The sequence below is a fragment of the Nodularia spumigena CCY9414 genome, from assembly GCF_000340565.2.
GTDB lineage: Bacteria > Cyanobacteriota > Cyanobacteriia > Cyanobacteriales > Nostocaceae > Nodularia > Nodularia spumigena.
The window spans coordinates 3,393,600-3,451,270 of record NZ_CP007203.1 but is presented as its reverse complement, the minus strand read 5'-3'; the positions used below and the strand labels follow the sequence as shown (position 1 = coordinate 3,451,270).

Genomic DNA, 57,671 nt, shown 5'->3' with positions numbered 1-57,671 from the left:
AGGATAAAGTTAGCTATGAAACCATCTGGCGAGAATTGGTAGATTTATATCCCTTTATCGCTAAAAAGCAGGATGATTCCGTGCGGACAATATCACAGTCACAAACATCGCAACCATGATAGATTTAAGCAAGTTACACCCAAATGAAGTTATAAATATTCCCTTAACAGCCATAATTGATAGTGCTTTGTGTGTCGGTGCTGGCGGTTCCGATGGTTCCCTCGCAGATAAACCCATAGTCCGCAACGCCGAAGGAAGAATGATTATTCCCGGTTCTCAAGTGAAAGGAAGACTGCGCCATGAGTGCGAAAAACTGGCGAAGGGGTTAGGATGGCAAATTTTTGAATCCCCCAAAGCTGATATTCTTTGTCCCAATGAAGAACAAGTAAGTAGCCAATTTCACTCTGACTATAAATTGGAAGGTTACAAAGGTCATCATTGTTTCGTTTCTCAAATCTTCGGTAATCCCATACTTCCATCCCGCATTGTGGTAGATGATTTGATTTGTCAGCTATCACGGGAGGATTTACCAGAAATTATCCGTCCTGGTGTGACAATAAATCGCCGTCGTCGCATCGCAGAAGAGAAAAAACTCTATTTTCTCGAAACTTCTCCACCCCATAATCAATTGGAATTTTCGGGAGAAATTCATTTATTACCAGGGTGTCCAGAGTACGCCGAGGCTTTGATTTTAGCAGCTTTGCGTCATATTCATGCTTTAGGCGGCAGTAAATCGGCTGGGTTGGGTTGGCTGAGTTGGAAAGATTTAAAAACATTATCAAAAGATGTTCAAGGATGGGAGAAGTTGTTACCCAAGGTGAAATATGCAGCGAATTAAATTAACGATAACAGCTTTATCTCCTTTGGCGATCGCCACTAGAAAACCCGGTTCTGTCAGTGAAGCGGAAGATTATATTCCAGGTTCTGTAATTCGTGGTGCATTAGCATCTCAAATATTACAACTATCTGGCATTGAAGAACAAGATTTAACCACAGATGGCGGTGATTTTCAAGCATTATTTCTGGGTGAGGAATCCGCAATTTTTCATAATGCTTATCCAGCAGTAGCTAAATCTGAAAATATTTCTAGCGTTGTGACTGATAATGTTATGGTTTTACCAGCCACAGCAGTCAGTTCCAAAACAAATTCAGGCTTTAAACCCAAAGGTAACGGAGTTTTTGACACTTTAATTGACCGTTTTTGTGCAGACGCATATAACTATCCCTTTGATCCGAGTGATCCAAAATCGTTAGAAGATGACACAGATGCAAGAGTGGAACCTTTCGCAGGTTTCTATAGTTGTAAAAAGGGTGAATATCGCAGTCATTCTGTTAGTAAACGGTTTTTAACCAGAGTAGGAATTAACCGTCAACGCGCCACCTCACAGGATGATATCCTTTACAGCATTGAAGTTTTAAATGAGTCATTTGTTGAAAATCCGAAAGAGAAAAATTGGCAACCTGTAGTTTATCGCAGTGAAATTTTAGTTGAGGATGCCGAATTAGCCAAATCTTTGGTAAATTTTCTCAATCAAAATTCTCGTAGTTTGCGTTTAGGTGGTGCAACTTCTAGAGGTTTAGGGAAAGTGGAAATCACCGCCGAAATTGAAGATGCTGTAACAGATGTTGACGGTAGAATTGAGGCATTTAATGATATACTTAAATCACGTTGGCAATTTTGGTCAGTGTTTGGAAAACCAGAGAAAAACCTCTTAGAAAACCGTACCTATTTTACTCTAGACCTGCAATCTGATACAATTCTTTCGGAAAAATGGCAACGAACCACAGTAATTTCACCATCAATGTTATGTGAATTTGTCGGTTTAGAAGATGAATTTGCACAACTCCCAAATGACGCAGCCAAAGACGATTTCCTCAAATTAGAAGTAGCCTATAGCAGTTACAACTATCGTTCTGGCTGGAACTCAGCTTGGGGATTGATGAAAGATATAGAATTAGTTACTACCAGAGGTGCTGTATATTTATTTAGTACGAATAAACGAGATATCTGGACTGATAAATTAAAGGAATTGGAACTTAAAGGAGTAGGCGATCGCACCTGCGAAGGTTTTGGACAAGTCCAGATTTGTAATGAGTTTCATAACATCTTTAGGGAGAATGCAAAATGAGTGAAGAAACCGATGCACAAAAACAATTTAAAATCCAAAAAGGTATACGTCAGACTGAAGATGATTTAGTGATTTGGATTAAAACCGCTTTAGATAAAACCAGCTATGGAGATTTAGAAGAATCGCAATTTCGTAACTTAGTACGTGTAGCTGATACTACTGATAGTGCAGAAGTGATTAAAAACTTTATCTGCTATCAAGTAGGAAGAGATAGAAAATGGGGAAGAGGTAAGGACTCTCTAGCAGAAAAGATTATTTCAGACATTGATAGCAACATCAAAAAAGCTGCTCAAATAATTGCTGATTGTTGTGAAACTGATTTTAAACCCATTTGGCTAGAATTAATTCGCCGCTACTTAGGTTATGGCGCACGTCATTTGAAATATAAACGTGAAGGAAATTGAGCTTAAACATTTCAGCAAATAATTGGGATTAAAAAATATGCGTCGAGTTGTTATTTCTACCATTGGAACGAGCTTACTAACAAATCAAATCAAGCGTTCCGAAGAATCGGAAAAAGATTGGTATAGCCAACTGAGAGATTCTGCTAATCTGACATTAGAGAATACTTCTAAAGAAGTTATATTAATAATTGAAACCTTAAAAACCAGAGCAATTGAAAAACTGGAAAAATGTTCAATTCCTCAGATTAGGTCAGCTAGTGCAGAACTCAATGGAATTTATGGATTATATCAAGAGAAATTACAGGATGGAAAACAAGATATTCACCGATTAATTTCAACTGATACCGCACAAGGTAAAGCAACTGCGGAAATTGTCAAGGAATTTTTGCGAAAACAGGGATTATTTAGTACAGATATTTATACACCACCGGGATTGTCAACAGCTACAAGTCAAGAATTTTCCGAAGGAATAGACGATCTAATTGTGTGGTTGCGTCAAGAAGTTTTACCCCTGAAAGATAGCTACAAAATTTGTTTTAACTTGGTTGGTAGCTTTAAAAGCTTACAAGGCTACATGAACACCATTGGGATGTTCTATTCGGACGAAATCATTTATATATTTGAAGGTAAACAATCCAATTTAATTACAATTCCGAGATTACCGATTAAAGTGGATGAATCACAGATTGAAAAGTATGCTGTGCAATTTGCTTTAATGGCGGAAGGTGCAGGATTATCTTTATCAGAAGTAAGTAGGTAAGCATGAATAAACCAAACTATGTTAAGACTCGTAAACAGGGACCAAACCCTTACTAATGACCAATGACAAATGACCAATGACGACCCTAGCTAGTTAACTTTATTTCCGCCGACCTACTTAGTCGGGATATCTGAATCACTGATCGGTGAATATAATCATAAAAAACTCTTATCTACATGGGGAAACTTAATATGGGATGAATGTAAAAATAATTTATTGTCCAAAGATTTATTAGATTTCCCCAGGTTGGAATATGCAGATACATTTAGAGCCGATTATAACAGAATTAGAGATCCCAAAGAGAAAGCCAATCTACAACAAGACCTTGCTAAAGTTTCGGGATTATTAAAAGAATCTCATGGAGATACTAGCGTATTATTTCAACCAGTAAAATATACCCGATATCAAAACTCTAATAATATAGATCATTTTCGCGTCAACCTTAGTCTGAGAATAAGCTGCAAAGTTATAGAAGGAGGTATTTTATCCCTACGATACTACGGAACCCACGACCATGTTCAACGCAGTGAAAAACTCTAAAAATCTCTCCTCTCTGCGTCTCTGCGCCTCTGCGTGAATAAATCCTACCCCTTAACCTTATGTTTGACACATTTAAAAACCGCCTAGAAATCACAGGTAAACTCACCACAGTTACAGCCTTACGCATCAGCGCCGGACGTTCCACAGAACCCATCGGCTCAGATTTACCAGTGATGAAAGATGCTTTAGGTAAACCATTAATCCCCGGTTCTAGCTTCAAAGGTGCATTAAGATCCCGTCTTGAAAGCTTCCTCCGGGGTATTGTAGGTAATGATCGCAAATTAGTAGCTAATCCTGCAATTGAGGCGGAATGGTCAATTACCTCCAAGGAGATGAATAAATTAAAAGAAAGTTGCAATGATGACGAGACTTTAACTCAGGAAATTCTCAACCATACAGATTTAGTATCTCACCTGTTTGGTTCTCCCTGGATAGCTAGTAAATTTCAAGTGCGGGACTTAACCGTGTTACCTGAAACTTGGTTTGGACAATACCAAGAAAGAGACGGTGTGGCCATAGACAGAGACACCGAAACCGCCGCAGATGGAAAACTCTATGACTTCCAAGTAGTTCCTGCTGGGACACAGTTTGAATTTAAAGCCGTAGTGGAAAACGCCGCAGAATGGGAACTCGGACTTTTGATGATTGGGTTACACCAATTTGAGACAGAACAGATTCCTTTGGGTGGAGGGCGATCGCGTGGCTTAGGTGTTGTTAAACTAGATATTAAAGAAATGCTTTGGTTTGATTATCCCGCAGATCAACCAGAGTTATTACTAGATTATCTCAAAAAAATGGTCATGGGAGACAAAAGTGCCTACGAAGATGCAAGGGAATTTAAAGACCATTGGGTACAAAAATTAATTGATCATCTCAAAAGCAAAGTACCTAACAATAATTCTGAAGTCAAGAGGTAAATATGGCTTTTAGTAATTACAAAAGCATTGCAGAAGTTCTCAAAGCATTTCAAGTAACTTACACTGAAGCTAATTTTCTCAGTGCTGTTGAGTTTAAAGTATCTGATTACTTCCGCGAAGATTTAGAAACCATCATGCGGGATGGTGTGGTGGATAACTCAGAATTTGCTATTTGTGAAAATTTGATTTATCCCGTACTCAAAGAAGTTTGGAAAATTTACCGGAATAATTTCATTTTATGGAGTCATCAGTCATTCAACTATGATGAAAAATTATCCGGTTTTCCTGAGTATATTTTGGCTAAACGTTCCCCATTAGGAAAAGTTGTATTTGATAAACCATATTTCATTTTAGTAGAAGCCAAACAAGATAACTTTGAAGCTGGTTGGGCGCAATGTCTAGCAGAAATGATTGCTGCTCAAAGACTAAATGAAGAATATCCCATTATTATTTATGGGATAGTTTCTAATGGTGTTACATGGCAATTTGGGAACCTAGACAATGATAAATTTACCAAAAATATTACTCCCTACACTATTTATGAATTAGATAAATTATTTGCTGCTGTTAATTTCATTTTCCAACAGTGTGAAATACAGCTAAATAATTTAGTAGCAGCATAAACCGCAATATTTACTTAATAAAATTTAGCCATGCACAAAAGATTTGTCAACCACTGCACCATTCATTTAAGCATCATACCCGATGGACCAATTCTGATCAAATCAGGTAAAGAAGGAGCCGATCCCACAAAGCCAGATATGGAATTTGTCGAAACCTATCACGCTGGGGGACTTTCTATATATTTACCCGGAAGCAGTTTAAAAGGTGCAATTCGCGCCCATGCAGAACGTATAGTAAGAACTGTGGGTAAAGAAACCAGAACTAACTCAAATTTACCTTGGGCTAATGACCCATTAAATGATGACTATAAATATCTCAAAGATAAATCAACCAGCGATATTTATAAACTTTCTTCCTTCACAGACCAAATATTTGGTAATACTTCTATCGCCAGCAGACTGAGAATAGAAGATGCTTATCCTGATAAATCTATACCATTAAAACTTGAAGAAAGAAACGGCGTAGCCATTGATAGAGTATTTGGTTCTGTAGCAGTTGGTCCCTTTAATTATCAAGTCTGCACATCTGGAGAATTTCACACCAAAATACATTTAAAAAACTTCACATTGGGACAGTTGGGTTTAATTGGCTTAGTATTGCGTGACTTAAATGATGGTTGGTTTGGTTTAGGTTTCGCTAAATCTCGCGGTTTGGGTACTGTAGAAGTGAAATTAACTCAAGCTGTAGTGCAGTATCCCGGTTGTGAATTAAAAGATAAACAAATTCATGCTTTAGGTAGTGATAAACAATGGAATCACACTTACCTTTTAGGCGCTGGAGAATTTTTAGCACCAGCAGAAGCACAGTTATATGGTTTCCCCACAAAAGACAGTCAAGATACACCTGTTGCAGCCCAAGAAATGGATTTAGGTTTTGGCGTACAACTAACTTGGCGAGAGGGAACTGTTCATGATTTATTTGAACGTGGTGTTAGGTCTTGGAGTAAACTATTAGAGGTAACTAAATGACAGCTTTTGTAGGTGTAAAAAGACCTGTATCAGTTCCCGAATTGCTAAAATTAATAGAAAAATTAGCAATTAAACCTAGCTACTATTTTTTACGTTGGAATCATCAAGTTAGTGAAAATTGGGAAACAGCACCCGAAGAAAAACATTTCCCCATGCTTGAGGGACAGATGTTTAATGAACAATGCGAATTGAGATGGAAACGGAAACGTAACAACACTTATGAAGTTCTACTTTTAACTATCGCCCAAGAAGACCCAGAATTTATTAAAATAGGTAAAGATTGGGAAACTCAACAACGAGAAGCTCATTTAAACTCTCCCAAAGATAGACGCTTTCCCAAAAACATACCACCTGAAAAAACAGATATCTCCCAAAGATATTTTATCGATAAAAAAACAGCAACAATACACTTTGTCGCCCTGACAATAAAAAAATAAACACTCCACCTCTTCCTCTGTGCGTCTCTGCGTCTCTGCGTGAAATAAATCCATGACAAAAACTCCGCCCGAACTCCCACCAAAACCTTACCAACTCGTCTCATTCCCCAAAGAACGCCCCACCTTACAGCGTCCCGTGGGACATCACAAATATTTGAGCGATCGCCTGCATGGTACTTTATATCTTAAACTCAAAGTGCAGACATCCTTGCACGTCTCCACCGGCTTAGTCGTCATGGGTAGCGACATTGACAGCAAAGTGTCCCTAATCAAAACAATGGTACAGGGAGTTGACCAAAAACTCTCAATTCAAGGAAGTTCCCTCAAAGGCTGTATTCGCTCAGTATACGAAGCCATTACTAATAGTACCTTGGGGGCTGTAACTAATAAATATAGAGATAAAATTCCCCAGGAACGTTTACCTTGTAATAATCAAGAAAAACTTTGTCCAGCTAGTCGCGTATTTGGCGCATTAAATTGGCAAGGATTACTTGATTTTAATGATGCAACCTGTACAAATATGGATTTTTCTACAGGATTTATGCCTTCTTTATACGCTCCTCGTCCTAATCATCAGGCTTATGTTATCAGAGGTAAAGTAGCAGGACGGAAATTCTATTATAACACAAATAAAGCAATTGATAAAGGTGAAAATTCTGGAATTGCCGTACAGCAAGCCGGAAGAGAATACACGTTTGTTACCCAATTACACTTTAAGAATTTATTACCAGAAGAGTTAGGAACTTTGTTAATTGCTTTAGGACAAGACCCCAACTATCCCATAGCTTTAAAAGTTGGTGGTGGTAAACCCATTGGTATGGGAACTATGACTGTGAGTATAGATAAAATTGCCCAACCGCAAAGTTTAAAAGAGCGTTATTCATCTTATCAAATCAGTGCATCTGATGAATTAACGGGGGAAAAGTTAGCACAATTTAAACAGAGACATATTCAAACTGCTTACTTACGGTTAATTGAGGAAGATCAATTAAAAGAACTCGCCGCTATTTTACGTTACCCCAGCGATCGCCAACCGCCAACAGGAATGTATTAATTATGACTATAGCTGACTTAGGCTCGGAATCCTTAACCAATCAACAGTGGGAAATTGCCCATGCGATCGCCCAAACACTGGTAAAAGAAGAGACAGATTTTAACGAATTAGGAAAAGCGATCGCATATTTGCGGAGTATAGTAAATCAAACCAACGCCAGCGTGAAGTTTTTCACATACCTTAAAACCCTGGTCAGAGATGGTAAACAAATTGGACACAGTGGGAAAACTTTCGGATATTACCGGACTATAGAAGCAACCTGTAGTGATTATCTGCAAAAAGCCGATGCTCAAATCATACTGCAAATTTTAGGCTGGGTATATCGGCTGATGCGTTACTACAAAGATGGAGGTGTACCCATTGGCGAAATCGCCCCACCCACAGCATTTACTGTAGAATCAGCACGACAACAAGAAATTGCTAAAGCGATTGGTAATCGTAATTTTGCAGTTGGTGAAATAGTTGAGGCAATAGTTAGCGCTATTAAAAGTATTGAGGTGACTTATGAAATTGTAGTTACTAAGCAAAGATTAAGCAAAAAAGAACATAAAAAAGCAAAATCATTAAAAATAGGACAAAAAGTTAAAGTCGAAATTTTAGAGATTAAAGAAGATGGGAGTATAAAGAAGATTAGATTAATTGAGTGAAAAATATGCGTATTCTTTTATAGCTATCTTGTAGGTAAAGGTTATAACATAGATTATGAACCTAAAAGCGTCATTTTGGGTATGCCAATTTCAAAAATTACAGGAAAATGCGCCATGTACAAGCAGAAAAATTCTAATTTATTAGACTCAAAGCCTTCAGCATTAGTGATGGCAACTGACTCAACTTTTCAATCATCAAACAGCACGACGTTTTTAGTAATTAGGAAATCTAATAATATGGCTTACGAAGTAGAGTATACAGACGAGTTTGAGCAGTCCTGGCTAATGTTAGATGGAGCAACCCAGGTTTCTATTGATATCGCGGTTAAGCTACTTGAGGAAAAAGGTCCCAATCTTCCCTTTCCCCGTAGTTCTGATGTCAAGGGATCTCGTCACCGAAATATGCGAGAACTGAGGGTTCAACACAAAGGTGAACCGTATAGAGTTCTGTATGCTTTCGATCCCCGTAGAGTAGCAATACTCCTTTTATTAGGCAACAAAGTAGGTAATGACCGTTGGTACGAACAAAATGTACCCAAAGCAGATAAGCTCTATGATCAATATATAAGAGAACTTACAGATGAAGGATTAGTATGAAAACAAAGTCTTTTAGTGAACTACGAAAAAGAATGACACCTGAGCAAAGAGCAGAGAGCGAAACCCGTGCTAAACTTGCTTTACTTCATATGACTCTCCTAGAACTACAAGAGTCCTTGGAATTGACACAGAATAACGTAAAAACCGACCTCAGTGACGTTTTTTCTACTATTTCAGAGTTAGAGAACCAAGAAGACATTCCAATTTCCACTCTTTCCCGTTACATCAAAGCTCTTGGTGGCAACTTAAAAATAATAGCGAATTTTCCAAACGAAGAGATTACTCTGGCTCAATTTGAGTAGTATTTAATTTATTGTTACTCAGCCTCAAAAATAGCTTGACTTTTTAGTAAAGTTAAGCTATATTTTTTACACTAGGGAGTTTAAGTTTCTAAAATTTATTAATCCAATAAGACCCCGCAAGGGGATTGAAACACGCCTCTAGTATGATGACTGAATAGTTGTGTCAGTCTTCACCACTTCCCCGCAAGGGGACTAAACTAAAAATATAAGCGTTTCTGGCATTCTTTTACAGAATTTTTGACCGTTATAACCACCGAAGTTGTGACCTTGGCAATTTTGGGGGATAATCAACAAAGTTGGCGATCGCAAGAATACAGTGATGGACGCTGGGGATGTCGGCTGAGTTTGCAATTTCCCATCGTGAAACTATTGGACTATGAAGCCCATTGGTTAGAATTAGAACAAAGTGATAGTCCTTTTGCTGTACTGGTGATGGCGTTAAATAAACTGCTCTATCTACGCTCCCAAAATTTGTTCAACTGTCAAATCTAATTCGGCGAAAGTTGGAGATATAATTTTATCTGTACCTCGATAAGCCATTGATTGGTAAATGCCTTGTTCATTGAGAGTATATACAAAAATTGTTGGTTCTTTGGGATTGCCCAAATAATTACGACTACCAATAGCTAAATAATCCACAATCCAATATTCAGAAATACCCAAACGTTGATATTCATCGAGTTTATCTATATAGTCATCTTCCCAATTTGTAGAAACTATTTCTACAGCTAGTTGTAATGGTTCAATAAAAGCAGTGTAAGCAGATAAATTAGCATCCCACAGGTTTTTATCTACTACGCTAACATCAGGAACACGACCTTGTTCTTTACCACTTGCTGTTAAAGTTCTAATGGCAATTCTTCCCGATACCCTGTAATTGAGATTGCGACTTTCAACTTCAATATCAAATTTTCTAGTAAGAAAATCTGCTAAGTTATCGTGTTTTCTAGTTGCCTGGATCCGCATGATTTCTCCATTTACCAGTTCATAACGACCTTCTTCAGGAAAGTCGTAGTTAAGGAATTGATCAAAGGTGAGTCGGTTCTTAGTTATAGTCATAGTTGTAAATATGTGTAGTACATACAGCACATTTCATTTTGGTCAGGTACACAAGGGCGGGCAAGATGCCCACCCCACAAGAGTTTCACTATTGGCTTTTGTACCTCATATACTTGCAACCTGCTGTATCTTCTATTCTATGTTGTAGAAACGCTAGTGAAGCACAATTTGTTCAATGGTCATGATTTCACCTATGGTGCTATCAATAGCATAGCTATAGTTTAGGTGTTTTGAGGGGATAAGCGATCGCTTCTCATTAAAAGTTGCATAATCTAATGGTGCTTAGATTGTCAAAATATTTACTCAATAACTGTTCTCTCTGGTAATAGTTCTTGACCAAGTTTTTGTAATAGCGGATAGAGTGATACAGCCTTTTCCTTGAGTTTGAATGCAGGCTGAGGATTAAGATTCATACCTACATGAGCGATATCATTACGTAGTAGAGTCATTTGACTCCAAACTTTAACAAGTTCATCGGCTTGTGGTAAAGCTGCAAATTTATCATCACAACGACTAGGAGTGATCGGACGGGGTGATGGTTTAGCTTTTTCAACGGCATTATTTATGGCATATTCAACATATTTTCGACTGTTGTGGTTATCAAACATCGATTCATCAAACCGTAGCACTAATACAGAAATTAACCATTCACGGGCTAAGGTTACGGCCTGTACTATTCTATCTCGCTGAATGTACCACTCAATCATTTGTAACTGTAGCCATAAATTTTCAGCCAATGCTGCTTGATCAGTTGGATCTTCTAGAGCAAATTGTCCATACTCTTTAACAACCCTTTCTGAAAGTAATGAAAAGGGTTTAGCACGTTCAGCAAAACTTGCTGCTGCTTGTTTTAAGATTTCCTCTAACTTAGTAGCTGATTCCATTGTTTCAATTGGTCGAGTCACATTCAACGCTAAGGAAATATTTTCAATAATTTTAGCTGTTTTTTCTAAATTACTTCTTAATGGTCTACTGGCTGGATTATTACGTAATTCATCACCTGATGGAATAGCAGTTTTTAGTAAATTTGCTAGTGCTTGTCCATCTCCTATTTCTACAAAACGTTCTGTCGCTGTCAGCCAATCAATCATAGATACAAATTCAGATAAATCAATAACTGGAGCTATGCCATTATTAGAAGACCCTAATTCCCATGCGCCATAGTAAATAGCCTCAATCGTGACATTTTTAGCTGCTTTTAGATATGCCGCAAATAAAAACACCAGAAATGGTAAAGAACGTAAACCATGAGTAATGTCAAATATTACATGATCATTTTCATGAACTTTTTCAGTAATGGTTTTAAATGTTTCCCACATTTTTTCAGTGGTTTCACCGTTAGGAATTTCAACTGCTTGTATGCGCTCATCTCCTAGTTTTTCTAAAATAGGAAAAGTCCTTTTTTTAGCTTCACTGGTGACACAAACTAGCATAGAGTCATAATTACAAAACTGATGTATAGCTTCTGCAAATACTTCTCCATCATAATTCTCACCTTCAAAACTATATGTAGTTTTCTTTGCTTGAATTCCTAGAAATGTAATAATTGTTTTCATGATGTTCTCCTTGATGTATTTATTAATGTCTGACCCATACCCAAACGAGTTTTCATACCCGTACTAGAAAACCGGGCATATTGAACTAATAAATTAGCCACATTTGCTAATAAAGGATCAGCCCGGTTTAAAACTTGTAACGTTACCTCGCCAACAAAACCATTTAAAAAACCTTTATTTAATTGATAACTTCGAGTTTGAATTTTGTGATTTTTGATAAAAATAGCCTCACCAAGATAAGCAATTAAATCATCACTTCCTAAATAAATAGGCGCAAAATTATTCCAGCGTTCTAACCAACTGCGGAACATTAATGTAGGTAAAGGTAGAGGTAAATTTACTCCACCTTGAGCAAAGGCTGTAGGCGTAATAAACTGCAAGTCAAAACGCCTAACTGGTTCTGGCTCATTTCCCACTAAGTTTGTATATAATTCTTCATAGCTGGTGATTTCATCTTCACGATTGATAATGTTGAACTTTGCACCGAGAAATTCTAAAGAATCGCCAAGATTTAGATGAGAAATTGCTTTAGCTGAAACTTCATTCAATCCACACAAAGATAGTTGATAAGATTCCTCTGAATGGAAGGTGATAAAATCTCTGGAAGTGGAAGCAAAACCGATAATTCCTGAGTAAGAAACAGAGGGTATAGTCTCGCTTCCCATTTCTAAACCTAGCTGGTGATGCAGTTGCTTTACCAGTTCCAACCCATAGGAACGGGGTAAAACTGTGGATGTAGATACACTTAATGTCCAAGTAGAGTGAATTAGCATAAGTTTTATAAAGCTCTGAATTTCACCCATCCAGGAACAAATTTAATTTCGCCATTGCTATTCATCACTGTTCGCCGAGATTTTGGGGCTTCAAAACCAGGTGCTTTAATACCGCAAATATCGCGGATTTCTGCCCTCATTTCGTCGTCAAAACATAACCCAACTGTGGTTCCTGTCATTCCACTACCCCAACCTAGCCTGAGTGTATAGGGACATTTTTCTGGTTCGTATAAATCGCGGATATGATTAAAATCTAAATTTTTACCAGATGCTCTAGGGTTATTTTCTATTGTGTTCCAATAATCATGCTCATAGTCCCATTGTTCTTGAGCAAAATCTTCGCATATTTGTAATAATTCATTAAGGTTTTTAAAGGGTAATTTCATTCCTTGTTTATGCTCGAACCATGACAGCATTTCTGTATCTAAGGTGAGTGTAAATTCTGTGTTGACATTCCGCGCCATCTCAGCATAGATAGAGGCTTTATATTTGGCTAAATAATCAGGATATCTGCTGGAAACTATGACTTCACCCACAACGGAAAAATTGACGGGAATTGATTTACCTGTTTTACTGGGAACTTTTCTTTCAATTATCGGTTCAGAGTCGCTGACTTTTAAACAGCGTAAAAAATCTGTATTTTGACTGCTACCAGATAATTTTTTACCTTGATAATTGAGAGTATAGTTAGAGAAGAAATTATCCATAAATAGCTTGTCATCAGCAAACTTTTGTTTATGCTTATTTCTCAATTCTCCTAAACTATTTTTCAACCTGTCTTCAATTTGACTGCTGCGATATTCTAGAGGTACTTGATAACGGTCAGGATATTTGAGTAAATGATAGGCTATGGCTGTTCTGATTGCGCCTTTAATTGAGGAACCAGGGATAAATAAATATCCCATACCATTGCGAATCATCGGACGTAAATCTGTAATCCTTTCTTGGGTGAAGTTTTGGCTAATTGCATCTTTGGGAAAAATGGGATTTTCATCTGTGTCTTTTGCATTCCACCATTCATCGCCAAAGGCTTGTTTTAAAAGTCTGGTGATGTCTTGACGTTCTTCAATTACTTGAATATAGTCGTTTAAAAAACTTCCCCCCTTTTTTAATAATCCTTTAGCTAAGGCTTCTTGATTAGGAAGATAAACTTTTTTGGCTATCTGTACATATTCAAAAGGATTTAATTTAGATACAGATGAGCCAATATGTAAAAGTGGACTGGTTAACTGTATGCGTTTTGATTCGTAAAAGTCAGGTTTTTTAAGTGCAGATTCAGACGCAACAACCATGATTTTCTTTTTCCTGTACTTTAATTGGTAAACTTAAGCTAATACCACTCCGGTAAATACTGTGTTTTGTAAATTCTTTGGGTTTGACATCTACCAGTTTTCCTTGTGGTAGTGTGGAAAAAACAGAACCTTCACTAAACATTCTTACCATTTGGCGACGTAATTGACTTTCTGCTATCCAACCACCCCTTTCTAGAATTTCGTAACTGGAATTTTTGAGTAAGTCTGATGATATGTCATCATCCCAAAATAAACTCATCAAGGTATGGTGATTTCCCCCTTTAAAATTCACTACTTTTTGCCAATTTTTTGGTAATTCTAACCAGCTAACTTTAAATCTTCCTGCGCCACTAGAACGTTCTCCGCCAATTCCTTCTTCTCCTAAAAGATGTAATGCAGCTTGGAGTTTATCGGCTAATTTTTCACCTTCTGGAGAAAGTTCTAGGAGAAAGTATAAACCTGCGGGGTTTTTGTCTTTCTCCCAAGCAAATTGCACAAAGCCTGTATGATAAATGTTTGTCGCTCTGGTATTCCTATCTATGGCTATTTTGGGGAGTTGTTGAATTTTGCAAGCTTTGCTGTGGTTAAAGGTTTCTGCTGTTGCTAGTAGTTTTCCTTGGGTTTTATCCGAGATATGTTTTTCTAATTCCTCAGCATCATCTGTGGTGAATCCTGTTCCCTGATACCATCTTTCCCAAATTTCTAAGGGTAAATAGTTGAGTTTTTTGTAGGCTTTGAAAAATGCTAAATCCTCATCTGGGTAGTTGATGGGAAATTTTAGGGGACGGGGAAGATAGTAAATTATATTTACCCCCACTTGTCGATAGATAAATGTAGAACTGATGCGAAAGGGAGGTATGAGTTGGGGTTGTTTGTCGGTGGGAAATAGCTGTAATAATTCCTCTACTCCTTCTTTTTGAAACAACCTTGCATAGTTACTTACCCAGGCGCTAAATAAACTATCGGAACGGATGCGATCGCCTGTTGTTTCCATTCCAATTCCCACTTCCCCAAAGTGAGCTAAATTGCGCTCAAAATTCAGTTCTACTAATTTCCAAACACTCATGATTCATTCCCTGGTAATAGTCGCTGTATATACTCGCGTAAACTTCTGAAGTTATCTAAAAGTGCTTGAGTATTGGGAAAGGCTACATCCGCTTCACCAAAACTCAGACATGAGCCAAATTTTTCTAATATCAGCATCAATAAAGATAGGTTTTCCCAGTTATCTTTGAGATATTTTGAAAGTGCGTCATTAATCTCTGTTTTAAAGGCTTGCTGTTGTTCTGAAGTAGGTGCGGAATTTAAGGGATAAGGAATATCAGGATATTCTTTATCATCATTATCAATTGCTTTGAGTGGATGATAATGTTTTGTTGTTTCTTTCTGAGGTTTATCAGATAAGTTTACGCTGTCAAATACTAAGCTTAATATTTCAACTTTTGTCTCTGGTTTCCAATCTAATATTTCCTTTGCTCTAGTAACTTCTGGAAACTCATTTTTATCTAGATTATCTAGAGAAGGATGAGCAAAATTAGCCCATTTAGCCAAAGCTGAAATCGCCTGTTGAATAACCTGTAATGCAACCTTTTCAGAACTTATCACCATAAAATATTTCCATTACTGAAACTGCAAAATCTATATGAACTGGAATCGTCAGCGCCCCTTGTGTTAATCGTTTCTCTGCAAACCCACCTACAACCGTGCGAAGTAATGAATACCACCAGTTAGCAACGGCAAAACAGTATTAATTATATCTCCTTGAGTATGGAACTGACTATCAAGTTTTGCAATGATAAGTATGTTGAAATTTTGCCAAAATTATGGCAATTTACGTATATATTCGGTTTTTTTTAGCGCTATCTAAAAGCTATCAATCAATTAAATCACCGAGTTTATAGGCAGGATTATGTGTGATAGAAATTACATATTTGCCTATTTTAGGGTCAAATAAACCAATAGCACCGTAAATATGACTAAGTTTGTGAGCTAAAACAAAGGCTACAGGTATAGAAATCGGTCCGTTAATCTTTAGCAGTTGTCCTCCTGTGAGTTCTCCCGATGTTGTCATTTCCTCAAGTCGCGCGGCTGCATCCTTGACAATTTGATCGTTCTGAGCAGGTTCGCCAAATCTCACTCGTAATATCCCGTCTTTGAATTCGATGTTGTAGGTAGTCATTGCTGCGGTGTTTTTCCATCAATAGCTACATCATACACGGGTGTTGGAAGAGGCTTTTTCCAATGGGTTAGGTGCAAGATGTGAGTTATGATATTTTTGCTATTTTGACTAGAAATAACTGTGAGTGAAGTACGAGCCGACTATGATGGTGCTTGGAAGGAAGGTGTAGAACAATATTTTGAAGCGTTTCTAGCATTCTTTTTTCCAGAAATTCAAGCAGAAATTGACTGGACGCGAGGCTATGAGTTTCTTGACAAAGAACTTCAGCAATTGATGAGAGAATCTGAGGTTGGTAAGCAAGTCGTCGATAAGCTGATTAAAATTTGGCTAAATGATGGAAAGGAAACCTGGCTGTTGGTACATTTGGAAATTCAAAGTCAAGTTGATCCCAACTTTGCTAAACGGATGTTTTCGTACCATTACAGAATTTTTGACCGTTATAACCAAGAAGTTGTGAGCTTGGCAATTTTGGGGGATAATCAACCAAGTTGGCGATCGCAAGAATACAGTTATGAACGCTGGGGATGTCGGCTGAGTCTGCAATTTCCCATTGTGAAACTACTGGACTATGAAGCCCGTTGGTTAGAATTAGAACAAAGTGATAGTCCTTTTGCTGTACTGGTGATGGCGCACCTGCGGACACAAGCTACAACTCAAGATTTAACAGGTCGATTGCGCTGGAAGTTGAGCCTGATTAAACGAATGTATGAGTTAGGCTATAGTAGAGATAAAATCTCTCAGCTATTCCGGTTGCTGGACAGATTAATGACTTTACCACCGGATTTAGACTTGAATTTCAAAACTGAATTGAAGCGTTTTGAGGCTGAAAAAGAGATGAGATACATAACAAGCATAGAACGCATAGGTATAGCAGAGGCTACCCAGCAGTCTATAGCTAAGATACTTAAACTGCGATTTCAAGATGTTCCTCCTGAATTAGTGGAACAACTCAATAAGTTATATGATATTGAATCGCTGAATCAGCTATTGGAAAAAGCTGTCACCACAGCGTCAATTGCTGAGTTTCAGCAGGAATTAAACCAGGAAGATACAGACACAGATGATCAAAAAATCTGAGGTGGAACAAGACACGAGATATATCACAAGCATAGAACGCATAAGCATAGCAGAAGGTAGACATCAGGCTATTGCTATAGTTTTAGAAGCTCGATTTAATCATGTTCCTCCCGAATTGGTTGAACAACTCAATCAAATTTATGATCATGCTCGGCTGAAGCCATTGTTAAAAAAGGCTAGTATTACAAGGTCAATTTCTGAGTTTCAGCAGGAATTAAACCAGGATGGTGTTGAGTAAATTCATCGCATCCCTACCCCCAAGCTGTATAGAAATGTCTCGGCTGTGATGTTTGATAAAATACTGGACAAGCTCAAATAATCGGTTTATGATTTTTATTAGCTTGATTTTTGGCAGACCTCTAGTGAGGTCAAAAACCCTGGGGGGTTCGCCAAATCGCCAGAACCTTGATAATTCAATAGTTATAGCGTTTCCACTGTTTCTGTTATCAGTGTTTCAGGTTTATTTCTTGGTCAGAAAATACTTTCCGCTAAAATATTCCCCGCAAGGGGACTGAAACATTTGATTTTCCTAGTATATTCACGGTACTGGGCTTATTTATTTTACCAAAATTTGATCGATAATATATTTAAAATGAATCGTACCAGAGAAACATGACAATCATCTATACACGACTAGAGGATTTTCTTGCTGCCAAGAAATGGAGAAAAGCCGACCACGAAACCCAAGCACTATTGCTAAAAATTACAGTCAGAGAAAAAGAGCAATGGATGCGAGACTTAGATGTTGATGAATACGAATTGCCTCCATCAGACTTAAAAATGATTGATGATTTGTGGGCAGATTATAGTCAAGGACGCTTGGGAGCAACGCGATTTTGTGAAGTTGGGTCAAAAAGTAGCGATCGCCAATAACCTCTTCTCAGTAGCAAAATAAATTTATCACTTAATGTTGCGTATAAATACATAAATACTTCCTACCTGTTCTGTAATGGCGACAAAAAAAGGTAAAATTCCCTTTAAATAGTGTTTTTAGATAGGGAATATCTGCCTTTTATGACAAAAAATATATGTGCAAGTCTTGATTTAAATACATCAATAAAAACTTTTCAATCGAATGCTACAAAACTTTTAGATTTTGCGAATATCCCAGAATGGGATGGGAAAAAGCTCAAAGAGCGAGAAGAAGAAATTAGAGTTCAGGCACTCATTTTAGCTGGACAATGTATGGCTATTTTATTATATAATCTTTCGATATCACCGAAGATTCTTGACTACTCTGTTGCTCAAACACAAGGATGGAGAAGCACAAAAACACAAAAACATGGTTATAAAAAGCGACAAATAGTAACAATTGGAAATGTCGAAGTAACTTTAAACTTACCTTATGTACTTGAACGAAATCCGAAAAGTAAAAAATCTGATAGTTCTTCACTCAATAAGCAAAAAATCAAAACCTCAAATCAAGGATTTTGTCCGTTTTTAAAGTGGCTAGGGATGTCTGAAGGTATTACCCCTTTGGTTTGGTCAACAATTGCCAAATATGGTACAATAGCAAGTTCTTTTGATGCAGCACATTCGACTCTGATAGATTGGGGAATAAATGTTAGTTTAAAACGAATCGAACGTCTGACTTACCTTTTTGGTAAAATTGGTATTAATCTTCGCCAATCGAAAATATTACATCTGGAGATGGATAACTTATCTGATAGTAATGTTCTCAAAGACCAACGAGTTGTCATCGCTGTAGATGGTGGAAGAACTAAAATTAGGTTTAATAAAAAAGGTAGACCCAGTAGCAAAACAAACCGTCATGGCTTTGTCGGTGAATGGATGGAGCCAAAGTTACTAACAATTTATGTCGTAAATGAACAAGGTAAAAAAATTAGAACATCAGCAATACCTATTACTAATGATGGCACATATTCCGGTTATAAAGAGTTTCTGAAAATTTTAGAAATGTACTTAGTAAATTTGGGGATAAGCCAAGCTAAACAGGTGTTATTGATTGCCGATGGTGCAGAGTGGATATGGATACACATTCCCCCGTTATTAAAAAAGCTAAAATGTCCATCCGAAACTTATCAATTATTAGATTTGTATCACGCTGTATCACATTTAAAAGATTTTGCTGATGCTGCTTTTAGTACAGATAATGAAAGTCAATTATGGTTTAAAAAAGCTCGAAAAGCTTTAAAGAAAGGGCAAACGCTAGATTTAATGAGAAACATGGGTGAATTTATCTCTGGCGCGACTGGAGAACGCTGTAAAATTTTAGTGCGAGAGCGAAATTATATTTTAAAAGCCTATAGAAGGAGGCTGTTAAAATATAACGAGGTGGCATCTCAAAAGCTTCCTCTTGGTAGTGGCGCAGTTGAAAGTTTAATTCGTCAAGTTGTTAATTTACGCATGAAAGGAAACAGTAAGTTTTGGTTACAAAATAATGCAGAAATTATGTTACATCTGCGTTGTCAATGGATAGCTAAAACTTGGGATAATTTTTGTGATTCTATTTTTAATTCTTTGATCAAATCCCCAACTGGGTAATAAATTTTATACTTTAATTCTTCCTTTAATTTATTTTCTGCTGTAATTGATACCAAACATTCAAGAGATATTACAGAAAATTTTGGAAATAATCGTCAAATGATTTACTAGCAATCTTTTTGAGATATCTCATCAAGATAATTTATCGTGTAAATACGTTTATATATTGTAAATAAAATTACTTTGTACTGAAAAAAGATGATTAGCGATCGCTACTTTTTGACCCAACTTCACAAAATCGCGTTGCTCCCTTCTTTACCTTGAGTTTCATCGTCTTGGTTTACTACGTCTTCTACTACTATACACATATTGACTCGTATTGACTACTATTTATTTCATGAATATTTTGCTCTTCGGCTATTTTTTTCTTGTAAGCCCTAAGGAAGTAAAGTTTGGAGGAAAAGCAGTGCATGATAGCCATAAAATCCTGCATTAACTCTTCGTGCGGTGATAGTTTGGCATTGTTTACCACAACAATTTTGCAGCCGTGAAGGTTGCAAAACCACTCAACGAACTCAAAGCCAAATCTGCATAACCTGTCCTTGTGTCCCACGACAATTTCAGAGATTTGATTCGGGAGCAACTTGAGTCATTAATTTAAGAAAGTTTTTCCGCTTCCAGTTCATGCCACTAGCCACATCCTTAACGACTCGACATCCTGGGTAAGTTTTGCCTAAAAATTCTATTTGTGTGTCAAGGTCTAACAACTGGGTTTTTGTGCTGACACGGGCATAAAGAACCCGCTCTTTATCCGTTGAGACTGTTTTGATAAATGCTGACTCTGGATATCTTCGATGTCCACCAGGGGAACGGATACATTCTATTTTCCCTAAGTCAGCCCATTCTGCCGTCGTCTTAGGGTGATAGCCAAATTGTTTGTAAACTTGTTCTGGGGTTAGGTATTTCATCTTTCGGTTAAATAGGATTAACCCCAGTATACTACGTTATTTTAGGATTTGAGAGTGCGGCAATATTTTTTAATATAGCTGCAAAGAAGATGATCAGCAACTATTTTCATTTCTATTGCAACAATTCCAAACCTGTTATGGAGACGTTGTATACAACGTCTCTGTTTGGTGGAAATAACTAATGGCTAACCATTAAATAAGTCTAAATCTGTGACTGCTCCAACACTGCTAGAAGATACTAATTTGGCATATTTAGCAAGTACGCCTTTGGTGTAACGGGGTGGAAGGGGTTGCCAATTGGCACGTCTACGGGCTAATTCTTCATCTGAGACGTTCAATTGCAAGAGGCGATTAGAGGCATCAATGGTAATGCTATCACCTTCTTCTACAAGAGCGATCGCACCACCAACGGCTGCTTCTGGGGCTACGTGACCAACTACCATGCCGTAAGTACCGCCGGAAAAGCGCCCATCAGTAATTAAACCTACTGCATCGCCTAACCCAGCCCCAATAATTGCTGAGGTGGGAGCAAGCATTTCTCTCATACCAGGGCCACCCTTGGGACCTTCGTAACGAATTATGAGAACATCCCCGGCATTAATTTTATTTGCGAGGATGGCATCTAAACAGGATTCCTCAGACTCAAATACCCGTGCAGGGCCAGTAATAATCGGCTTTTTAACTCCGGTGATTTTGGCTACAGCCCCTTCTGTGGCTAGGTTGCCTTTGAGGATGGCTAAGTGTCCTTGAGCATACATGGGGTTATTCCAAGGACGAATCACATCTTGGTCGGTACGTGGTTCTGCGGAGATATCTGCTAAGACTTCTGCTACTGTTTTACCTGTGATAGTTAAGCAGTCGCCGTGGAGTAAATCATGCACAAGTAACATTTTCATGACTTGAGGTATTCCGCCAGCTTTGTGCAGGTCTGTGGCGACATATTTACCACTGGGTTTTAAATCACAGATAACTGGGACACGTCCACGGATGGTTTCAAAATCATCTAGTGTGAGTTCTACTCCAGCTGCACGAGCGATCGCTAAAAAGTGCAATACTGCATTTGTGGAACCACCCACTGCCATAATTACTGAAATGGCATTTTCTATAGATTTACGGGTGATAATCTGCCGAGGTAAGATTTGCTTACGTATGGCTTCTACTAAAGCAACTGCTGATTTTTGCGTACTGTCGGCTTTTTCAGCATCTTCGGCTGCCATTGTGGAAGAATAAGGTAAGCTCATGCCCATTGCTTCAAAAGCGGAAGACATGGTATTTGCTGTAAACATCCCACCGCAGGAACCAGCACCAGGACAAGCTTCACGTTCCACTGCTAAGAGTTCATCACCATCAATTTTACCGGCGCTGTATTGACCAACTGCTTCAAAGGAACTCACGACGGTTAAATCTTTACCATCGTAGTGACCGGGTTTAATTGTGCCACCATAAACAAAAATAGCAGGAATATTCATGCGCGCCATCGCTAGCATTGCCCCTGGCATATTTTTATCACAGCCACCAATAGCCAAAACGCCATCCATACTTTGTCCAGTACAGGCGGTTTCAATGGAATCAGCAATAACTTCTCGTGACACTAGGGAATATTTCATCCCCTCGGTTCCCATAGAAATCCCATCACTAATGGTGATAGTACCGAACATTTGCGGCATTGCCCCAGCTTCTCTTACGCCAATTTCGGCTCTTAGTGCTAGTTTATTAATTCCCATATTGCAGGGAGTGATTGTACTGTAGCCATTAGCAATGCCGACAATGGCTTTATTAAAATCTTCGTCCTTAAAACCCACTGCACGCAGCATAGCTCGATTAGGCGATCGCTGCACTCCTTGGGTAACAACTTGGCTTCTTAAATTCTCCGACATTTTTTTTCCTTCCATGCCATCATCGCTGGGATTGCGATTGTATTACCTGATTTTCCCATGTATAGATAGCATAATTCAGCAGCAGTCATTAGTCATTGGTCATTGGTCATTGGTCATTGGTCATTGGTCATTGGGAAAAAACTTCTCCTCTGCTCCCCACTCCCCACTCCCTACTCCCCACTCCCTACTCCCCCATTTAAAAAGGTAAAAACTGGAGCAAAACTGAGCCAAGACTGCCTACAAAGTCGAAAAAGCTGGGTTTACCAGTGCTGACTTTCTCAGAGTAGGGTGTTTGTAGTTCTTTCATAAAAGCTTCTGCGGTTTGGATTCCTACTTCGTTTTCTTGGGCTTTAAACATTTTTTCGGCAGTTTGAGCATCTTGGAATGCGCCTGATCGGTCAAATATTTGGTAACGAGCAACACCACGGGCTAAGTAAGCACCTGCGTATTCTGGCTGAGATGCGATCGCTTGATCAAAATAATAAATTGCTTGCTTTTGATTACCTTTTTGTGCTTCTGCAACCCCTAAAGCATAGAATTCTTCTGGTGTAGCAATTTGCATGGGTATACCAATAGCACCTTGAAAGTTAACGCCATCCAGGTAAGCACCATTAAATTCTGTATTGGCTAAAAAGGTGTTTCTCAAATCAGCACCCATTAGATTTGCACCACTGAGTCTAGCTTGGCTGAGGTTAACGCCAAACAAACCAGCACCGCTTAAGTTTGCGCCTCTTAAATCAGCACCGCTTAAATTCGCACGACTGAGGTTAGCATTTGTTAAATTAGCACCGCTTAGATCCGCTCCCGATAAGTCAGCCATGACTAAACCAGCATTACTTAGGTCACAGTTTTGACATTCCTTGGTAGCTAATAACTGTCTGACGTGTTCAAAGTTGGCTGCTTGGGCAGTTGTGGTCAGACTAATGGTAGTTAAAAATACAAGTGTGGCTAAAATTGGGCTTTTCATATACATTACTTAATACACAAGCTTAAGCTATACATTTATACTTAAACCTATGATATGAGTAACCCGGATTTCTCACAAGAGAAAAAAATCATTAATAAAACAATCGCTCTTCACTATGGGCGAGGCGAGATGAAATACTTTATTTATATACATTTTCGCAGTTTTTGACCCTTTTCTTTGATTTCTTTGTCAGAAATTCGGGTGAAAGCTCTGCGAAAACCAGAGCGCTCGCTCTTCCCTATAGCGGTATGCACTTCAATGAAGTACATCATAGCCCCCTCCTCGCACCCCCCGAAATCCCCCCGTTGCGGGGGGAAGAAAAGGATAAACCTTTGATATGGGAGGGGGTTGGGGGTGGGGTTGTTGTATCTCACTTAACTGATAATCGCTATAGCAACTTTGGTTATGCAAGAAATTGGAGATTTAAATAACTAACACCAAATACGACCACGACGGAAAGGTTTATCAGGTTCAGTTTGTGCAGCTTTTTGTCTAGCCATTTCCTGTGACCAAAAACCATAATCTTCCAAACCAGTAGATAACAACTTACGTTCAATTTCTGCTGGTGCTTGAGGTTCTGGTTGACTGGAATTTGCGGGGGTTTTCTTTTGTTTACTCATAATTTTGATAATTCCTAAAACATACATCTACAAGAGGACTTAATTTGCTGATAACTGCGATTTTGAAAAGCAGCAGGATCATTATAGTTAGCACCATGTAATAAATCCATGCGAATATGAACTAAGTCTTCAACTCTGCCATGAATCACATCAACAGACCGATGAGGATAAATAATATCCGGTCTTTTTACTGGCGGGGAAAGTTTAGGTAATCTCATATCAATTTTAGATTGTAGATTTTGGATTTTGGAAACCGCAATATCCCCGACTTCTTTTTTGATTCTATAAAAGAAATGATAATTTAATTTCAGAAGTCGGGGATTTATATCAGAGATATTAATAAGGAGTAGACCAAGAACGGACTTCGCCCAAGGTGACAGGAATAATATCACTCACATCAATTGTAAACCGGAATAGCTTCTTAGCACGACGGCTATTTTCAGGATCAAAGAATTTCAATTTTACATCCCAACAATCGCTATCTAAACGACAGAAAGGACTTTTCTCTACAGTAATACTATCCAGTTCCATACCTGTAGCCACAGCTTCAGCGAAGGTAGAAGCCGCTTGGAAAGCATTGGTAGAAGCAAAATTCAACGCCCGGTCTTGGGAAGTTGTACCCAAGTTACGTAAATCATAATAAATACGGCTGAGGAAACTACCCAAAGTGCGGCGAATAGACTCTTCTTGCGCTTCTGAAGCTTGTGCTTGTACTGTCTGAATAGCAGCCTCAACCAAGGTGTTAACCTTCCAACCGTAAAGCCCCCGTGTGTTGGGAACTTCAATTACAGGCACAACTTGACCAGAAAATAGTTTCACACTGCGTCCTGATAAAACACCAGGAATACTCACTCTTTCTACATAATTCTCGCTGTCTTCTGCTTGAATTTGCCCTGATAATAATTCTTGTAAAATTGCATAGACATCTCTGGCAAAAGCCCCACCTGGTTCAATGGCATAGATAGGAGTTAATTCTAAATTTAATGTCCAAATTAAAGACTTAGCTTCAGAAAGATTATCTCCTAAATAATCTACCATCTGCCGGGCATCATAGGGATTAGCGGGAATTGCTGTTCCGTCTATTGCTACCCCTGGCATTAATTGTTTAAACGAGTCCCGTCTGGCTTCTGAACCAAAATCATAACCCAGTGTTCCTAAAGCATAAGCTAGGTTAAGTTCAGCGAGGTCGCTGGGTGCTTGGCTGGCGGTGATGTAGTTAGATGTGCGGTTTGACATGGTTGTAGGTCTGGAATTTGATAAATTTGCAGTTGTCAAAGGTGCAGAAATTGTCGCGGGAATAGCGGGAACAACTTCAGGTATTTCATCTGGGATAAATTCTTCTGGGTTGGGTTCGGGTTCAGTGATATTTGTGGTATCTGTGCCACCGCAACCACAACCAGCAGCTTCTACGCTGTCAACGGTTTCCACGGTATCTAATTCTTCAGACATTGTTCCTCCTGTGAAATATTGCAATGCACCGGAAATATTTAACTTGCCTAGCAAGCAGCGACTCACATCGTCGGTATCCTTGGTTGTGCAAGGGATAGCGGTTTCTAATAATGCGGTTCTGACCTTAGCGGGATCAGGTTTTTCACCGCGTTGAATTTGCAGACTTAGCAGTAAAGCGGCGACTCCGGAAACAATGGGAGTAGCAAAGCTAGTACCACTGAGTTTTTGTGTCCCTCCTCCCGGTTCTGCACCTAAGATGTTTTCACCGGGTGCAAGAATGCCTTGATTTTGGTAAATTTCCCCCCAGTTGCTAAAGTCAATGGGTTTACCTTGGTCATTCATTGCCCCTACTGCTAATACACTGGGTAAGGAGGCGGGGACGTGCAAACATTCGCAACCATCGTTACCAGCAGCAGCCACAATTAAAACATTGTTATCTTTGCACAGTTGCACAGCTTTATCTAACCAGCCTTCCGCTTCACCATTATCGGTGAGTTGTCCGGCGCTGATGTTGATAATATGCGCCCCGGCATTAACTGCCTGTTCAATGGCGCGAGATAAATCTAGTTGAGAAAGTTTTCTATTATTGTCACCAAAAATAGGGACGATTAAACCGCGACATTGGGGGGCAATTCCTTCTACGGATGATTCCGGTTGACCAAATATAATACTTGCTACAGGGGTTTCCGATACCTGGCACGGCTCTGGTGAGAAACGAGACTTGGATTTTTTGGGGTTGGTGGTTGAACCCTTATCCGAGAGATGAACCCCAGCCAACAGCTTACTACCCCAGTGGCATTGGGTTGGGGTCTTCTCCTTGGGTTTATACTTTTGGCAAAAGCCTTTATACTTCCTGGCACATTCTTCTAAACTGCTTCCTAGCCGCAGAAAAGCCGGATGCCATTGAGTTAAACCATCATCAGTTAAGCGTTCATAACTGCCATAATTACTGAAGTCATAGAAAAAACTCTGGCGCATTTTGGCAGCTTTAGGATTAGCATGAATGTACCGTAAAGTATTTAATGCTCTTTCTCTATCTGAAGAAGGAAACCCATCACAGTAATATCGTTTCTCCCAAAAATGCCCTGTTCTTCTTAACATTCGATTAAAACACATAGCAGTGTACCAATTAAGAAAGTGCATAATTTTAGGTAACTCTTCTGGCTGTTTTGGTTCGATTAAATAATGAACATGATTTGACATAATACACAAAGCATAAAGCTGGAAATTGTATTTGTTCAAAACCTTTTTTATTGCATAAAGAAACACTTCCCGACATTCACGCCGTGATAGTTTAAATTCACGGTTATTGCAACGGATGGTAATGTGATAAGAGTATCCTTCTTTTAAAGTTCGAGGTTTTCTAGGCATAAGGAATTATAAATGATGATATCTGATAGAACTATGGTTAATATAAATCACAATCTCCGTTATATTAACGAACATAAACAAGCCTTTGATATTGAATATTTTTATCCTTTAGATATTTTTGAGAATTTTGCAGAACAAATTGAAGATTGTACAATTGAATGTTCCTGCAAACTGGAACAAGATAAAATCCTGCTTTAGAATTGTTAAGTTATTCTTCGGCTTTGACGTTTTCTTTCAGCAAAAATAAGCCAGAAAAATCTCTTCGTTATCATCCAATTGACCCGAATAACTTTATCTATAATTTAAGAAATGATATGGCAAATCGAGTTCATAATTTTTATATAAATAAACCTGTAAATAATGTAATTGTGGGTTTTCCTGAAAGGGAGTTAATTAATGGAGTAATTAAAAATTTCAGCCTGTATTATCAAATGAGTTAGTATAAAATCCCCAGGATGCGACAGCGCAACCCAACAAAAATAAATAATAAAATAACCGAAATGTTGGGTTTCCTTACGTCAACCCAACCTACACAATTTAAATGACATCCTGTAAATCTTTAAATCCTGGAAATCTTAATTCTGACAATTATCTAGTAAAATTCATGTGAAAATCAACCAACAGCAAAACCTGTATATTGTCTCACCAAAGGTTCATGAAATGCTAAAACAATATCTGCTTTTGGTACTCCTAATTTAACTAACTCATCTGCTATACCAATTTCAGTTCCATCATGTTGTATCCAAATCTTGTTATCTTTAATATCCAAATGCAAAACACAACCATAAGTACGCCTTCTGTTTTTCCACCCAACATACACCAATTGATAATGGTCATGAACCAAATCAGAAATAAATTGTTTTTCAATTTCAGAATTTGCCGAACTTGGTTGAGCATATTCCGTTAACAATTGTTGGATATAACCACGATATTGTTCTAATTTATCCATGTTATAATCACCTCATTTACTGGATCATAAACGATAATTTTCAGTTGAGAACGTTGTAGCACCATCTGAATAAATGGTAAAGTAAAAAAACTTTGATAAGTACCTAAAGGAACAGCCAAATACAAAATTCGTTCTGGTTCTTTTGCTTCAAGAGCAATCTGATAATTGAAACATTGACCAACTGCTGTATGAAATTGAGAAATATTGGATGATCCTACAAAACTCTTAATCTCAACTGCTATCTTATTGTCCTCTCTTTCGGCTGCCAAAATTTGATCTGCACCTAAATCAATGTACATTTCAACACCACCGATTTCAATTTCAAGAGGATCATCCGTTATTACCCAACCCTCTTTTTCTAACCCTATCCTAACAGCATGATGAAAAATATCTTTAGCTGGCATTAACTTTAAAAAATTAGACTTTTTACCCACTAACTATTATAACACTAACAAAACCCATGCCAGACCTTACCGACATCCCCGGAATTTCTCAAATTTGGACACGCACAAAAGGCGACCCCCGGATTAAAATTGCTATCCTTGATGGTGCAGCAGACTTAGAACGCAGTTGTTTTCAAGGCGCGAATTTTAGCCAATTTCAACCCTACTGGTCAGAAGATATTGAACTTAACGAAGAATACTTTTATTATCTCAACTTATCTTTAGAATTTAACCAACAACAAAAAGATAAAAAAGACGACCCAGACCACGATAAAGAAGAGGCGAAAAAAGAACGAGAAGCATTTTTTGCCCCCTTTCCCCCAGCTATTAGACAACGGATAGAATTATCAAGTCATGCTACTCATATTTCTAGCACTATTTTAGGACAACACGGCACACCCGCCCCTGGTATTGCCCCTTTGTGTACAGCATTAAATATTCCCATTTCCTTCGCTGGTGATGATTTTATTTCCCCTATTAACCTCACCCACGCGATTAATACTGCTTTGCAATGGGGAGCAAATATTATCCATATCGCCGCTTGTCACCCCACCCAAACCGGGGTAGCACCAGATTTATTTGCCCGTGCTGTCAAACAATGCCAAGAAAATAATATGTTAATTGTTGCCCCTGGTGGTAATGATAAAGGGGAATGTTGGTGTATTCCCTCTATTCTTCCTGGTGTTATTACCGTTGGTGCAATGCGAGATGATGGTCAACCGTTTAAATTTAGTAATTATGGCGGAGAATATCAAAATAAAGGGGTAATGGCCAACGGTGAAAACATTTTAGGCGCGCAACCGGGAACAGAAGAACCTATCAGAGAAAAAGGGACTAGTTGCGCTGCACCTATTGTTACAGGTATTTCTGCATTGTTGATGAGTATGCAACTGCAACGGGGAGAACAACCCAACGCCGAAGCAGTGCGCCAAGCAATTTTAAATAGTGCTATTCCCTGTAACCCAGAAACAGTGGAAGAACCGGAACGCTGTTTATTAGGTAAGTTTAATATTCCGGGTGCGTTTCAATTATTGACGGGAGAAAGGTTAGAACCTCACCTACAACCCTTATCTCTGGAGGAGAGGGGGGTAAAAATCTCTCGTTCCCATGTTCTACCTGGGAATGCTACATCAGAGGCGCTGCCTCTCACTATACCATCAGGCAGAGCCTTGGAAAAGGCATTCCCAGCCGGAGACTGGGAACGAGAAACTGGTGTGGCAGTTGCTACGATTGAAAGAAAGGAAATTACTGAAGGTGTTACCCCTAGTGCGGCTTCTCAATTGGTTTATGCTTTGGGAACTATTGGTTATGACTTTGGTGATGAAGCCAGAAGGGACTCTTTTAAACAATTAATGCCAGCAGTAAATATTGATGGTGCAATTATCCCTGCTAACCCTTATGATGCCCGTCAAATGGTTGATTATTTGTCCCAAAACCCCAGCGAAGCTAAACCTTTAATTTGGACTCTCAACCAAGAACTGACTCCCATTTATGCTTTAGAACCTGTTAGCGGTTTTGCTGCTGATATCTATGAAACTCTCGTTTTAATGTTAGCGGGACAAATTCAACCAGAAGATAGTGATGATTTTGTAGAAAGGGTGAGTATTCCCGCAAGATTAACAGATAGAACTGTAGAGTTATTTTCTGGTCAAGTTGTGCCTGTAATTACTCTAACTAATACTAGGGGAATGTATGGCTGGAAAGTCAACAGTTTAGTAGATGCAGCTTTGCAAACTGTGATTACGGAAGGCACAGCACCAGCCGAAGAAATGGCAATGCGAAAAGCTTTGAGTAGTTTCTTAAATCGAGTTTACTATGATTTACAAAATTTAGGACAACTTTCTAAAGACCGGGCGTTGAACTTTTCTGTAACTAATGCTTTTCAAGCGGCTTCTAGTTTTTCCCAAGCTATTTCTACAGGGATGCAGCTTGATAGTATTGAAGTAGAAAAAAGTCCTTTCTGTAGAATTAATAGTGATTGTTGGGATGTGAAATTGAAGTTTTTTGATCCAGAAAATGGACGCAGGGCGAGAAGAGTTTTTCTGTTTACTATTGATGTGAGTGATAGAATTCCTGTAACTTTGGGTCAAGTTCGTTCTTGGTCTGTGCGGAAATAATTCTGACTGGTGGTAAAGTTTACCACCGGGTTTGCTCATATGGGAAACGGGACTTGCATTTCTTAGAGGATATTTGAAAAGTCGAAAAGGGTGTAAAAAAGCTCTCTCAGATAAAAGGCACTTGTAGATACTCCAGAATGATTTAGGCATTCTGGAGGTTTTTGCAGTTAAACAGCCGTTAAAGAAGCTTCCAGACGCAGTTGCTCAACAAATTGATGCATATTTCCTGTATTGAGACGATAACTCAGAGGATGACCAATCAAGCGCGCCGTACTTTCATACAAAGTCGTAATTTCCACTAAACCATTTTCGCTCAAAGTCCGCCCCGTAGAAACTATATCGACAATTGCTTCTGACATTCCGGTAATGGGACCTAATTCCACAGAACCATACAAAGGTACAATTTCTATAGGTAGATCCAAACTATGGAAATATTCACGAGCGGAATTGACATACTTAGAAGCAACTCGTCCATGAGGAGGTAAATCTAAAGGTGATTTATAGGCACTAGAAGCTTTTACAGCCACTGACATTCGACAATGACCAAACTGTAAATCAACTAAATGTGCAACTTGCGGCTTTTTCTCCCGCAACACATCGTAACCAATAATTCCCAACTGAGCCTGACCATATTCTACATATACAGGCACATCATGCCCCCGCACCAACAGTCCTTTTGCTTGTCCGCTAGCATCAAGAATTTGCAGTTGGCGAGTTCCTGAATCTAAAAAAGCGCTAAAATCCAATCCTACAGACTTTAACAGGCGGATGCTATTTTTGAGTAGTTCCCCTTTCGGCAACGCAACAGTTAACATTTTCTTTTTGGTAGTTCATTTATTTGAGAATATCTTGATTGCTTACCTCAAGGAGCATGAGAATTTTATTAGTTGATGATGAAGTAGAACTGACGGACCCTTTAAGTCGCGTGTTAAAGCGTGAGGGTTACAGTGTGGATATGGCTTATGATGGTGCGACTGGTAGCGAATTTGCCGCCGGAGGTACTTATGATTTATTGATTTTAGATTGGATGCTACCTGGAAAAACAGGTTTAGAGATTTGTCAGGAATTGCGCCGCCAAGGTAAAGCCACACCCGTACTATTTCTCACAGCAAAAGATACCTTAGATGACCGAGTAGAAGGTTTAGATGCAGGTGCAGATGACTATTTAGTAAAACCCTTTGAACTGCGAGAACTATTAGCGCGAGTTCGGGCTTTATTACGTCGTGCTGGTTCTCCTAGTCATGAAACCACAACCGGACGGCTCACAGTAGCTGATTTAGAACTTGATAGTGAAAACCAAGTAGCCTATCGCCAAGGAAGAATTATTGAATTATCGCAAAAAGAAAGTCAACTGCTACAATATTTTATGGAAAATACGGGACATTTGCTCACTCATGCCCAAATTCTGCAAAATCTTTGGCAGCAAGATCACGAACAACCTAATAGTAATGTCATAGCGGCCTTAATTCGCTTGCTGCGGCGTAAGATTGAGGTAGGCAAAGAAACACCACTAATTCATACTGTTTACGGCAAAGGCTACCGTTTTGGAACTTCTATGGATTAAACGCAGAGGTACGCTAAGGTCAGCGCAAAGGTACGCAGAGTTTTTCTCACTCCTATTCTTTGCGCCTCTGCGCCTCTGCGTGAGATAATAACTCCATAATTTGAATTTGGAGTTTTTCTCGCAGTTGCTGTACTTGTTTGTAGGTTGCTCCACGTCTTTGGACTGGGTTGACTTTTTGTACAGGTTGGATAAAGTATTTTAGGCGAGTTCTCATTGCCCACACTCCCATTGAGGGAAATATGAGCAACATAATCATTAATGGCGATATGGGTAAGAAGGGTAATTTAAATAGTCGTTGCAATTTCTTGAGGTTGACTGTCCAAGGATGTAACGATTCGCTACCAATGCACAAAACTGGAAGAATGGGAATATGATAGCGATCGCTCAGTTGCATAAAACTTACATCAAATTTTTGTAGCTGATAGCGTTGTTTCCAACCTTTAAGGGGTCCACGTAATCCTTCCGGTGCGTATAGGAGAGTTTTACCTTGGGCGATGGCTTTTTCAAAATCACCTTTCTCTGCTCGCACAGCACCTAAAACCTGTGACCATTTAGGTGGTAGCCACCAACTCATCCAAGGATGCTCAAATAGTGTTTCACTGGCTAAAGGTTGCACCTCCCAACCTTGGACTTTACTTAATAAATAACCTAAAGTGATAAAATCCCAAGGAAAACACATCCCTGCATGGTTCATCGCTACAATAACAGGACTTTGTACAGGTAAGTTATGAATCTTTTGTAATTCTGCTCGAAAATAACATTTAACTATGGGAGCAAGAATTTCTTCACGAAAAGCTTTCTGATACTGAGGATTAAATTCATCAACTTCTTGTCTTGGTGAACGACATCCCAGACGCAACCATCGCATTAGCAGTGCTATGTAAAATCCACCAGGAACTAAAAATAATCCATATTCTACCCAATTCCAACCATCAGGATCAGCGTGATAGTGCTGCCAATGGCGGTTAAATAGAACCAGCCAACCAGGAGGATACCACAAACAACACCAGTCAAACCAGCTAAATCTATAACCTTCACCTGATGCTTTTTCCTGTTGAGTTTTGAGCAACTTTTCAGCGTGTTGATAAATCACAGGCATTAAGTAGATGAGACAAAAATTATCTTAGACACATATATTAGCCTTATATATATTGTCGTGATTTGTATCCTACCCTGGGCGTAAAATTCACTACATTTACTTGTCTATGTTTCTTTAGTCGCTGCAAGAGGAAGGTTCGCGTAGCGTTCGCGTAGCGCATACTACACCAGGCACAGAGGACACAGAGGAAAGAATGTAGAGACTTTCCATGGAACGTCTCTACAACGGTTCTGTGATAACGCATATTTTATTTTCACCAGATGTCTATTAGGTGGTTGAGTGTTTTTTTATTTGGAAGTCCGGTACGTTAAATATCACTGATAAGTAAAACTAACTATATGTATAATTTTTACTGATATTAATTTACTTGCTAAACATTTGTAAACTAGTGTAAAGTAATTTCATAGACAGAAACGCAAACGCATCTGTTACATACATACATAAACAACCGCAATCATAAAAACATGACTACAACCTTACAACAGCGCCAAAGCGCCAACGTATGGGATCGCTTCTGCGAATGGATTACCAGCACCGATAACCGGATTTACATCGGTTGGTTCGGCGTTCTGATGATCCCAACCCTACTAGCTGCTACCACCTGCTTCATCATCGCATTCGTAGCTGCTCCTCCAGTAGACATCGACGGTATCCGCGAACCCGTAGCTGGTTCCTTGATTTACGGAAACAACATCATCTCCGGTGCAGTTGTTCCTTCCTCCAACGCTATCGGCTTGCACTTCTACCCAATCTGGGAAGCAGCTTCCTTAGATGAGTGGTTGTACAACGGCGGTCCTTACCAATTGGTAATTTTCCACTTCTTGATCGGTTGCGCTTGCTACCTAGGTCGTCAGTGGGAACTATCTTACCGCTTGGGTATGCGTCCTTGGATCTGTGTAGCTTACTCTGCGCCTTTGGCTTCTGCTACAGCAGTATTCTTAATCTACCCCATCGGACAAGGTTCATTCTCTGACGGTATGCCTTTGGGTATCTCTGGAACCTTCAACTTCATGATTGTGTTCCAAGCAGAACACAACATCTTGATGCACCCCTTCCATATGTTGGGAGTAGCTGGTGTATTCGGTGGTTCATTATTCTCCGCAATGCACGGTTCCTTGGTGACATCTTCCTTGGTACGTGAAACAACCGAAACCGAGTCTCAAAACTACGGTTACAAGTTCGGACAAGAAGAAGAAACCTACAACATCGTAGCTGCTCACGGTTACTTTGGTCGGTTAATCTTCCAATACGCTTCCTTCAACAACAGCCGTTCACTTCACTTCTTCCTAGCTGCTTGGCCTGTAATCGGTATCTGGTTTACCGCTTTGGGTGTCAGCACAATGGCGTTCAACTTGAACGGTTTCAACTTCAACCAATCAGTAATTGATTCTCAAGGTCGGGTTATTGCTACCTGGGCTGATGTAATCAACCGCGCTAACTTGGGTATGGAAGTAATGCACGAGCGCAACGCTCACAACTTCCCCCTAGACTTGGCTGCTGCTGATGTTGCTCCTGTTGCTTTAACAGCACCTGCTATCAACGGTTAATTGACTGAGACATAGACAATAACTTCTCTGCGAATTCAAAGCGCTCTTCCAAACGGGAGGGCGCTTTTGATTTTGGGGGTTTAGTTACAACCCAACTGAGAACAATACTTTCGCCCATGCTGATTACTATTACGCCATGCAAAAAGGTCGTATTGTCGCCTCTGCTTCCACCCACGAACTTACCCAAGATGTGATTCAGAAGTTTTTGGCTGTTTAATTTTGGGGATTTTGAGATTATGATGATTTTTGAGTTGATGATAAATTTTCCAACGCACTATTTGCCACTTTTATAGTTGCTTGTGCTGCTGCTTTTTTGCGTTCACTGTAACGGTCTGTGAGATAATCAACTTGTTCACGCAATAGAAGTGTAAATTTATAGAGTTCTTCCATCACATCAACCACGCGATCGCGGTAAGGTGAATCCTTCATCGTACCATCTTCGTTAAACTCTTGATAAGCTTTTGCCACCGAAGACTGATTGGGAATTGTAAACATTCGCATCCACCGTCCCAAAATTCGCAGCGTATTCACAGTATTAAAAGACTGAGAACCACCGCTTACTTGCATAATTGCTAAAGTTCTTCCCTGAGTTGGTCTAACTGCGCCTAAACTCAGAGGAATCCAGTCAAGTTGATTCTTCATAATACCAGTAATATTGCCGTGCATCTCAGGACAAGACCAAACTTGACCCTCAGACCACATACTCAATTCTCGTAATTCCTGTACTTTAGGATGAGTATCCGGTACAGTACCATAAATCGGTAATTCACGAGGATCAAAAAATTTTACCTCTGCACCAAATTCTGTAATAATTCTGGCTGCTTCTTCTGCTAACAAGCGACTATAAGAACGCTCTCGCAAAGAACCATATAAAAATAATATTCTCGGTGGATGATTAAAATTCGTCATGAAAACAGTAATTACTTCTGATGATAATTAAGGTGTGTAGGTCAGGGCTTTAGCCCTTTAAAAGTTTGCAAACAGAGCAATAAATCGCTGACTACGAGCCTACAAACTACGAATACAACGTGGATCTAGTAAAGTTGCTTTTTGCGGTTCCCTGGGAAACCAAGCAGCCGTGCGCTTACAAACTTCCACTAACATTAACATGACTGGAACTTCAATTAACACCCCAACAACTGTAGCCAGTGCCGCACCAGAATTTAAACCGAACAACATGACAGCCGTAGCAATGGCCACCTCAAAGTGATTACTAGCTCCAATTAACGCTGCGGGTGCGGCATCTTCATAAGATATATTCAACTTTAATGCTGCCACATAACTAATCAAAAAAATGAAATTAGTTTGAATAAATAGCGGTACAGCAATCAATAAAATGTGTAAGGGATTATTAACAATAACTTCACCCTTAAACGCAAATAACAAAACTAAAGTAATTAACAGAGCAGTAATCGAAACTGGAGTGAGATACTTTAAAAAACGCCTTTCAAACCATTCTCTACCTTTGTGTTGAAAAATCCAGTAACGGCTGTACATTCCTGCTAGTAACGGCAAACCAACATAAATGATCACCGATAAAACTATAGTTTGCCAAGGCACTATTAAATCATTGGCTGCTAATAACCATCTGCCCAAAGGTGCATACAAAAACAGCATTAGCAGAGAATTAACTGCCACCATTACCAAAGTGTGTCCTTGATTGCCGTAGGACAGATATCCCCACATCAACACCATTGCAGTACAAGGAGCAATTCCTAATAAAATTGCCCCAGCAATGTAGGAATTTGCTATTTCTACTTCGTTACCACGAATTAATTCTGTACCTGTCATGAATGGACGAAATAACCAACCCAAGAAAAACTGAGCAAATACCACCATCGTGAATGGTTTAATTAACCAGTTTACCGCCAAGGTGAGAATTACGGGTTTGGGGGCGCGGAAAGCATTCACAGCTTGGGTAAAGTCAATTTTTACCATGATGGGGTACATCATGAAGAATAGACAGATTGCAATGGGAATTGACACTTGATAAATACTCATTGCATCCAGCGCCACCGCTACCCCAGGAAATAATCTTCCTAGTGCAATTCCCGCCAAGATGCACAAAAATACCCAAACGGTGAGGTATTTCTCAAAAAAACTGAGATTACTCCCGGCTTGTACAGGGGCTTGATTGCTTTGTTGATTTGTATTCATCGAATTACCTTGAATTGGGGACTGGGGACTGGGGATTGGGGATTGGGAATTGGTGATTGGGGATTGGGAAGAGAAGTTTTTCCCCCTGCTCCCTGCACCCAGCACCCTGCTCCCTGCTCCCCTGCTCCCTGCTCCCCTGCTTCTTCTATTCTCCACCTTCGGCTTTCCATAGAATTGCTTTACTGGGTTTAGGATCAGGTAGCTTTATAGTAACTAGTCCGGCTGCTAGTACTAGGAACATGGATGTCCACAAACAACCTACTAAGTCGAAATATTGAAAAACTAATCCTGATAGGACTGTGCCGGCTAATCTTCCACCGGAGTTAGCCATGTAGTAGAAGCCGACGTTCAGGGCTACTTTATCGTCATCGGTGAAGGCTAACACTAGGTAGGAATGCACTGCGGAATTGAAGGCAAAGACTACACCAAATACTAGGAGTCCGCCAATAATTGCTATATTACCGGGTACACCTAATTGTAGAGCTAAGGCGATCGCACCAGGAACAGCTGTGAGGGTAAATGTCCAAAACTGGATGGTTTTTGATTGGGGTGGTTGACCAGAACCAAATTTCTGGATAAGTACTGGGGCTAGAAACTGAATAACACCATAGCCAATTACCCAACAAGCCAAAAATCCACCAACTTGATAGAATGACCAGCCTAAAGTCCCCCGCAAGAAAACCGGCAACCCGACCACAAACCAGACATCTCGTGAACCAAAGAGAAAAAATCGCGCCGCCGAGAGAATATTAATTTCTTTACTCTTAGAAAAGAGTTGCTTAAACTTGACCTTTGCTTTGATTTTGCCCAAACCTTTAGGCAACATCAACCCAGTGAACATAATCAAGAACAATCCCCCAGCCATAATTAACAGGGAATTGGTAAAGCCAACAGAAGCTAAGAGGACACTACCAACAAAGAAGCCAATTCCTTTCAGGGCGTTTTTAGAACCAGTTAGTACTGCTACCCATTTAAATAAAGATGATTGATCTTCTTGGGGTACAACCAAGCGAATAGCGCTCTTAGAACTCATTTTAGTTAAATCTTTGGCAACCCCAGAAAATGCCTGAGCCACCATCACATAACCCACTGCAAGCCACTCTACCCAATCTGGATTGAGCCATGACAGCATTACCATTGAGAAAACTTGTAGCCCGATACCAGCATAAAGCGTGATCTTTAGACCCAATTGAGAACCAATCCAACCGCCTAAAAAGTTAGTAACAACGCCAAAGATTTCATAGAACAGAAATAAAGAAGCGATTTGTAATGGTGTGTAGCCAATACTGTCAAAATACAGCAGTACCAACATTCGCAAAGCACCATCAGTAATAGTAAAACCCCAATAGGCAAGGGTAACAAGAACATAATTCTTGACATTAGCGCGAGAAGCTGTAGAAGTCATAGTTTAGAGTGCTGAGTGCTAATACCATTTCTTGGTGACGAACCGCGCCAAACTTCTTCCTTCTTCCTTCTTTCTTTGTGTACTTTGCGCCCTTTGCGGTTCGTTCCTCATTTCACAAACAAAAACAATACCTAAAAACTCAATGCAACCTTACGAGCCAGTTCAACCATGCGATTCGCATAACCCCATTCATTGTCATACCAAGCCAGGATTTTGACTTGAGTTTCATTCACCACCATTGTGGAGAGAGCATCAATAATCGAAGAACGAGGATCATCTTTGTAATCAATAGATACTAAAGGACGCTCTTCATAACCCAAAATATCTTTAAGTGGTGCTTGTTCAGATGCTGCTTTCAACAAACTATTAACTTCATCTACTGTGGTTGGTCGCACAACTTCAAACACACAGTCTGTTAAAGAAGCATTCAGTAATGGCACTCTCACAGCTAAACCGTTGAGCTTACCGTTAAGTTCAGGATAAATCAAACCAATTGCGGTTGCTGATCCTGTAGTTGTGGGAATCAGAGATAAACTCGTAGCCCGCGCCCGACGCAAATCTTTATGAGGTGCATCAACAATAGTTTGAGTATTGGTATTGTCATGGATGGTAGTAATAATTCCATGCTTAATCCCCAAACCTTCATGAATTACCTTGACTACTGGGGCTAAACAGTTAGTAGTACAGGAAGCAGCAGTCAGCAGATGATGTTTTTCCGGCTGATAAAGGTGGTCATTCACCCCCATGACAATATTTAAAGCTTCTTCCTTAACTGGCGCAGCGACAATTACCTTTTGTACCCCTCTTTTAAAATAGGGGTCAAGAGTCGCAGGTGTGCGGAATTTACCAGAGCATTCCAGCACCAAATCAACACCCAACTCATCCCAAGGAACTTCGCCTGGTTTGGCATAATCACTAAAGCTCAGAGGTTTACCGTCAATTAAGACACGTTCCCCTTCCGCTTCTACTTCTGGTGTCCAACGTCCGTGGACAGAATCAAACTTCAGCAAGTGTGCGGCCGTTACAGCCCCACCTTTAATTTCATTGATATGAACAAATTCTAATTCTGGCCAACCCCACGCAGCCCGCAGAGCCAACCGTCCAATTCTACCGAATCCGTTGATTCCTACACGAATTTTCATATTTTTCCTATTTATCTAACCATCTGCAGTAAGCGGTTTTTTCCCAATGACCAATGACAAATGACCAATGACCAATGACTAATGACTAATGACCAATGACCAATGACCAATGACTAAAACTTGGCTTGTTTCCGTAGCAACTCACCAATGGTTAGGTTTAACTGCGCTTCCCCTTCAAATACTGTTCCGACTTTGCCTTTATTGAAGTTGACATAATCGATGTTATATGCTTCATCTGGCAAAGGTGCATAACCTACAGAAATTGCTGTCTGTGGTGCATTCTTTAAGTAAAATTCCAAAAAGTCTTTTACTGCTGGTTTCTTTTGTGCCAACTCAAAATTAGCGTAGATAAATAAAGGACGAGACAATGGTTGATATTGAGATTTTTCTACTGTTTCTCTGGATGGTAAAACAGCACCTTGACCACTATCTACTGCTAAGGCTTTTAACTTATCTTGGTTTTGTTCGTAATAAGCATAGCCAAAATAACCGAGGGCATTTGGGTCGTTATTAATACCTGCAACCAAGGTTTCATCATCTTCGCTGGCTGTGTAATCTTTGCGGCTAGCTCTGGCTTTACCGACAATTGCTTCTGTGAAATAATCAAAAGTACCAGACTGCTCACCAGCACCATATAAATTTAAGGGACGATTTGGCCAAGATGCACGGACTTGATTCCAACGGGTGATTTTACCTTCTGCCGCAGGTTCCCAAATCTTTTTCAGTTCTGCTATTGTAATATCTTTTGCCCAGTCGTTTTGCGGATGGACAGCCACAGTTAGGGCATCATAGGCTACTGGTAATTCAAAGTACCTTACGCCATTTTTGTCACAAGCTACCATTTCTGGTTGCAAAATTGGTCGAGAAGCGTTGCTAATATCTGTTTCGCCAGCACAGAATTTTTCAAACCCCCCGCCAGTACCGGAGAAGTTGACTGTGATTTGTGCTTTATTTTGTTGTTTTGTTTGTTGAAATGCTTCGGCGATCGCCACTGTAATCGGATAAACTGTACTAGAACCGTCAATCCTAATCTGCGATACTTTTGTGGAATCACTCACTTGAGCCACATTTGCTGACTGGGGAGTTTTACTAGATGTATTGGATGATGTCGCACAACTGGTAGACACAACCAACACACCCAGAGCGAGAGCCAATTTGTTTGCGGTTGCTTTCATTGACTTCACCTCTAGGGGTGATATTACAGGTTATGTTTATATCATTTCAAAAAAAATTGATATGTCAACCCCTGTAAAGTCAATGTATACAAACATTCATCAATAAAACTTGATATATCAGGAAAAGTTATCACAACAACGCGCCGGAGATATTTGCCCTAATCGGCTATACTCGGCTAAATATGCTTCTAAGATGCTAAATTGCGGCAAATTTAAACTGTAATAAATCCAGCGTCCTTCGTGACGGGCGTTAACTAAGCGGGCTTCTTTGAGAGTTTTGAGGTGAAAAGATAACTTGGACTGACTCACCCCCAAAGCATCGCACAAATCACACACACATTGTTCTTGCTTTCGTAACAGTTCCAATACGCCAATTCTGATGGGGTCAGAAAGTGCATGAAAGCCAGCAGCAATTAAATGAGAATTGGTAGCAGAGGGGGTAGGTATCAGCGACATTTTTTCCGGATATAATTCTATCTGCTATATAAAACCTAGACAAAACTAGACTTTACTTTCTACTTCAACGGGAGCATGGGAGCAGTTATCCCTCAGTAGACTTTCACGCCTTAGCCAGACGCGATTGTGTTCCAATTAAGTTTCTGAAAAAGACTACCACCATCATTGCTTGGTTTTCGCGTCGGCAATAGTCTCAATTCAATACTTGATATCACCGTATTATATATCAAGTAGTTGATTTTTTCCTAAAATATATATTGATTTTTGTCAATATAAGTATAGTTTTGTCTACGAAATTGTCAACTTAGGACTTGCTCTATTGTGAAGCAGAAACGACAGCTTCGGGTTGATAGCGGATTCCAGCTTGTTTAAATCTATGCAGAACTTCGCCCAAGCGATCGCAATCTGCAATTAAACTTATCCGTACATAGCCCTCACCTGCAACCCCAAAGGCATTACCAGGGGTGACAACAACGCCAGTTTGCTGCAAGACATCCAAGGCGAAATCTGTAGAACCCATACCCACGGGACATTTCACCCACAGATACATAGTGGCGTTGGTTTTGGGAATATCCCAACCCAATTTTCCTAAACCCTCTATGAGAAAATCTCGGCGGGTACGGTAGCGCTGTTGGACTTCATGCAAATACACATCTGGTAATTGCAAAGCTGTTTCGGCTGCGGTTTGCAAAGCTGCAAAAATGCCATAATCCAAATTGGTTTTGAGAGTTCGCAAACCTTGAATCACATGGCGGTTCCCCACCACAAAACCCACACGCCAACCAGCCATATTGTAGGTTTTGGATAAGGTGTGAAACTCTACGCCAATTTCTTTCGCACCGGGAATTTCTAACAAGCTGGTGGGTTGATAACCATCAAAGGCTAATTCGGCGTAACATAAATCATGCACTAGCAGAATTTCGTATTTCCGCGCAAAAGCTACGATGTCTTCAAAAAATTCACGAGGTGCGGTGGCAGCAGTAGGATTACTGGGATAATTAAAGTAAAGAATTTTGGCTTGTTCTGCAACTGCATCGGGAATAGCTGCTAAATCAATTAACCAGTTATTTTCCGGTTTAAGAATTAAGCTGTGAATTTTTCCCCCAGCAATTAACGGCCCGCGAAAATGGGCGGGATAGGCGGGAGAAGGAACCAGAACTACATCACCAGGATTAATATAGGCGATCGCTAAATGAGTTAATCCTTCTTTAGAACCCAGTAACGGTAAAGCTTCACTATCAGGATCAAGTATGACATTATAACGGCGATTGTACCAATTAGTGATGGCACGGCGAAAACTAGCAGTTCCTTCAAAAGGCGGATAACCGTGATTTGCGGGATTTTGTAAAGCCGCCATTGCAGCTTCTACTACAGGCTGTGGTGTCGCCCCATCCGGGTTTCCCATGCCCAAATCAATTAAATCTAGCCCTTGTTCTCGCGCCTTCGCCTTCAATTCGTCCAAACGGGCAAAAACATAAGGCGGTAGCTGTTGTATGCGTTCTGCGGGGGTAATCCAATTCAAGTTCATTCTGAAACCTCTTCACTCATTCCCCTAGTGGAAACACGATTTATCACATCTCTACTATCCGTTGGTGCAGTTGTAGAAACCATCGCTGCCATTAACTGTTCTAGTGCAACTTTAAACGGTAGTCGATGGATATCTGATTTAGGTTCTAAAGCAATTTCGGCGGCTGTTTGTAACTCTTGTAATGTAATGTTACCTAAACCTAAATCACTTAAATTCTTTGGTAGTCCAATCTCTGCATAGAACTTTAATAATTGTTGCCGTGCCGATGCCGCTAGTTGATTGCTTTGTAACATTTCTTCTAAGCGCAGTTGCACCAAAATACCGTATGCAACTTTTTCACCATGTATGCTGCTGTGTCCGGAAATGTGAGTTAAACCATTATGTACCGCATGGGCGGCAACTGTGCGACACTGCGCCCCACCCATGCCGCCAATTACCCCAGCCAGTAACACGGTAGCATCTACGACTTCTTGCCAAACCTCACTTCCTGGTTCTTTCAGGGCTGTAGCTGACTTTTGCAATAATATATCTCGTAGAACTCGCGCCTGTTGCACTGCGGAGATAATTAAGGTTTGTTGAGAATTACCACTACTCACTGATGCTTCATACCATTTTGCGATCGCATCCCCAATTCCGGCAACTAATGTCCGTTGTGGTGCTGTTTGAATTAAATCATAGTCAAGGATTAATAAGTCAGGACAGCGAGACAGCGCCACATCGTAGAGAAAAGCCCCCGACTCAGAATATACGTTAGAAAGGGCAGTCCAAGCCGCACAGGTAGCTGCTGAGGTGGGAATTGTCACCACTGGTAAATGCAATTGATCAGCGACTAATTTAGCTGTATCCAAGGCTTTACCGCCACCGATACCAATAATTACATCGGCTTGATGTTCCTGGGCTGTTTTCTTTAAAGCTTTTAAACTAGCTTCACAGCAATCTACACCATAGGAGGACTGAGCGGTGTTTCCTTTGGTTAAAATTGCTTGTAAATTGTTTTGAGCGATCTCTTGGGTCGAATTCCCGGCAATAATTAATGGACGAGTCCCTAAGCGGGTAATTTCTGCTGATGCTGTCTGCAACACTCCAGAACCACGAATGATTTTTCCTGGAGCAACCGTCAGCGTCAAGAATGAGCTAGGGGTTTGAGTAGACACAGTTTGAGTAGAAAGTTGATTGGGCATATAATTCTAGTTTGCCAAAATATTGATATTTCTTAATAAAATTTTAGACTTATGTCCAGGAATTTTCGTTTCTCTTGGCTCTAATCATGCCCATTCGTCTCAAATTCTGAACTACAAATTTTTCAATCCTGAGAATTTATACTTTTTATTTGATGGTGGTTATGTAGAATTTAGAAGAAAACTAACCACAGAGGACACTGAGTACACTGAGTCATGAGAGTTTGAGAGGCTTCGCCGTGAGCGTCAGCCGTTAGCGAAGCTTCCCGAAGGGTACGGTTTTTTGCGTAATTTCTATTTTAATCTAAATCTCATGATTTTTGTATAGTGTAATACCAAAAATATATGTGATTTTGGTAACAAATAAATGGGTTTTTTCCCTGTAGTAGGGGCGGGTTAACAGATATCATTCAACATTAACGGGGATATTGGTAAACCCGCCCCTAGTTGCTATGAAGTAGCAGAATTAGGTAATTGATCGAATTTTTCCAAGTAAATTTCGATATCCATATCCGCATCTTCACGGCTAGCCAATGTGCGCTTAATTTGACCCAAGAACAGAGGTACAGAAACCCCTGGTTCAGGATGAATAACGGTGCGAGCGCGAATCGTTAGTTGATTGTTTGAGCGTGAACCTAAGCGACCGAAAGAATAAAGGTTACTAGCCGCTTGACGTAAAGTTGCTTCTAATTGGTAGGGGGTAATATTAGGTGATGTTGCAATTACAGTTTGTGTAGAAGCATTATCATAAACGAGAGTGTATTTTACAGCGCCTGGAATGACAGTGCGACTCAGAGGAACCAACGAGAGAGCAAATAAACCACCCGTCAGCACCAGCATAAAGCCAGTTGTACCTACCAGCCGAAAGCGGATACCCCATTTGAGTATAAAAGCCAGAACGGCGATCGCACCGAATACCAGAGTGGCGATACCCGACCATTGGGCATACTGAAAAAAGTCAGATGTTGTAAGCATACAAATGGGATACTTAGGCCTATTTTACTTGATGACGGACACATCCATTTTACCGAGTCGTTGCACTTGGGCGCGATCGCCTTTAATCTTACTCATCCTTTTTCGGTAATAAAGGTGCTAAACTCACCAGTAATGCTGGAATTTCCACCGAAACCACATCCCACAGTATATCCAGGTCGATATTTTTATAATCATGCACCAAGCGATCGCGCAAACCTGCAAGTTCCTTCCAAGGTAAATGGGAATGCTGACTCCGAAATTCATTTGATAATCTTTTGGTGGCTTCTCCCATGATGGCGACCGCGTACATCACTGCTGCGATAGTTTTTGGATCTTCTGCAAATTCAGCTTTCGTCATTCCCGATACAAACAAAATCGTATTGCAACTGTAATGATTGATATCGAGCAGGGATTCCAAATCTCTATTCATCTTCATAAATAACTTTTGCAGATGAAAGAATATTCTGTTTTCGGAGCCAATTATGACTCTGTTCAATAGTCGTTTTCCCCACTAAATCAACTTTTCGACTGAGCATTTTTTCTAATTCTTCTTCAGCATCAATTAAATCTGATAATCTCCAGCGAGTATTAGTTTTGAGGGCATACAAAAAATCCACATCGCTCTCAGCATTGAAATCATCGCGTAAAATTGAGCCAAATACTGATAATTCAACAATCTGCCAGCGTTGACAAAAGGATTGAATGGCATTCATTGGTAGGGCGATTGCTAATTGTTTAACTGTTTCTGTTTCTGCTTTGGTCATAATCTCTGTAAACAATGTGTAAACTTTATTTACTGGCTATCGAATTTGGAAAATTCTGGCTATAAAAGCAACTTTCCCGATTCCGTGTATAGAGATATGTTCATCTGTGGTCAATGAATTCTTCACCGTACCGATTCAAACGAGAACTGCTATACACAACTCCCCAAAGTGCAGAGAAAAACAACCACGAAATTGTATTTAGCCTAAAATCAAATAAAGCTACGTCTACGGTGTTGAATATCAGCCATTGTAAAATTACAACAATATAACTGAAAACTATCAATTTATCTTTTTTGTCTAGATAGTTGGGTTTCTGCAACAATTCCACACCTGCAAACCATATCCAAGCCAGACAGCCAAAAAATAAAAGTGCGCTTGGTAAACCAGTTTCAGCAGATAGCATCAAAAATAAGTTGTGGGGATGACCTAAATCAATTTGCATCTGTGCTTTGTAGAGGTCGCTAAAACTGCGTAAACCCCAACCTGTCCAGGGGTGCTGCTGTGTTAAAGACCAAGCAAACTCCCATTGAGTGGTTCGCATTAAAGCCACTGGTCTATCTGGATACATTTGATCATTTAACCGCGCCCAAAAGAAAGTCGGCACAAATCGCCGAAAGGTTTCAGCCATTGGTGATGGCGCGAAAGCTGCTAACAGGACGCTAGTAATTACACTGACAACACCAGCTATAATCAGATGCCAACCTTGGTAAAGTGCATAAGCTAAACAGGCAACGATCGCGATCGCCCATCCATTACGTGAGTCAGTTAAAATTAAAGCAACAAAGCTAGTAATTACCGACAGCGTTAAAAAAATTGTGGTAATTTTGGATCTTGATCGCCATTGTTCTAACAATAATCCTAATCCCAAGGTGAAGGCGATCGCCAAATAAGCCGCAAACAGGTTGGCGTGCATAAAAATAGCAGCCATCCGTCCTGGTGGATTTCCTCCAGGTGCGAGTCCTAAATCTAATAAAATCCACAAAACCTGTAACTGGAAACTCCAACCCCCAAACATCTGCCCAAAGCCCATAATCATCAGTGGTACAGAACCAATGACGAAAATTACCGCTATTTGCCGCAATTGGGCTACTGTCTGAATTAGAGTGCTGAGTCCAGCAAAAACTAGAAAAAATGGTAATAAATTAAACAAGCCCAGAAAAGCCTGTGTTTTATCATCAGCAACGCTACAACTAATAATTAGTAATACACTTAACAGAGCAAATCCCCAATTCAGGCGACTGTGGATAACACTGCGGTATTCTAATTGGCAAGTTCTTAATGCTGCCAAAAGGATACTCACACCCCCCACCAACGGACTCAAGGGAAAAATCAGGAGTCCAATTTGGGTAACATTCCAAGGGGTTTGTAAAAGAGGGTTGGGATGATTAAAAGCTAACTTCAAGCTGGTTCCCAATATTCCCCACGGGTGAGACGAATTTGTGCTAAAGCAAATATGGTGGGAATAATGCGACCATAGTTAGTAGCGATCGCTCTCCATCCTAAATCTGCAAAAAACCAAGTCCACATCACTGGCCCAATAAAGGTAAAAACGCTTCTAACAGCCCCATAACGAGCCGCATTCATCGTCATACCCCGTCGCGCCATTTGTAGAGCTACATAGCCTTTAAATTGGTTAGCAGCCGCTTGAGAACCAGCAATTGCAGTCTGTTGAGCTACTTGATATTTAGCAAAATGAATCGCAAATTGCCGGGCTATTTGTTGCAAAACCAACGGTTGAAGAATCGAAGTAACTGCCAAAGCGCTACCACCTTTCACAAGTAGTCCCAAAGGATCACGCTGCAATAACAATGGTAAAGGTTGTTTTAGTTGTGACTGAGACAACTGACGTTGCACCTGTTGATTTAATTTTTGTTTCTCATTTTCCGGCAATTTTTTCCACACCTGCCCTAATAGATGTAAAAATAACTCAGCTTCTAAATCAACGGTTGTCAGTTCAGCAGAATAGGGAATTTTGAGATACTTACATACTTGAATTAATGCTTGACGGTAAGTTACTTGACTTGTGCGCCCCCTTAATACCGTCATCCCATCTGCTGCTAAAAACCGAAATCGATTTTCTAATGTATCTAACCAAGCTTGATGATTTTGGCTTTGAACCTCTATCGGTTCAGGTGTATGAACATAATCTAGGGGATTAAATTTACGACTAAACAGAATTGCGGTTAAATCTTGCAATTCCTCTTCTGTCGCTAACTCCAGCGCCGCCCTCAGTTCATCCAATTTCCCTTCCTCTCTGTGTGCAGGCTTTATGTACTTTATTGTACTATTAGCAGTCATTGGTCATTTGTCATTAGTCATTGGTCATTTGTCATTGGTTATGAGTTCAGTATCCGTACTCACGAATAAATTATGACCAATAGTTCCTTAGTGCTACAAGCCGCCAGATAAATCTGTGGATGGAACAAAAATCTAAAATCTAAAATCTAAAATCTAAAATTGTATGACTGATATTGCTATAATTGGTGCCGGAATGGCTGGTTTAATATGCGCCCAACGGTTAACTGAGGCTGGATATTCGGTGTTGGTTGTGGAAAAGTCCCGTGGTTTGGGGGGACGACTAGCTACACGCCGATTATATGGAACTTGGGCAGATCATGGGGCTTGTTATTTGAAGCCTAAAGGTGAATTATTCGGAAATTTTGTGCAATTGTTGCGCGATCGCCATATCGTAGAAGTGTGGGCAAATCCGACTCAACTTGATTCAGCACCCCGTTACATTGTACCTGCGGGAATGAGTGCGATCGCCAAGTTTCTCGCCCAAGGTTTACAAATCCAACTAAATCAACGTGTCACAGCTATTAACCCCACACCTGAAAATAGTTGGTGTCTGACTCTGGAAAGTAACGAACAATTAACAGCGAAAGCCTTAGTTTTAGCTATTCCCGCTCCCCAAGCTTTGACACTGTTAGCACCATTGGGAGAAGCTGTATTAGGTAGAGAATTTATCGACAATTTGGGTTCTGTAGAATTTTATCCTTCTTTGAGTGCGATCGCTGGATATTCTGCCACATCCGTAGAACTACCACCTTGGAAAGACCGGAAATTTACAGATGATCCTGTTCTGGGATGGATTGGTTTAGATAGTAGCAAACGTCCCCACCCCCAGCAACCTGTATTTGTCTTGCAAAGTAGCGCTAAATTTGCCGAACTGCATTTAGAAACCCCAGATTTACAACCAGTGGGAAAAGATATATTGCAAAAAGCCGCTCAGAGGTTAGCGCTTCCTTGGCTAGAAACACCAGAGTGGATGCAAGTACATCGCTGGCGTTACGCTTTTCCTAGTCGTCCGTGGTCAAATCCGGTATTATCTGCCAGTTCTACCATACCTTTAGTATGTTGTGGTGATTGGTGTGGGGGACATCTCGCCGAAGACGCAATGATTTCTGGACTTGCTGCATCTGGGGAAATTAATAACTACCTGCGCCAGTTACCTCTACCCAATCTGGATTTTTTCCAATTATTTACCGAATAATTTCATCTATCGCCAGACAGGTTACTCAATGTTCTAAATAAAAATTTTGCGGCTCTCTTAAAAATAGGTACAAAATTGCAGTTATTTAGGATATGTAAACAGCAATTGATCAACAATTTAAATCAACAATATAGGAAAATTAAATTAATTGATTAATCTTTTTCTACTAGCTGTTTCTCTTGATATCTAATAACTTATGCTGCGTTTTATGTATTTTTTTGATCAAAAAAAAGATCTGTAAAAATCATCATTAAAATTGAAGACATCACATATTCTGTGTTGCACAAACTTCTTGATTTTGGATAAAAGAGGAAATAAAATTTATGCAAACAGTTATTCCTACAGGTAAAACTTCAATTCCTATAGTTTGCCAATTCAAAGCATTTGCAGCAAATAAAGATGACCCAGAACCAGAAAATGGATCGAGCATTATACCTGGTTGTGGCTGGAATTCTTTTAAAAGATAAGTAACTAAACGTTCTGAAAAACCTTCCCGATACTTGAACCAGGAAGAAAATGGAGACTGCTTATTAGCTTGAAAACTCACTAATGTTCTATCTAAATAACAATTGTGAATAATCTTGAATTTAAATTTTTCATACAAAGTAATTCTTTCAAAGGAAGAAGGAATAAATAGGGAATCTTTATCTAGTAATGATAAATTTGAATTTTTCGGCATTTCAATTGTTTGTATATTTTTCTGTTTAATTAGCTCTTGAAAAAATCGTAAATTCTCCAAACATTACAACCGCCGAATAGCCACTTCTAAACCTTCACAAACACCTGTGAGAAAATCTAAATCCAAAGTAGAAATACTATCACTCGATTTATGATAATGGGGATTCCTTAAAAATGCCGTATCTGTCACCATCATTGCTGGATAACCCAAATCCCAAAACGGCGCATGATCACTGAGCCGAGTTTGCGGCACAATTAAACCACGATTCGGCACAGGTAGCCACTGACTAGGTACACCAACTTGGCGAATATGGCGACTCATCCCGATTAAGTCGCTGATTGTGCGTAAATTGCCAATTAAAGCAATAAAATGACCCTGATTGGGATAAAACCGTTCTAGAGGAGATGGATAACGTTGAGAATTAGGGGTAAAATCACGATATCCCAACATTTCCAGAGATATCATTAAACGCAGAGGTTGCCGTTGTTCATGTAACAAAGCTGCATATTCAGCACTACCCAGCAACCCATATTCCTCCATATCAAAAGCTACCAGCCGTAAAGGATATTTAATGGGTTCAGCCGCAAATTTTTTGGCTAACTCCAACAATACCGCTACACCTGTAGCATTATCATCCGCCCCTGGTGTCCCTGGTACACCATCGTAATGAGCCGCAATTAAAATTGGCGGTAAATCTTTTTTTGTCCTTCCAGCTTGACAAGGTAAATTGAGGATGAGATTGTTACAGCTTTTACCACGTACTAAAAAGGTGTGGATTTCCACACTTTCCCATTGGGCAAATTCTTGACGGATGTATTCTTGAACAAAAAAATGCCCAGCCGTCGCCATGTAAGGATCGCGTTCTCGTGCTATCTGCCGCAGATGATTTAGTAATCGCTCTTTTAAAATCAAAGCTTTAAAATAGTTGCAGGATCAACTTTTTCTGACAGGAGAAAGGGAAAAGCAACATTTATCAGGGTGGATTTCCCAACTTGAACAAACGGTAAAGCTTAGTATTTGCCGGATCAGATTTGAGCTACTTGGACATACTTAGCATTCCCAATGTTATCCTAGTCTTGCAACTAGCTACTCAAGCTTAAACTCCTCTACTTCTTACCCTAATCATGACTATCATATCATTGAAGTGTTTTCATCCAATAGCAAACAGCTAGAGGTAGTCCCGCATAATCATCATAAAATTACAAGACACGCTAGGAGAAGAGTAACGCATGGGCAAGGTAGTCGGCATCGACTTGGGTACAACCAACTCAGTAGTCGCCGTAATGGAGGGTGGTAAGCCGGTGGTGATTGCCAATGCAGAAGGAATGCGAACCACCCCCTCTGTTGTCGGTTTCAGCAAAGAGGGCGAAAGGGTTGTGGGGCAAATGGCCAGACGGCAAACCGTTCTCAACCCCCAAAATACATTTTTTGCAGTTAAACGCTTCATTGGGCGGCAGTATGGTGAACTCAGCCCAGAATCGAAGCGTGTACCTTATACGATCCGCAAAGACGAATTAGGTAATATTAAAATTCCCTGTCCCCGTCTTAAAAAGGATTTCGCCCCGGAAGAAATTTCGGCAATGGTGATGAAAAAATTGGCAGAAGATGCTAGTCGCTATTTGGGTGAAGCGGTGACAGGGGCAGTAATTACAGTTCCTGCTTATTTTAATGATTCTCAACGACAAGCTACCCGTGATGCTGGCAGAATTGCCGGCTTAGAAGTGTTGCGGATTCTTAATGAACCTACAGCCGCTTCTTTGGCTTATGGATTAGATAGAGGTACGACTGAAACTATCCTCGTTTTTGACTTGGGCGGTGGTACTTTTGACGTGTCAATTTTGGAAGTCGGCGATGGCATTTTTGAAGTTAAAGCTACCAGTGGAGATACTCAACTAGGTGGTAATGACTTTGACAAACAAATAGTCGATTGGTTAGCAGACCAATTTCAAGAAGCTGAAGGGGTAGACTTACGCCGGGAGAGACAATCTCTACAACGTCTCATGGAAGCTGCGGAAAAGGCGAAAATTGAACTTTCGGCGGTCAGCGTCACTGAGATTAACTTACCTTTTATCACCGCCACAGCTGATGGACCAAAACATCTCGAAACTCGCCTGACTCGTTCTCAATTTGAAGGTTTGTGTATTGACTTAATTAGTCGTATCCGGACACCAGTCAAACGCGCCCTCAAAGATTCTGGACTCTCTCCTGTAGATATTGAGGAAGTGGTGCTAGTTGGTGGTTCGACACGAATACCCATAGTCAAGCAGTTAGTGCGAGACTTAATTGGTATAGAACCCAATGAAAATGTCAATCCTGATGAGGTTGTAGCCATCGGCGCTGCCATTCAGGCAGGTATTTTGGCGGGTGAAGTCAAAGATGTGCTGCTTTTGGATGTTACGCCATTATCTTTGGGATTAGAAACCATTGGTGGCGTGATGAAAAAACTGATTCCCCGCAATACTACTATCCCAGTTCGCCGTTCTGACATTTTTTCTACGTCAGAAAATAACCAAAACACTGTGGAAATTCATGTAGTCCAGGGTGAGAGGGAAATGGCAGCAAATAACAAGTCACTGGGACGTTTTAAGCTCTATGGTATCCCGCCAGCGCCCAGAGGTATTCCCCAGGTTCAGGTATCTTTTGATATTGACGCTAATGGTATTTTACAGGCAACAGCTGTAGATAGAACTACCGGAAGAGAACAAAGCATCACGATTCAAGGTGCTTCGACTTTGAGTGAATCAGAAGTAAATCGGATGATTCAGGATGCTCAAAAATATGCCGATGTTGACCGAGAACGTAAAGAAAGGGTAGAAAAGCGGACTCGTTCTGAGGCTTTAATTTTACAAGCTGAACGCCAACTCAGAGAAGTGGCATTAGAATTTGGAATGCAGTTTGCTCGCAACCGTCGCCAGCGCATTGATGGTATTTGTCGAGAACTGCGGGAAAGTCTCCAGGAAAATGAAGACCGGGGCATTGATCAAGCCTATGCTGACTTACAAGATGCTTTGTATGAACTGAACCGAGAAGTCCGTGAGTATTATGCTGATGACGAAGACGAGGACTTGTTAGGGACGATTCGTGACATTTTTACAGGAGGCGACAAGGAACGCGATCGCGATCGCGATTTTTCCCGTGATCCATATCGAGAACGTGATTCCCGTGATTCTTATGGCAGGGACTACAACAGAGACTACGATAGGAACTACGGCAGAGATAGCCGTTCCCCAGTCTACGACGACAGGCGTTCTGCTCGCAAACCCACGCGACCAACCTACCAAGATAACTGGGATGATGATGATGATGATTGGTTGTAGTTAATCAATTTTAAATTTTAGATTTTGGATTAAACTGCAATCTAAAATCCAAAATCTAAAATCCAAAATTCTTTAGTCCCCAGTCCCTATTACTAAAATTAAAAGTAAAATAATTGAGCTATGCAAAATTTGCAGAATTTCCGCGATTACTACGAAATTTTAGGAGTAACTAAGGATGCATCCGGCGAAGAAATTAAAAAGGTATATCGGCGGTTAGCAAGACAATATCACCCGGATCTGAATCCGGGAAATAAAGAAGCAGAGGAAAAGTTTAAAGATATCGGTGAGGCTTATGAAGTCCTTTCTGATGCTGCTAGGCGATCGCAATATGACCAGTTTAGCCGCTACTGGAAGCAAAAAGGCTTTGTGAGCAACAAAGCACCCAAACCTAAAAGCTGGGCTGGTTCCTCAAATGGTCGCAGTAGCGCTAAAGATGTCGATCCCGGACAATTTAATGATTTTGAAAGCTTTATTAATCAAGTTGTCGGTGTAGGGGGTCGTAGAGACAGCAGAAATGGGGGTAGTAGCACCAAAACCGATCCCTTCCGTTCTCCTAATAGCCGGGTGGAGTATACAGTTCCCAAAAGCCCACCACGCACACCCCGCCGAGATATTGAAGCGAGATTAACTTTACCCCTAGAAAAGGCTTATCAAGGTGGTAAAGAACGGATTAGACTAGAGGATGGGCGATCGCTCGAAGTAAATATGCCCCCAGCTATGGTAACAGGTCAAAGTATCCGCTTACGAAACCAAGGTATTAATGGTGGCGATCTTTACTTAAAAATTACCGTAGAACCCCATACCCAATTTAAACTAGATGGGTTCAATATATTTTGCCAAGTCCCCGTGACTCCCTGTGAAGCAGTTTTAGGAGGACAAGTAGAAGCACCTACTCTCGATGGCCCAGTAAAAATGACCATCCCCCCAGGGGTCAGGACTGGTCAAAGATTGCGTTTAGCTAATAAAGGCTACCCCAACGAAAACGGTAAACGTGGCGATCAATTAGTAGAAATTCAAATTGTTACGCCCAAAAATATCACATCTGAAGAACGCGAACTTTACGAAAAATTGCGGGAAATAGAAACCTTTAAACCCCGCGCTGATTTATTAACTTAAGTGAAGTTAACACTCCCCTGCCTCAAGCTGTTTGCTTCAGCGTCTCATTAGAGAGGGGATTTTACTATCTACCTAACTAAATATTTGCTTTTTCTGAGTAATCTATATCCCACTCTTCCGTCGAAAGTTCTGCTGTTTCTATAGCTCTTAAACAAAAAGTATAAATGTCTTTTGATGATAAATTCACCTCAATAAAAGCTCCATTTTTCAGGTGACGAGTACTCCGAAAGTCTTTTTCATCCCATCCCACAAAGCGCGGGAAATTTTGCGTAATGTCTTGAAATCGCTCAGGCTCTAAATCGGCGATTTCGTTTAATGTAATTTCTAAAACATCTCGCCAACTTTTTACAGAATGTTCTTTTCCAAATATGCGGAGTCCTTTGGGAATATTACCCGACCTACTGCTTTTAGAGATTTTTACTGATTCATTACCAAAATAGCTCCAAATTTGCAAGGCAATTTCTGCAAGATATACCGCCCGTTCTTCAATATCCTCTTTGCGCCAATAAATCTTATGATCAAAATACTTATTTAATTCCAGATGACTGTTTTTAAACTGTGTTTTTTTAGCTAAAAAGTCATGATTAGAAAGGTCAGAATTGTAAGCCGTCAGTGTAAGATTGCCTAAAGAATGAACTAATAATTCATGTGTTATTTCCCCACTTTCTCCTAAATGTTCTTTCCACCATTTATTTAGGGTTTGTGGCATAATATGTTCAATTGAAAGTTTATCAAAAGATACCTGTTCCTTATGCTGAAAGGATTCTTCAATAGACTCTAAAATGAGTTTTGCCTTCTCAGAACGATTACTTCCCCCATAAAGCTTTACATCCATTAATCTCGTTTTAAAGTCAACATCCTTGGGATAATCACGAATCTGGAGCGCTAACTTTAATCTTTCTACAAAACTGTCAGAAACTAAATTAGTATCTTTACTAACTTGTGAGTAAAGTAATGCGAAAATTCTATTTAGTCCTCTGGTTTGAATATTACAAACAAATCTGCGAATAATAAAATTTTCAATAATTTGCAGAATCGCAATAAATTCTTCTTGGGTAATTCTATATTTCACCCAATCATCATAACAGTTCAATAAGAAAGGATAGACAGTAGAAACTTCTAAACGATTCAGACGATTGAGATATTTACGAACAGTTTCATTGACTTCGCGCTCCGGATGCAAAAGTCTTGCATAGTATTCCGAAAAAACCCATAAATCTTGAAGGTATGAAAGCGGGTCGCCTTTGCTAATGCGCTCCTTGATTTCAAAGTAAATTTCATTGTTCTTGACATCTACACCGCTTTTAGTCAAGTAGTGACGAATAAAGTCTGTTAGACTCTCTCCTAAAATACGTTGCATGGGTTGCCAATATTTTTCATAAACAGATTGCTGGCTCTCCACATCAATTCGCATAAAGAAATAGTTACGTATCAGGTCGGCTTGAGTCAGAGGTCTTCCCTTAGCATTTAAATTTTCAAATACTAAATAGGGATCATCTTCATTGCTGAGTACAACACTGACAATTGAGAGATTGCTACATATAACCTTTTGAATTTTGGCAAATTCTAACTGGCTTTGTCGAATTTTTCTTTCAAAAAATTGATAACATTCAGAAATATTATTATCATCAATAGGTGTTTTTTTATTAATAATATGATGAAATGGCTCACGATCTAATTGTGTGGGCTGTAGTTTGAAATAATCTAAACCTTTTTCATAGGGATTAACTAGAATGGTATTATCAATTTTTGCTGCAAGTTTTGGGTTTCCAGACTGTTCTGCTTTATCTCGCAAAGCAGAGAGAAGGATAAAAATTGTTGTTAAGCGTTGTTGACCGTCAATTAGTAAGTATTTGCTAACTCCTTCAGGCATTGATGCAGTTGGCATGGTGACAACGGAACCCATAAAGTGAGGACGAGGATGATCTATTGTGCAGAGTTCGCGAATATCATTCCACAACACTTCCCACTCAGGTTTTTTCCAGCTATAAGCTCGCTGAAACAAGGGTACAATGTACTGCTTTGTGCCTTCAATAATTTGTTGTAATTTAGTTTCTGATGCTTGCATTTGTGACAGCTACCCGATAATCTGAAATCATCCTAGGGTTAAAGTTAAAATTATACGTTTAATATGTAATAATTTGGGAGTGCGGTTCCTCACAACTACTTTACAGCAGCCCAAGCTACTGAGATTCTCAAGGAGATAAAATTTTCCAGGGATAAGGTAACGGTGGCGGTGATGCTATATCCCCAAGTTGTGGATCGTGGTAACTGGTTTGTGGTTGAGCAGGCTTTTACTTTCGATAGCGATCGCCGGGAACTGCGCCGTCAAATTGCTAATTTATCTGCTCAGTAATTGCCAAAAATGGCAGAAATATCAACTAGATTCTATTCCCCCGATGAAGCTGGGGGTTGAAATTATGAAGTTTTGCGGCGCGTCCATTCATAAAACTATTAAAATATAAAAAACTGAATTTGAGCAAAGTGAATCAAAACCGTGACTGAAAACGGAACAAAGCGACAAATCAGCAAGAATACAACATATTACGGACTGCTAGGACTGCATCCCTCAGCATCGGTGATTGATATTCGTCGCGCTTATTGGGAACTGAGTAAACAGTATCATCCAGATACTACAGAATTACCTGCTACGGTTGCGACTAGCAAATTTCAGCAAATTAATGAAGCTTACGCCACTCTCAGCAGTCCAGAACGGCGTTTAAGTTATGATACCAAAATTGGCTATTCTCGGTTTGGGGTAATTCAAGCACCAACGGATTTAAACCATCCGGTGCGTCAACCCTACGATTACTCCAAATCAATGTATCTGGATGCGAGCGATCGCCCCTTATCTGCCGGCGAAATCTTTGTATTATTTGTGTTAGGCTTAACTCTGGCAGGTTGTGTATTAGTTGCGATCGCTGTTGCTGTGATTCGTGGTGAAAGCAATATCCCAACCCAAGTTACCCAACCACAAATTAGCCATATTTCTCAAGTCTCCACCCCTGGACAAGTGAAGATTATTGAATTTTGAGTTGTTTTTTGTAATTTTCTATGCTTACTCCCGACACACCTTTATATAGTCATCCCTTACCACAAATTGAAAAGTGGTTAAAAGAGCAAGGCTGTCAACAAGATGAAAATGAGCTACATTGTTGGCGTGTACAGCGCCCTAATTGGGAAGCTCAACTGTGGCTTGATGTTGAGCAAATTACAGTCAGATATATCAAATCTGGGGAAAATGACCAAGAAATTCAACGCTCGTTTAAGTATTCTCTCAGCCGGGAAGATATAGAACAAGCTGTATTTTCTGGACCATAAAATTGAGTATTAAAAATGTGTATTACTATTGAATAAAAGTTAGTACGTTATGGTTTTTGCAGGGAAACGTCCGCAGAATTTAGGTGTTAATAACGGTAAATTAGCATCTTGTCCTAATTCACCCAACTGTGTTTCTAGTCAAGATACAGATCCAGAGCATATCATTTCACCACTGACTTTTACATCTAATCCCCAAGAAGCGATCGCCGGAGGCGGGGCTTTGCCCATCGCCAA

At 39.9% G+C, this 57,671-nt stretch carries 60 protein-coding genes and 4 pseudogenes (2 of these 64 cut by a window edge); 31 read left to right on the top strand and 33 right to left on the bottom strand.

Features of this window, described 5'->3' with window-relative positions; translation table 11 throughout:
* The 15 genes and pseudogenes from cas10 to NSP_RS14995 all read left to right on the top strand — a co-directional run.
* Positions 1–119, top strand: the end of a protein-coding gene (cas10, locus tag NSP_RS15065; protein ID WP_006197835.1) for a type III-B CRISPR-associated protein Cas10/Cmr2. 2,182 nt of this gene lie to the left of the window's left edge; only the last 119 of its 2,301 coding nucleotides appear in the window; the start codon falls outside the window, past its left edge; it ends in the stop codon at positions 117–119.
* Complete coding sequence (locus NSP_RS15060; RefSeq protein WP_006197834.1) at positions 116–838, top strand: RAMP superfamily CRISPR-associated protein; 723 nt, start codon at positions 116–118, stop codon at positions 836–838. Before cas10 ends, NSP_RS15060 begins: the two co-directional genes overlap by 4 nt.
* A complete protein-coding gene (gene csx10 / locus NSP_RS15055; protein ID WP_006197833.1) occupies positions 825–2,129 on the top strand; it encodes a type III-D CRISPR-associated RAMP protein Csx10 in 1,305 nt (434 codons plus the stop codon). Before NSP_RS15060 ends, csx10 begins: the two co-directional genes overlap by 14 nt.
* Complete coding sequence (locus tag NSP_RS15050; RefSeq protein WP_006197832.1) at positions 2,126–2,533, top strand: hypothetical protein; 408 nt, start codon at positions 2,126–2,128, stop codon at positions 2,531–2,533. The genes csx10 and NSP_RS15050 overlap by 4 nt, the downstream gene beginning before the upstream one ends.
* A gap of 37 nt (positions 2,534–2,570) precedes the next feature.
* Positions 2,571–3,287 (top strand): annotated as a pseudogene (locus NSP_RS15045) (putative CRISPR-associated protein); the annotation flags it as partial.
* A 129-nt stretch (positions 3,288–3,416) separates the two neighbouring features.
* Positions 3,417–3,833, top strand: a pseudogene (locus NSP_RS15040) (putative CRISPR-associated protein); the annotation flags it as partial.
* 59 nt (positions 3,834–3,892) lie between these two features.
* The gene (csx7, locus tag NSP_RS15035; protein ID WP_006197829.1) at positions 3,893–4,750 is read left to right on the top strand and encodes a type III CRISPR-associated RAMP protein Csx7; all 858 of its coding nucleotides are present in this window, start codon (positions 3,893–3,895) and stop codon (positions 4,748–4,750) included.
* Between the two features lie 2 nt (positions 4,751–4,752).
* Positions 4,753–5,373: a hypothetical protein gene (locus tag NSP_RS15030; RefSeq protein WP_006197828.1), complete on the top strand. Its 621-nt coding sequence runs from the start codon at positions 4,753–4,755 to the stop codon at positions 5,371–5,373.
* Between the two features lie 30 nt (positions 5,374–5,403).
* Positions 5,404–6,342 (top strand): RAMP superfamily CRISPR-associated protein, encoded by a 939-nt coding sequence (locus tag NSP_RS15025; protein WP_006197827.1) that lies wholly within the window; start codon positions 5,404–5,406, stop codon positions 6,340–6,342.
* On the top strand, positions 6,339–6,779 hold the full coding sequence (locus tag NSP_RS15020; protein WP_006197826.1) for a hypothetical protein: 441 nt from the start codon (positions 6,339–6,341) through the stop codon (positions 6,777–6,779). Before NSP_RS15025 ends, NSP_RS15020 begins: the two co-directional genes overlap by 4 nt.
* Before the next feature lie 52 nt (positions 6,780–6,831).
* Positions 6,832–7,833, top strand: a complete 1,002-nt coding sequence (locus tag NSP_RS15015) for an RAMP superfamily CRISPR-associated protein (protein WP_006197825.1) — start codon at positions 6,832–6,834, stop codon at positions 7,831–7,833.
* 2 nt (positions 7,834–7,835) lie between these two features.
* A complete protein-coding gene (locus tag NSP_RS15010) occupies positions 7,836–8,480 on the top strand; it encodes a S1 domain-containing protein (protein ID WP_006197824.1) in 645 nt (214 codons plus the stop codon).
* Between the two features lie 81 nt (positions 8,481–8,561).
* Positions 8,562–9,077 carry a type II toxin-antitoxin system RelE/ParE family toxin gene (locus NSP_RS15005; protein WP_306424110.1) on the top strand — a complete coding sequence of 172 codons (516 nt, stop codon included), beginning with the start codon at positions 8,562–8,564 and terminating at the stop codon, positions 9,075–9,077.
* Positions 9,074–9,379 carry an XRE family transcriptional regulator gene (locus NSP_RS15000; RefSeq protein ID WP_006197822.1) on the top strand — a complete coding sequence of 102 codons (306 nt, stop codon included), beginning with the start codon at positions 9,074–9,076 and terminating at the stop codon, positions 9,377–9,379. Before NSP_RS15005 ends, NSP_RS15000 begins: the two co-directional genes overlap by 4 nt.
* Positions 9,380–9,597: 218 nt before the next feature.
* A pseudogene (locus tag NSP_RS14995) lies at positions 9,598–9,847 on the top strand (transposase); the annotation flags it as partial.
* On the opposite strand, the gene NSP_RS14990 reads toward NSP_RS14995, so the two are convergent.
* From NSP_RS14990 to NSP_RS14960, 7 genes are all read right to left on the bottom strand, one after another.
* The gene (locus tag NSP_RS14990; protein ID WP_006197820.1) at positions 9,836–10,438 is read right to left on the bottom strand and encodes a Uma2 family endonuclease; all 603 of its coding nucleotides are present in this window, start codon (positions 10,436–10,438) and stop codon (positions 9,836–9,838) included. The pseudogene NSP_RS14995 and the gene NSP_RS14990 sit on opposite strands and share 12 nt — an antisense overlap.
* Before the next feature lie 299 nt (positions 10,439–10,737).
* Positions 10,738–11,994, bottom strand: coding sequence for a TIGR02221 family CRISPR-associated protein (gene csx2, locus NSP_RS14985; protein ID WP_006197819.1), 1,257 nt, complete (start codon positions 11,992–11,994; stop codon positions 10,738–10,740).
* Positions 11,991–12,767 carry a CRISPR system precrRNA processing endoribonuclease RAMP protein Cas6 gene (gene cas6 / locus NSP_RS14980; protein WP_006197817.1) on the bottom strand — a complete coding sequence of 259 codons (777 nt, stop codon included), beginning with the start codon at positions 12,765–12,767 and terminating at the stop codon, positions 11,991–11,993. Before cas6 ends, csx2 begins: the two co-directional genes overlap by 4 nt.
* A 5-nt stretch (positions 12,768–12,772) precedes the next feature.
* Positions 12,773–14,059, bottom strand: a complete 1,287-nt coding sequence (gene csm5 / locus NSP_RS14975; protein ID WP_006197816.1) for a type III-A CRISPR-associated RAMP protein Csm5 — start codon at positions 14,057–14,059, stop codon at positions 12,773–12,775.
* Positions 14,043–15,125 carry a type III-A CRISPR-associated RAMP protein Csm4 gene (gene csm4 / locus NSP_RS14970; RefSeq protein WP_017804194.1) on the bottom strand — a complete coding sequence of 361 codons (1,083 nt, stop codon included), beginning with the start codon at positions 15,123–15,125 and terminating at the stop codon, positions 14,043–14,045. The genes csm5 and csm4 overlap by 17 nt, the downstream gene beginning before the upstream one ends.
* Positions 15,122–15,667, bottom strand: a complete 546-nt coding sequence (locus tag NSP_RS14965; protein WP_006199214.1) for a hypothetical protein — start codon at positions 15,665–15,667, stop codon at positions 15,122–15,124. Before NSP_RS14965 ends, csm4 begins: the two co-directional genes overlap by 4 nt.
* Positions 15,668–15,932: 265 nt before the next feature.
* Positions 15,933–16,238 (bottom strand): CRISPR-associated protein Csx3, encoded by a 306-nt coding sequence (locus tag NSP_RS14960; protein ID WP_006199213.1) that lies wholly within the window; start codon positions 16,236–16,238, stop codon positions 15,933–15,935.
* A gap of 120 nt (positions 16,239–16,358) precedes the next feature.
* On the opposite strand from NSP_RS14960, the gene NSP_RS14955 reads away from it, so the two are divergent.
* From NSP_RS14955 to NSP_RS14940, 4 genes are all read left to right on the top strand, one after another.
* Complete coding sequence (locus NSP_RS14955; protein WP_006199212.1) at positions 16,359–17,315, top strand: RpnC/YadD family protein; 957 nt, start codon at positions 16,359–16,361, stop codon at positions 17,313–17,315.
* Positions 17,299–17,553, top strand: a complete 255-nt coding sequence (locus NSP_RS14950; protein ID WP_006199211.1) for a hypothetical protein — start codon at positions 17,299–17,301, stop codon at positions 17,551–17,553. Before NSP_RS14955 ends, NSP_RS14950 begins: the two co-directional genes overlap by 17 nt.
* Positions 17,554–17,927: 374 nt before the next feature.
* Positions 17,928–18,188, top strand: coding sequence for a GUN4 domain-containing protein (locus tag NSP_RS14945; RefSeq protein WP_006199210.1), 261 nt, complete (start codon positions 17,928–17,930; stop codon positions 18,186–18,188).
* A gap of 141 nt (positions 18,189–18,329) precedes the next feature.
* On the top strand, positions 18,330–19,820 hold the full coding sequence (locus tag NSP_RS14940) for an ISLre2 family transposase (RefSeq protein ID WP_006198069.1): 1,491 nt from the start codon (positions 18,330–18,332) through the stop codon (positions 19,818–19,820).
* A gap of 560 nt (positions 19,821–20,380) precedes the next feature.
* On the opposite strand, the gene NSP_RS14930 is transcribed toward NSP_RS14940, so the two are convergent.
* The 6 genes from NSP_RS14930 to NSP_RS14900 all read right to left on the bottom strand — a co-directional run bounded on the left by NSP_RS14930 (position 20,381) and on the right by NSP_RS14900 (position 27,012).
* Positions 20,381–20,728: a recombinase family protein gene (locus tag NSP_RS14930; protein WP_006194895.1), complete on the bottom strand. Its 348-nt coding sequence runs from the start codon at positions 20,726–20,728 to the stop codon at positions 20,381–20,383.
* A 185-nt stretch (positions 20,729–20,913) separates the two neighbouring features.
* Positions 20,914–22,605, bottom strand: a complete 1,692-nt coding sequence (ilvD, locus tag NSP_RS14925) for a dihydroxy-acid dehydratase (RefSeq protein ID WP_042202732.1) — start codon at positions 22,603–22,605, stop codon at positions 20,914–20,916.
* Positions 22,606–22,801: 196 nt separating this feature from the next.
* The gene (locus NSP_RS14920; RefSeq protein ID WP_006198024.1) at positions 22,802–23,572 is read right to left on the bottom strand and encodes a pentapeptide repeat-containing protein; all 771 of its coding nucleotides are present in this window, start codon (positions 23,570–23,572) and stop codon (positions 22,802–22,804) included.
* Between the two features lie 431 nt (positions 23,573–24,003).
* Positions 24,004–24,192, bottom strand: coding sequence for a cyanobactin biosynthesis PatC/TenC/TruC family protein (locus NSP_RS14910; RefSeq protein WP_231859478.1), 189 nt, complete (start codon positions 24,190–24,192; stop codon positions 24,004–24,006).
* 14 nt (positions 24,193–24,206) lie between these two features.
* A complete protein-coding gene (locus tag NSP_RS14905; protein WP_006198021.1) occupies positions 24,207–24,410 on the bottom strand; it encodes a cyanobactin biosynthesis system PatB/AcyB/McaB family protein in 204 nt (67 codons plus the stop codon).
* 118 nt (positions 24,411–24,528) lie between these two features.
* The gene (locus NSP_RS14900; protein ID WP_071839314.1) at positions 24,529–27,012 is read right to left on the bottom strand and encodes a PatA/PatG family cyanobactin maturation protease; all 2,484 of its coding nucleotides are present in this window, start codon (positions 27,010–27,012) and stop codon (positions 24,529–24,531) included.
* Between the two features lie 33 nt (positions 27,013–27,045).
* Here NSP_RS14900 and NSP_RS26005 point away from each other — a divergent pair, with 33 nt between their 5' ends.
* Both NSP_RS26005 and NSP_RS27530 read left to right on the top strand, forming a co-directional pair.
* A complete protein-coding gene (locus NSP_RS26005) occupies positions 27,046–27,210 on the top strand; it encodes a DUF5838 family protein (protein WP_017804192.1) in 165 nt (54 codons plus the stop codon).
* Positions 27,211–27,212: 2 nt separating this feature from the next.
* Positions 27,213–27,452: a DUF5838 family protein gene (locus NSP_RS27530; protein WP_373567424.1), complete on the top strand. Its 240-nt coding sequence runs from the start codon at positions 27,213–27,215 to the stop codon at positions 27,450–27,452.
* Between the two features lie 173 nt (positions 27,453–27,625).
* Here NSP_RS27530 and NSP_RS14890 read toward each other — a convergent pair whose 3' ends face one another.
* Positions 27,626–27,961, bottom strand: coding sequence for a XisI protein (locus NSP_RS14890; RefSeq protein WP_006198018.1), 336 nt, complete (start codon positions 27,959–27,961; stop codon positions 27,626–27,628).
* On the bottom strand, positions 27,949–28,365 hold the full coding sequence (locus NSP_RS14885) for a XisH family protein (protein ID WP_042202725.1): 417 nt from the start codon (positions 28,363–28,365) through the stop codon (positions 27,949–27,951). Before NSP_RS14885 ends, NSP_RS14890 begins: the two co-directional genes overlap by 13 nt.
* Before the next feature lie 56 nt (positions 28,366–28,421).
* On the opposite strand from NSP_RS14885, the gene NSP_RS14880 reads away from it, so the two are divergent.
* Positions 28,422–30,521 carry a S8 family peptidase gene (locus NSP_RS14880; protein ID WP_006198016.1) on the top strand — a complete coding sequence of 700 codons (2,100 nt, stop codon included), beginning with the start codon at positions 28,422–28,424 and terminating at the stop codon, positions 30,519–30,521.
* A gap of 167 nt (positions 30,522–30,688) precedes the next feature.
* On the opposite strand, the gene hisG is transcribed toward NSP_RS14880, so the two are convergent.
* Positions 30,689–31,336: an ATP phosphoribosyltransferase gene (gene hisG, locus NSP_RS14875; protein WP_006198015.1), complete on the bottom strand. Its 648-nt coding sequence runs from the start codon at positions 31,334–31,336 to the stop codon at positions 30,689–30,691.
* Positions 31,337–31,392: 56 nt separating this feature from the next.
* On the opposite strand from hisG, the gene rppA reads away from it, so the two are divergent.
* Entirely contained in the window at positions 31,393–32,085 is a 693-nt protein-coding gene (rppA, locus tag NSP_RS14870) for a two-component system response regulator RppA (protein ID WP_006198014.1), read from the top strand.
* A 52-nt stretch (positions 32,086–32,137) separates the two neighbouring features.
* Here rppA and NSP_RS14865 read toward each other — a convergent pair whose 3' ends face one another.
* On the bottom strand, positions 32,138–33,184 hold the full coding sequence (locus NSP_RS14865) for a 1-acyl-sn-glycerol-3-phosphate acyltransferase (RefSeq protein ID WP_006198013.1): 1,047 nt from the start codon (positions 33,182–33,184) through the stop codon (positions 32,138–32,140).
* A 464-nt stretch (positions 33,185–33,648) separates the two neighbouring features.
* Here NSP_RS14865 and psbA point away from each other — a divergent pair, with 464 nt between their 5' ends.
* Positions 33,649–34,731 (top strand): photosystem II q(b) protein, encoded by a 1,083-nt coding sequence (gene psbA / locus NSP_RS14860; protein WP_006196269.1) that lies wholly within the window; start codon positions 33,649–33,651, stop codon positions 34,729–34,731.
* Between the two features lie 234 nt (positions 34,732–34,965).
* On the opposite strand, the gene arsH is transcribed toward psbA, so the two are convergent.
* From arsH to NSP_RS14795, 13 genes are all read right to left on the bottom strand, one after another.
* Positions 34,966–35,640, bottom strand: coding sequence for an arsenical resistance protein ArsH (gene arsH / locus NSP_RS14855; RefSeq protein WP_006198012.1), 675 nt, complete (start codon positions 35,638–35,640; stop codon positions 34,966–34,968).
* Between the two features lie 99 nt (positions 35,641–35,739).
* Positions 35,740–36,888: an ACR3 family arsenite efflux transporter gene (gene arsB, locus NSP_RS14850; RefSeq protein ID WP_006198011.1), complete on the bottom strand. Its 1,149-nt coding sequence runs from the start codon at positions 36,886–36,888 to the stop codon at positions 35,740–35,742.
* A 145-nt stretch (positions 36,889–37,033) separates the two neighbouring features.
* On the bottom strand, positions 37,034–38,293 hold the full coding sequence (gene arsJ / locus NSP_RS14845) for an organoarsenical effux MFS transporter ArsJ (protein WP_006198009.1): 1,260 nt from the start codon (positions 38,291–38,293) through the stop codon (positions 37,034–37,036).
* A gap of 131 nt (positions 38,294–38,424) precedes the next feature.
* The gene (locus NSP_RS14840) at positions 38,425–39,435 is read right to left on the bottom strand and encodes an ArsJ-associated glyceraldehyde-3-phosphate dehydrogenase (RefSeq protein ID WP_006198008.1); all 1,011 of its coding nucleotides are present in this window, start codon (positions 39,433–39,435) and stop codon (positions 38,425–38,427) included.
* 113 nt (positions 39,436–39,548) lie between these two features.
* Entirely contained in the window at positions 39,549–40,610 is a 1,062-nt protein-coding gene (locus NSP_RS14835) for a PstS family phosphate ABC transporter substrate-binding protein (RefSeq protein ID WP_006198007.1), read from the bottom strand.
* Between the two features lie 117 nt (positions 40,611–40,727).
* A complete protein-coding gene (locus tag NSP_RS14830) occupies positions 40,728–41,066 on the bottom strand; it encodes an ArsR/SmtB family transcription factor (protein WP_006198006.1) in 339 nt (112 codons plus the stop codon).
* 316 nt (positions 41,067–41,382) lie between these two features.
* Positions 41,383–42,594, bottom strand: coding sequence for an aspartate aminotransferase (locus tag NSP_RS14825; RefSeq protein ID WP_006198005.1), 1,212 nt, complete (start codon positions 42,592–42,594; stop codon positions 41,383–41,385).
* Positions 42,591–43,775 carry an iron-containing alcohol dehydrogenase family protein gene (locus NSP_RS14820; RefSeq protein ID WP_006198004.1) on the bottom strand — a complete coding sequence of 395 codons (1,185 nt, stop codon included), beginning with the start codon at positions 43,773–43,775 and terminating at the stop codon, positions 42,591–42,593. The genes NSP_RS14825 and NSP_RS14820 overlap by 4 nt, the downstream gene beginning before the upstream one ends.
* A gap of 447 nt (positions 43,776–44,222) precedes the next feature.
* Positions 44,223–44,747 (bottom strand): Ycf51 family protein, encoded by a 525-nt coding sequence (locus NSP_RS14815; protein ID WP_006198003.1) that lies wholly within the window; start codon positions 44,745–44,747, stop codon positions 44,223–44,225.
* A gap of 88 nt (positions 44,748–44,835) precedes the next feature.
* Entirely contained in the window at positions 44,836–45,183 is a 348-nt protein-coding gene (locus NSP_RS14810; RefSeq protein ID WP_006198002.1) for a HepT-like ribonuclease domain-containing protein, read from the bottom strand.
* Positions 45,170–45,511, bottom strand: a complete 342-nt coding sequence (locus tag NSP_RS14805) for a nucleotidyltransferase family protein (RefSeq protein WP_006198001.1) — start codon at positions 45,509–45,511, stop codon at positions 45,170–45,172. The genes NSP_RS14810 and NSP_RS14805 overlap by 14 nt, the downstream gene beginning before the upstream one ends.
* Before the next feature lie 100 nt (positions 45,512–45,611).
* On the bottom strand, positions 45,612–46,913 hold the full coding sequence (locus NSP_RS14800) for an O-antigen ligase family protein (RefSeq protein WP_017804189.1): 1,302 nt from the start codon (positions 46,911–46,913) through the stop codon (positions 45,612–45,614).
* Complete coding sequence (locus NSP_RS14795; RefSeq protein ID WP_017804188.1) at positions 46,910–47,752, bottom strand: YaaW family protein; 843 nt, start codon at positions 47,750–47,752, stop codon at positions 46,910–46,912. The genes NSP_RS14800 and NSP_RS14795 overlap by 4 nt, the downstream gene beginning before the upstream one ends.
* A 220-nt stretch (positions 47,753–47,972) precedes the next feature.
* On the opposite strand from NSP_RS14795, the gene NSP_RS14790 reads away from it, so the two are divergent.
* The gene (locus tag NSP_RS14790) at positions 47,973–49,004 is read left to right on the top strand and encodes an NAD(P)/FAD-dependent oxidoreductase (protein WP_006196941.1); all 1,032 of its coding nucleotides are present in this window, start codon (positions 47,973–47,975) and stop codon (positions 49,002–49,004) included.
* Positions 49,005–49,269: 265 nt separating this feature from the next.
* Here the strand turns inward: NSP_RS14790 and NSP_RS14785 are convergent, their stop codons facing one another.
* Complete coding sequence (locus NSP_RS14785; RefSeq protein WP_231859477.1) at positions 49,270–49,683, bottom strand: DNA methyltransferase; 414 nt, start codon at positions 49,681–49,683, stop codon at positions 49,270–49,272.
* A 63-nt stretch (positions 49,684–49,746) separates the two neighbouring features.
* Positions 49,747–50,595, bottom strand: coding sequence for a M28 family peptidase (locus NSP_RS14780; protein WP_042202348.1), 849 nt, complete (start codon positions 50,593–50,595; stop codon positions 49,747–49,749).
* A 317-nt stretch (positions 50,596–50,912) separates the two neighbouring features.
* On the opposite strand from NSP_RS14780, the gene dnaK reads away from it, so the two are divergent.
* Both dnaK and NSP_RS14770 read left to right on the top strand, forming a co-directional pair.
* Entirely contained in the window at positions 50,913–53,000 is a 2,088-nt protein-coding gene (dnaK, locus tag NSP_RS14775) for a molecular chaperone DnaK (RefSeq protein ID WP_006196938.1), read from the top strand.
* A gap of 120 nt (positions 53,001–53,120) precedes the next feature.
* Entirely contained in the window at positions 53,121–54,116 is a 996-nt protein-coding gene (locus NSP_RS14770; protein ID WP_006196937.1) for a DnaJ C-terminal domain-containing protein, read from the top strand.
* 76 nt (positions 54,117–54,192) lie between these two features.
* Here the strand turns inward: NSP_RS14770 and NSP_RS14765 are convergent, their stop codons facing one another.
* Positions 54,193–56,184: a DUF262 domain-containing protein gene (locus NSP_RS14765; protein ID WP_006196936.1), complete on the bottom strand. Its 1,992-nt coding sequence runs from the start codon at positions 56,182–56,184 to the stop codon at positions 54,193–54,195.
* Positions 56,185–56,277: 93 nt separating this feature from the next.
* Between NSP_RS14765 and NSP_RS24245 the strand changes: the two are divergent.
* From NSP_RS24245 to NSP_RS14750, 4 genes and pseudogenes are all read left to right on the top strand, one after another.
* Positions 56,278–56,472 (top strand): annotated as a pseudogene (locus NSP_RS24245) (DUF4476 domain-containing protein); the annotation flags it as partial.
* Between the two features lie 141 nt (positions 56,473–56,613).
* Positions 56,614–57,150, top strand: coding sequence for a J domain-containing protein (locus NSP_RS14760; RefSeq protein WP_006196934.1), 537 nt, complete (start codon positions 56,614–56,616; stop codon positions 57,148–57,150).
* Between the two features lie 20 nt (positions 57,151–57,170).
* Positions 57,171–57,437, top strand: coding sequence for a DUF3143 domain-containing protein (locus tag NSP_RS14755; RefSeq protein ID WP_006196933.1), 267 nt, complete (start codon positions 57,171–57,173; stop codon positions 57,435–57,437).
* Between the two features lie 49 nt (positions 57,438–57,486).
* On the top strand, positions 57,487–57,671 hold the 5' end (the start) of the coding sequence (locus tag NSP_RS14750) for a DUF1499 domain-containing protein (RefSeq protein WP_006196932.1). It continues 229 nt past the right edge of the window; the window shows 185 of its 414 coding nt (coding positions 1–185); the start codon lies at positions 57,487–57,489; its stop codon lies beyond the right edge, outside the window.

Bases quoted from the DNA above. Each gene is read 5' to 3' on its own strand.
- NSP_RS15060 (WP_006197834.1), top strand. From the start codon at position 116: ATGATAGATTTAAGCAAGTTACACCCAAATGAAGTTATAAATATTCCC.
- csx10 (WP_006197833.1), top strand. From the start codon at position 825: ATGCAGCGAATTAAATTAACGATAACAGCTTTATCTCCTTTGGCGATC.
- NSP_RS15050 (WP_006197832.1), top strand. From the start codon at position 2,126: ATGAGTGAAGAAACCGATGCACAAAAACAATTTAAAATCCAAAAAGGT.
- csx7 (WP_006197829.1), top strand. From the start codon at position 3,893: ATGTTTGACACATTTAAAAACCGCCTAGAAATCACAGGTAAACTCACC.
- NSP_RS15030 (WP_006197828.1), top strand. From the start codon at position 4,753: ATGGCTTTTAGTAATTACAAAAGCATTGCAGAAGTTCTCAAAGCATTT.
- NSP_RS15025 (WP_006197827.1), top strand. From the start codon at position 5,404: ATGCACAAAAGATTTGTCAACCACTGCACCATTCATTTAAGCATCATA.
- NSP_RS15020 (WP_006197826.1), top strand. From the start codon at position 6,339: ATGACAGCTTTTGTAGGTGTAAAAAGACCTGTATCAGTTCCCGAATTG.
- NSP_RS15015 (WP_006197825.1), top strand. From the start codon at position 6,832: ATGACAAAAACTCCGCCCGAACTCCCACCAAAACCTTACCAACTCGTC.
- NSP_RS15010 (WP_006197824.1), top strand. From the start codon at position 7,836: ATGACTATAGCTGACTTAGGCTCGGAATCCTTAACCAATCAACAGTGG.
- NSP_RS15005 (WP_306424110.1), top strand. From the start codon at position 8,562: ATGCCAATTTCAAAAATTACAGGAAAATGCGCCATGTACAAGCAGAAA.
- NSP_RS15000 (WP_006197822.1), top strand. From the start codon at position 9,074: ATGAAAACAAAGTCTTTTAGTGAACTACGAAAAAGAATGACACCTGAG.
- NSP_RS14990 (WP_006197820.1), bottom strand. From the start codon at position 10,438: ATGACTATAACTAAGAACCGACTCACCTTTGATCAATTCCTTAACTAC.
- csx2 (WP_006197819.1), bottom strand. From the start codon at position 11,994: ATGAAAACAATTATTACATTTCTAGGAATTCAAGCAAAGAAAACTACA.
- cas6 (WP_006197817.1), bottom strand. From the start codon at position 12,767: ATGCTAATTCACTCTACTTGGACATTAAGTGTATCTACATCCACAGTT.
- csm5 (WP_006197816.1), bottom strand. From the start codon at position 14,059: ATGGTTGTTGCGTCTGAATCTGCACTTAAAAAACCTGACTTTTACGAA.
- csm4 (WP_017804194.1), bottom strand. From the start codon at position 15,125: ATGAGTGTTTGGAAATTAGTAGAACTGAATTTTGAGCGCAATTTAGCT.
- NSP_RS14965 (WP_006199214.1), bottom strand. From the start codon at position 15,667: ATGGTGATAAGTTCTGAAAAGGTTGCATTACAGGTTATTCAACAGGCG.
- NSP_RS14960 (WP_006199213.1), bottom strand. From the start codon at position 16,238: ATGACTACCTACAACATCGAATTCAAAGACGGGATATTACGAGTGAGA.
- NSP_RS14950 (WP_006199211.1), top strand. From the start codon at position 17,299: ATGATCAAAAAATCTGAGGTGGAACAAGACACGAGATATATCACAAGC.
- NSP_RS14945 (WP_006199210.1), top strand. From the start codon at position 17,928: ATGACAATCATCTATACACGACTAGAGGATTTTCTTGCTGCCAAGAAA.
- NSP_RS14940 (WP_006198069.1), top strand. From the start codon at position 18,330: ATGACAAAAAATATATGTGCAAGTCTTGATTTAAATACATCAATAAAA.
- NSP_RS14930 (WP_006194895.1), bottom strand. From the start codon at position 20,728: ATGAAATACCTAACCCCAGAACAAGTTTACAAACAATTTGGCTATCAC.
- ilvD (WP_042202732.1), bottom strand. From the start codon at position 22,605: ATGTCGGAGAATTTAAGAAGCCAAGTTGTTACCCAAGGAGTGCAGCGA.
- NSP_RS14920 (WP_006198024.1), bottom strand. From the start codon at position 23,572: ATGAAAAGCCCAATTTTAGCCACACTTGTATTTTTAACTACCATTAGT.
- NSP_RS14910 (WP_231859478.1), bottom strand. From the start codon at position 24,192: ATGAGTAAACAAAAGAAAACCCCCGCAAATTCCAGTCAACCAGAACCT.
- NSP_RS14905 (WP_006198021.1), bottom strand. From the start codon at position 24,410: ATGAGATTACCTAAACTTTCCCCGCCAGTAAAAAGACCGGATATTATT.
- NSP_RS14900 (WP_071839314.1), bottom strand. From the start codon at position 27,012: ATGCCTAGAAAACCTCGAACTTTAAAAGAAGGATACTCTTATCACATT.
- NSP_RS26005 (WP_017804192.1), top strand. From the start codon at position 27,046: ATGGTTAATATAAATCACAATCTCCGTTATATTAACGAACATAAACAA.
- NSP_RS14890 (WP_006198018.1), bottom strand. From the start codon at position 27,961: ATGGATAAATTAGAACAATATCGTGGTTATATCCAACAATTGTTAACG.
- NSP_RS14885 (WP_042202725.1), bottom strand. From the start codon at position 28,365: ATGCCAGCTAAAGATATTTTTCATCATGCTGTTAGGATAGGGTTAGAA.
- NSP_RS14880 (WP_006198016.1), top strand. From the start codon at position 28,422: ATGCCAGACCTTACCGACATCCCCGGAATTTCTCAAATTTGGACACGC.
- hisG (WP_006198015.1), bottom strand. From the start codon at position 31,336: ATGTTAACTGTTGCGTTGCCGAAAGGGGAACTACTCAAAAATAGCATC.
- rppA (WP_006198014.1), top strand. From the start codon at position 31,393: ATGAGAATTTTATTAGTTGATGATGAAGTAGAACTGACGGACCCTTTA.
- NSP_RS14865 (WP_006198013.1), bottom strand. From the start codon at position 33,184: ATGCCTGTGATTTATCAACACGCTGAAAAGTTGCTCAAAACTCAACAG.
- psbA (WP_006196269.1), top strand. From the start codon at position 33,649: ATGACTACAACCTTACAACAGCGCCAAAGCGCCAACGTATGGGATCGC.
- arsH (WP_006198012.1), bottom strand. From the start codon at position 35,640: ATGACGAATTTTAATCATCCACCGAGAATATTATTTTTATATGGTTCT.
- arsB (WP_006198011.1), bottom strand. From the start codon at position 36,888: ATGAATACAAATCAACAAAGCAATCAAGCCCCTGTACAAGCCGGGAGT.
- arsJ (WP_006198009.1), bottom strand. From the start codon at position 38,293: ATGACTTCTACAGCTTCTCGCGCTAATGTCAAGAATTATGTTCTTGTT.
- NSP_RS14840 (WP_006198008.1), bottom strand. From the start codon at position 39,435: ATGAAAATTCGTGTAGGAATCAACGGATTCGGTAGAATTGGACGGTTG.
- NSP_RS14835 (WP_006198007.1), bottom strand. From the start codon at position 40,610: ATGAAAGCAACCGCAAACAAATTGGCTCTCGCTCTGGGTGTGTTGGTT.
- NSP_RS14830 (WP_006198006.1), bottom strand. From the start codon at position 41,066: ATGTCGCTGATACCTACCCCCTCTGCTACCAATTCTCATTTAATTGCT.
- NSP_RS14825 (WP_006198005.1), bottom strand. From the start codon at position 42,594: ATGAACTTGAATTGGATTACCCCCGCAGAACGCATACAACAGCTACCG.
- NSP_RS14820 (WP_006198004.1), bottom strand. From the start codon at position 43,775: ATGCCCAATCAACTTTCTACTCAAACTGTGTCTACTCAAACCCCTAGC.
- NSP_RS14815 (WP_006198003.1), bottom strand. From the start codon at position 44,747: ATGCTTACAACATCTGACTTTTTTCAGTATGCCCAATGGTCGGGTATC.
- NSP_RS14810 (WP_006198002.1), bottom strand. From the start codon at position 45,183: ATGAAGATGAATAGAGATTTGGAATCCCTGCTCGATATCAATCATTAC.
- NSP_RS14805 (WP_006198001.1), bottom strand. From the start codon at position 45,511: ATGACCAAAGCAGAAACAGAAACAGTTAAACAATTAGCAATCGCCCTA.
- NSP_RS14790 (WP_006196941.1), top strand. From the start codon at position 47,973: ATGACTGATATTGCTATAATTGGTGCCGGAATGGCTGGTTTAATATGC.
- NSP_RS14785 (WP_231859477.1), bottom strand. From the start codon at position 49,683: ATGCCGAAAAATTCAAATTTATCATTACTAGATAAAGATTCCCTATTT.
- dnaK (WP_006196938.1), top strand. From the start codon at position 50,913: ATGGGCAAGGTAGTCGGCATCGACTTGGGTACAACCAACTCAGTAGTC.
- NSP_RS14770 (WP_006196937.1), top strand. From the start codon at position 53,121: ATGCAAAATTTGCAGAATTTCCGCGATTACTACGAAATTTTAGGAGTA.
- NSP_RS14765 (WP_006196936.1), bottom strand. From the start codon at position 56,184: ATGCAAGCATCAGAAACTAAATTACAACAAATTATTGAAGGCACAAAG.
- NSP_RS14755 (WP_006196933.1), top strand. From the start codon at position 57,171: ATGCTTACTCCCGACACACCTTTATATAGTCATCCCTTACCACAAATT.